General features: G+C 72.8%; 56 protein-coding genes (2 of these 56 only partly in view). 21 read left to right on the forward strand and 35 right to left on the reverse strand.

The window, feature by feature from the left end; translation table 11 throughout:
- Positions 1 to 988, reverse strand: the 5' portion of a protein-coding gene (locus ACL02O_RS00520; protein WP_412815914.1) for a putative bifunctional diguanylate cyclase/phosphodiesterase. The gene continues 1,586 nt to the left of window position 1, outside the view; 988 of the gene's 2,574 nt are visible here — the first part of the coding sequence; the start codon lies at positions 986 to 988; its stop codon lies off the left edge, out of view.
- A gap of 463 nt (positions 989 to 1,451) precedes the next feature.
- Between ACL02O_RS00520 and ACL02O_RS00525 the strand changes: the two genes are divergently transcribed.
- The 5 genes from ACL02O_RS00525 to ACL02O_RS00545 all read left to right on the forward strand — a co-directional run bounded on the left by ACL02O_RS00525 (position 1,452) and on the right by ACL02O_RS00545 (position 7,543).
- Positions 1,452 to 4,550, forward strand: coding sequence for an AfsR/SARP family transcriptional regulator (locus ACL02O_RS00525; RefSeq protein ID WP_412815915.1), 3,099 nt, complete (start codon positions 1,452 to 1,454; stop codon positions 4,548 to 4,550).
- A 237-nt stretch (positions 4,551 to 4,787) separates the two neighbouring features.
- Positions 4,788 to 5,279 (forward strand): cyclic pyranopterin monophosphate synthase MoaC, encoded by a 492-nt coding sequence (gene moaC / locus ACL02O_RS00530; protein ID WP_412815916.1) that lies wholly within the window; start codon positions 4,788 to 4,790, stop codon positions 5,277 to 5,279.
- On the forward strand, positions 5,276 to 5,746 hold the full coding sequence (locus ACL02O_RS00535; protein ID WP_412815917.1) for a MogA/MoaB family molybdenum cofactor biosynthesis protein: 471 nt from the start codon (positions 5,276 to 5,278) through the stop codon (positions 5,744 to 5,746). The genes moaC and ACL02O_RS00535 overlap by 4 nt, the downstream gene beginning before the upstream one ends.
- A gap of 79 nt (positions 5,747 to 5,825) precedes the next feature.
- Complete coding sequence (locus ACL02O_RS00540; RefSeq protein WP_412815918.1) at positions 5,826 to 7,082, forward strand: molybdopterin molybdotransferase MoeA; 1,257 nt, start codon at positions 5,826 to 5,828, stop codon at positions 7,080 to 7,082.
- Between the two features lie 29 nt (positions 7,083 to 7,111).
- On the forward strand, positions 7,112 to 7,543 hold the full coding sequence (locus ACL02O_RS00545; RefSeq protein ID WP_412815919.1) for a molybdenum cofactor biosynthesis protein MoaE: 432 nt from the start codon (positions 7,112 to 7,114) through the stop codon (positions 7,541 to 7,543).
- A 36-nt stretch (positions 7,544 to 7,579) separates the two neighbouring features.
- On the opposite strand, the gene ACL02O_RS00550 is transcribed toward ACL02O_RS00545, so the two are convergent.
- Positions 7,580 to 9,016, reverse strand: coding sequence for a glycosyltransferase 87 family protein (locus ACL02O_RS00550; RefSeq protein WP_412815920.1), 1,437 nt, complete (start codon positions 9,014 to 9,016; stop codon positions 7,580 to 7,582).
- A 204-nt stretch (positions 9,017 to 9,220) separates the two neighbouring features.
- A complete protein-coding gene (locus ACL02O_RS00555; protein WP_412815921.1) occupies positions 9,221 to 9,766 on the reverse strand; it encodes a DoxX family protein in 546 nt (181 codons plus the stop codon).
- Positions 9,767 to 9,912: 146 nt separating this feature from the next.
- On the opposite strand from ACL02O_RS00555, the gene ACL02O_RS00560 reads away from it, so the two are divergent.
- Positions 9,913 to 10,458: a GNAT family N-acetyltransferase gene (locus tag ACL02O_RS00560; RefSeq protein ID WP_412815922.1), complete on the forward strand. Its 546-nt coding sequence runs from the start codon at positions 9,913 to 9,915 to the stop codon at positions 10,456 to 10,458.
- Between the two features lie 9 nt (positions 10,459 to 10,467).
- Here the strand turns inward: ACL02O_RS00560 and ACL02O_RS00565 are convergent, their stop codons facing one another.
- Entirely contained in the window at positions 10,468 to 11,700 is a 1,233-nt protein-coding gene (locus ACL02O_RS00565; RefSeq protein WP_412815923.1) for an AAA family ATPase, read from the reverse strand.
- Between the two features lie 138 nt (positions 11,701 to 11,838).
- The gene (locus tag ACL02O_RS00570; protein ID WP_412815924.1) at positions 11,839 to 12,549 is read right to left on the reverse strand and encodes an LppU/SCO3897 family protein; all 711 of its coding nucleotides are present in this window, start codon (positions 12,547 to 12,549) and stop codon (positions 11,839 to 11,841) included.
- A gap of 87 nt (positions 12,550 to 12,636) precedes the next feature.
- Between ACL02O_RS00570 and ACL02O_RS00575 the strand changes: the two genes are divergently transcribed.
- Positions 12,637 to 13,632: an EamA family transporter gene (locus tag ACL02O_RS00575; RefSeq protein WP_412815925.1), complete on the forward strand. Its 996-nt coding sequence runs from the start codon at positions 12,637 to 12,639 to the stop codon at positions 13,630 to 13,632.
- 11 nt (positions 13,633 to 13,643) lie between these two features.
- Positions 13,644 to 14,270, forward strand: coding sequence for a prepilin peptidase (locus ACL02O_RS00580; protein ID WP_412815926.1), 627 nt, complete (start codon positions 13,644 to 13,646; stop codon positions 14,268 to 14,270).
- Between the two features lie 184 nt (positions 14,271 to 14,454).
- Here the strand turns inward: ACL02O_RS00580 and ACL02O_RS00585 are convergent, their stop codons facing one another.
- From ACL02O_RS00585 to ACL02O_RS00605, 5 genes are all read right to left on the reverse strand, one after another.
- Positions 14,455 to 17,652 carry a UvrD-helicase domain-containing protein gene (locus tag ACL02O_RS00585; RefSeq protein WP_412815927.1) on the reverse strand — a complete coding sequence of 1,066 codons (3,198 nt, stop codon included), beginning with the start codon at positions 17,650 to 17,652 and terminating at the stop codon, positions 14,455 to 14,457.
- Between the two features lie 94 nt (positions 17,653 to 17,746).
- Positions 17,747 to 19,033 carry a metallophosphoesterase gene (locus tag ACL02O_RS00590; RefSeq protein ID WP_412815983.1) on the reverse strand — a complete coding sequence of 429 codons (1,287 nt, stop codon included), beginning with the start codon at positions 19,031 to 19,033 and terminating at the stop codon, positions 17,747 to 17,749.
- Positions 19,034 to 19,042: 9 nt separating this feature from the next.
- Positions 19,043 to 19,288, reverse strand: coding sequence for a MoaD/ThiS family protein (locus ACL02O_RS00595; protein WP_412815928.1), 246 nt, complete (start codon positions 19,286 to 19,288; stop codon positions 19,043 to 19,045).
- A gap of 3 nt (positions 19,289 to 19,291) precedes the next feature.
- Positions 19,292 to 20,308: a GTP 3',8-cyclase MoaA gene (gene moaA / locus ACL02O_RS00600; RefSeq protein WP_412815929.1), complete on the reverse strand. Its 1,017-nt coding sequence runs from the start codon at positions 20,306 to 20,308 to the stop codon at positions 19,292 to 19,294.
- Positions 20,305 to 21,219 carry a fructosamine kinase family protein gene (locus ACL02O_RS00605; RefSeq protein ID WP_412815930.1) on the reverse strand — a complete coding sequence of 305 codons (915 nt, stop codon included), beginning with the start codon at positions 21,217 to 21,219 and terminating at the stop codon, positions 20,305 to 20,307. The genes moaA and ACL02O_RS00605 overlap by 4 nt, the downstream gene beginning before the upstream one ends.
- Before the next feature lie 163 nt (positions 21,220 to 21,382).
- Between ACL02O_RS00605 and ACL02O_RS00610 the strand changes: the two genes are divergently transcribed.
- Positions 21,383 to 22,423, forward strand: coding sequence for a DUF4192 domain-containing protein (locus ACL02O_RS00610; RefSeq protein WP_412815931.1), 1,041 nt, complete (start codon positions 21,383 to 21,385; stop codon positions 22,421 to 22,423).
- A gap of 162 nt (positions 22,424 to 22,585) precedes the next feature.
- Here the strand turns inward: ACL02O_RS00610 and fdhD are convergent, their stop codons facing one another.
- On the reverse strand, positions 22,586 to 23,437 hold the full coding sequence (gene fdhD / locus ACL02O_RS00615; RefSeq protein WP_412815932.1) for a formate dehydrogenase accessory sulfurtransferase FdhD: 852 nt from the start codon (positions 23,435 to 23,437) through the stop codon (positions 22,586 to 22,588).
- A 269-nt stretch (positions 23,438 to 23,706) separates the two neighbouring features.
- On the opposite strand from fdhD, the gene mobA reads away from it, so the two are divergent.
- The 3 genes from mobA to ACL02O_RS00630 all read left to right on the forward strand — a co-directional run bounded on the left by mobA (position 23,707) and on the right by ACL02O_RS00630 (position 25,764).
- A complete protein-coding gene (gene mobA / locus ACL02O_RS00620) occupies positions 23,707 to 24,306 on the forward strand; it encodes a molybdenum cofactor guanylyltransferase (protein ID WP_412815933.1) in 600 nt (199 codons plus the stop codon).
- Positions 24,303 to 24,560 carry a DUF6457 domain-containing protein gene (locus ACL02O_RS00625; protein WP_412815934.1) on the forward strand — a complete coding sequence of 86 codons (258 nt, stop codon included), beginning with the start codon at positions 24,303 to 24,305 and terminating at the stop codon, positions 24,558 to 24,560. Before mobA ends, ACL02O_RS00625 begins: the two co-directional genes overlap by 4 nt.
- Positions 24,561 to 24,660: 100 nt before the next feature.
- A complete protein-coding gene (locus ACL02O_RS00630; RefSeq protein ID WP_412815935.1) occupies positions 24,661 to 25,764 on the forward strand; it encodes a T3SS (YopN, CesT) and YbjN peptide-binding chaperone 1 in 1,104 nt (367 codons plus the stop codon).
- Between the two features lie 125 nt (positions 25,765 to 25,889).
- Here the strand turns inward: ACL02O_RS00630 and ACL02O_RS00635 are convergent, their stop codons facing one another.
- Together ACL02O_RS00635 and ACL02O_RS00640 are read right to left on the reverse strand one after the other, a co-directional pair.
- Complete coding sequence (locus ACL02O_RS00635; protein WP_412815936.1) at positions 25,890 to 26,846, reverse strand: zinc-binding dehydrogenase; 957 nt, start codon at positions 26,844 to 26,846, stop codon at positions 25,890 to 25,892.
- 73 nt (positions 26,847 to 26,919) lie between these two features.
- Complete coding sequence (locus ACL02O_RS00640; protein ID WP_302770476.1) at positions 26,920 to 27,378, reverse strand: Lrp/AsnC family transcriptional regulator; 459 nt, start codon at positions 27,376 to 27,378, stop codon at positions 26,920 to 26,922.
- Between the two features lie 59 nt (positions 27,379 to 27,437).
- On the opposite strand from ACL02O_RS00640, the gene ddaH reads away from it, so the two are divergent.
- Positions 27,438 to 28,271: a dimethylargininase gene (gene ddaH, locus ACL02O_RS00645; RefSeq protein WP_412815937.1), complete on the forward strand. Its 834-nt coding sequence runs from the start codon at positions 27,438 to 27,440 to the stop codon at positions 28,269 to 28,271.
- Positions 28,272 to 28,346: 75 nt separating this feature from the next.
- Here ddaH and ACL02O_RS00650 read toward each other — a convergent pair whose 3' ends face one another.
- Both ACL02O_RS00650 and ACL02O_RS00655 read right to left on the reverse strand, forming a co-directional pair.
- Positions 28,347 to 29,567: an ABC transporter substrate-binding protein gene (locus tag ACL02O_RS00650; RefSeq protein WP_412815938.1), complete on the reverse strand. Its 1,221-nt coding sequence runs from the start codon at positions 29,565 to 29,567 to the stop codon at positions 28,347 to 28,349.
- A 47-nt stretch (positions 29,568 to 29,614) separates the two neighbouring features.
- Positions 29,615 to 30,442 carry an alpha/beta hydrolase family protein gene (locus ACL02O_RS00655; RefSeq protein ID WP_412815939.1) on the reverse strand — a complete coding sequence of 276 codons (828 nt, stop codon included), beginning with the start codon at positions 30,440 to 30,442 and terminating at the stop codon, positions 29,615 to 29,617.
- 110 nt (positions 30,443 to 30,552) lie between these two features.
- Between ACL02O_RS00655 and ACL02O_RS00660 the strand changes: the two genes are divergently transcribed.
- Positions 30,553 to 31,143, forward strand: coding sequence for a bacterial proteasome activator family protein (locus ACL02O_RS00660; RefSeq protein ID WP_412815940.1), 591 nt, complete (start codon positions 30,553 to 30,555; stop codon positions 31,141 to 31,143).
- A 47-nt stretch (positions 31,144 to 31,190) separates the two neighbouring features.
- Here the strand turns inward: ACL02O_RS00660 and ACL02O_RS00665 are convergent, their stop codons facing one another.
- The 3 genes from ACL02O_RS00665 to ACL02O_RS00675 form a co-directional block, all read right to left on the reverse strand.
- The gene (locus tag ACL02O_RS00665; RefSeq protein ID WP_412815941.1) at positions 31,191 to 32,003 is read right to left on the reverse strand and encodes an HAD family hydrolase; all 813 of its coding nucleotides are present in this window, start codon (positions 32,001 to 32,003) and stop codon (positions 31,191 to 31,193) included.
- Positions 32,003 to 32,824, reverse strand: a complete 822-nt coding sequence (locus tag ACL02O_RS00670; protein ID WP_412815942.1) for an HAD family hydrolase — start codon at positions 32,822 to 32,824, stop codon at positions 32,003 to 32,005. Before ACL02O_RS00670 ends, ACL02O_RS00665 begins: the two co-directional genes overlap by 1 nt.
- Before the next feature lie 165 nt (positions 32,825 to 32,989).
- Entirely contained in the window at positions 32,990 to 33,718 is a 729-nt protein-coding gene (locus ACL02O_RS00675; protein ID WP_412815943.1) for a hypothetical protein, read from the reverse strand.
- 118 nt (positions 33,719 to 33,836) lie between these two features.
- On the opposite strand from ACL02O_RS00675, the gene ACL02O_RS00680 reads away from it, so the two are divergent.
- The 3 genes from ACL02O_RS00680 (at position 33,837) to ACL02O_RS00690 (ending at position 35,549) form a co-directional block, all read left to right on the forward strand.
- Positions 33,837 to 34,265 carry an OsmC family protein gene (locus ACL02O_RS00680; RefSeq protein ID WP_412815944.1) on the forward strand — a complete coding sequence of 143 codons (429 nt, stop codon included), beginning with the start codon at positions 33,837 to 33,839 and terminating at the stop codon, positions 34,263 to 34,265.
- 120 nt (positions 34,266 to 34,385) lie between these two features.
- Positions 34,386 to 34,730: a metallopeptidase family protein gene (locus ACL02O_RS00685; protein WP_412815984.1), complete on the forward strand. Its 345-nt coding sequence runs from the start codon at positions 34,386 to 34,388 to the stop codon at positions 34,728 to 34,730.
- Positions 34,731 to 34,826: 96 nt separating this feature from the next.
- On the forward strand, positions 34,827 to 35,549 hold the full coding sequence (locus ACL02O_RS00690; RefSeq protein WP_412815945.1) for an AIM24 family protein: 723 nt from the start codon (positions 34,827 to 34,829) through the stop codon (positions 35,547 to 35,549).
- Positions 35,550 to 35,592: 43 nt separating this feature from the next.
- Here the strand turns inward: ACL02O_RS00690 and pheA are convergent, their stop codons facing one another.
- From pheA to ACL02O_RS00710, 4 genes are all read right to left on the reverse strand, one after another.
- The gene (gene pheA / locus ACL02O_RS00695) at positions 35,593 to 36,549 is read right to left on the reverse strand and encodes a prephenate dehydratase (protein ID WP_412815946.1); all 957 of its coding nucleotides are present in this window, start codon (positions 36,547 to 36,549) and stop codon (positions 35,593 to 35,595) included.
- Between the two features lie 10 nt (positions 36,550 to 36,559).
- A complete protein-coding gene (locus ACL02O_RS00700) occupies positions 36,560 to 37,096 on the reverse strand; it encodes a hypothetical protein (RefSeq protein WP_412815947.1) in 537 nt (178 codons plus the stop codon).
- A gap of 133 nt (positions 37,097 to 37,229) precedes the next feature.
- Positions 37,230 to 37,685, reverse strand: coding sequence for a PAS domain-containing protein (locus tag ACL02O_RS00705; protein ID WP_412815948.1), 456 nt, complete (start codon positions 37,683 to 37,685; stop codon positions 37,230 to 37,232).
- Between the two features lie 222 nt (positions 37,686 to 37,907).
- Positions 37,908 to 38,645 (reverse strand): hypothetical protein, encoded by a 738-nt coding sequence (locus ACL02O_RS00710; RefSeq protein WP_412815949.1) that lies wholly within the window; start codon positions 38,643 to 38,645, stop codon positions 37,908 to 37,910.
- A gap of 161 nt (positions 38,646 to 38,806) precedes the next feature.
- Here ACL02O_RS00710 and ACL02O_RS00715 point away from each other — a divergent pair, with 161 nt between their 5' ends.
- Positions 38,807 to 40,021, forward strand: a complete 1,215-nt coding sequence (locus ACL02O_RS00715) for an arginine deiminase (protein WP_412815950.1) — start codon at positions 38,807 to 38,809, stop codon at positions 40,019 to 40,021.
- Positions 40,022 to 40,070: 49 nt separating this feature from the next.
- Here the strand turns inward: ACL02O_RS00715 and ACL02O_RS00720 are convergent, their stop codons facing one another.
- The 13 genes from ACL02O_RS00720 to ACL02O_RS00780 all read right to left on the reverse strand — a co-directional run bounded on the left by ACL02O_RS00720 (position 40,071) and on the right by ACL02O_RS00780 (position 52,516).
- Complete coding sequence (locus ACL02O_RS00720; protein ID WP_412815951.1) at positions 40,071 to 40,958, reverse strand: DUF5926 family protein; 888 nt, start codon at positions 40,956 to 40,958, stop codon at positions 40,071 to 40,073.
- Positions 40,959 to 41,099: 141 nt separating this feature from the next.
- Positions 41,100 to 41,516, reverse strand: a complete 417-nt coding sequence (locus tag ACL02O_RS00725; RefSeq protein ID WP_412815985.1) for an ATP-binding protein — start codon at positions 41,514 to 41,516, stop codon at positions 41,100 to 41,102.
- Positions 41,517 to 41,583: 67 nt separating this feature from the next.
- Entirely contained in the window at positions 41,584 to 43,038 is a 1,455-nt protein-coding gene (locus tag ACL02O_RS00730) for a sensor histidine kinase (protein ID WP_412815952.1), read from the reverse strand.
- A 61-nt stretch (positions 43,039 to 43,099) separates the two neighbouring features.
- On the reverse strand, positions 43,100 to 43,891 hold the full coding sequence (locus tag ACL02O_RS00735; RefSeq protein WP_412815953.1) for a glycerophosphodiester phosphodiesterase: 792 nt from the start codon (positions 43,889 to 43,891) through the stop codon (positions 43,100 to 43,102).
- A gap of 14 nt (positions 43,892 to 43,905) precedes the next feature.
- Entirely contained in the window at positions 43,906 to 44,241 is a 336-nt protein-coding gene (locus ACL02O_RS00740; protein ID WP_412815954.1) for a rhodanese-like domain-containing protein, read from the reverse strand.
- A gap of 28 nt (positions 44,242 to 44,269) precedes the next feature.
- On the reverse strand, positions 44,270 to 45,004 hold the full coding sequence (locus ACL02O_RS00745; RefSeq protein ID WP_459560878.1) for an LCP family protein: 735 nt from the start codon (positions 45,002 to 45,004) through the stop codon (positions 44,270 to 44,272).
- A gap of 390 nt (positions 45,005 to 45,394) precedes the next feature.
- Positions 45,395 to 46,609, reverse strand: a complete 1,215-nt coding sequence (locus ACL02O_RS00750; RefSeq protein WP_412815955.1) for an LCP family protein — start codon at positions 46,607 to 46,609, stop codon at positions 45,395 to 45,397.
- 207 nt (positions 46,610 to 46,816) lie between these two features.
- Positions 46,817 to 48,052, reverse strand: coding sequence for an LCP family protein (locus ACL02O_RS00755; RefSeq protein ID WP_412815956.1), 1,236 nt, complete (start codon positions 48,050 to 48,052; stop codon positions 46,817 to 46,819).
- Between the two features lie 74 nt (positions 48,053 to 48,126).
- Positions 48,127 to 49,107: an NAD-dependent epimerase/dehydratase family protein gene (locus tag ACL02O_RS00760; RefSeq protein ID WP_412815957.1), complete on the reverse strand. Its 981-nt coding sequence runs from the start codon at positions 49,105 to 49,107 to the stop codon at positions 48,127 to 48,129.
- Positions 49,108 to 49,177: 70 nt separating this feature from the next.
- Entirely contained in the window at positions 49,178 to 50,848 is a 1,671-nt protein-coding gene (locus ACL02O_RS00765; RefSeq protein WP_412815958.1) for a solute symporter family protein, read from the reverse strand.
- Complete coding sequence (locus ACL02O_RS00770) at positions 50,826 to 51,194, reverse strand: DUF485 domain-containing protein (protein ID WP_412815959.1); 369 nt, start codon at positions 51,192 to 51,194, stop codon at positions 50,826 to 50,828. Before ACL02O_RS00770 ends, ACL02O_RS00765 begins: the two co-directional genes overlap by 23 nt.
- A gap of 181 nt (positions 51,195 to 51,375) precedes the next feature.
- Complete coding sequence (locus ACL02O_RS00775; RefSeq protein WP_412815987.1) at positions 51,376 to 52,131, reverse strand: flavin reductase family protein; 756 nt, start codon at positions 52,129 to 52,131, stop codon at positions 51,376 to 51,378.
- 166 nt (positions 52,132 to 52,297) lie between these two features.
- Positions 52,298 to 52,516: a hypothetical protein gene (locus ACL02O_RS00780; protein ID WP_412815960.1), complete on the reverse strand. Its 219-nt coding sequence runs from the start codon at positions 52,514 to 52,516 to the stop codon at positions 52,298 to 52,300.
- A 194-nt stretch (positions 52,517 to 52,710) separates the two neighbouring features.
- Here ACL02O_RS00780 and ACL02O_RS00785 point away from each other — a divergent pair, with 194 nt between their 5' ends.
- The 3 genes in view from ACL02O_RS00785 to ACL02O_RS00795 are tightly spaced (at most 9 nt apart) and all read left to right on the forward strand, a layout consistent with a single transcriptional unit that may run on beyond the window.
- Positions 52,711 to 53,496, forward strand: a complete 786-nt coding sequence (locus tag ACL02O_RS00785) for a helix-turn-helix domain-containing protein (protein WP_412815961.1) — start codon at positions 52,711 to 52,713, stop codon at positions 53,494 to 53,496.
- Positions 53,493 to 53,690, forward strand: a complete 198-nt coding sequence (locus ACL02O_RS00790; protein ID WP_412815962.1) for a DUF397 domain-containing protein — start codon at positions 53,493 to 53,495, stop codon at positions 53,688 to 53,690. Before ACL02O_RS00785 ends, ACL02O_RS00790 begins: the two co-directional genes overlap by 4 nt.
- 9 nt (positions 53,691 to 53,699) lie before the next feature.
- On the forward strand, positions 53,700 to 53,957 hold the 5' portion of the coding sequence (locus ACL02O_RS00795) for a hypothetical protein (RefSeq protein ID WP_412815963.1). It continues 45 nt past the right edge of the window; 258 of the gene's 303 nt are visible here — the first part of the coding sequence; the start codon lies at positions 53,700 to 53,702; its stop codon lies beyond the right edge, outside the window.

Genomic DNA, 53,957 nt, shown 5'->3' on the forward strand with positions numbered 1-53,957 from the left:
CTTCGAGGGGGATGGAGAATAGCGAGCCCTCGATCGTGCTTGGTTCGCCAGCCGCGCCGCGGAAGGTGATCGCTTCCCCGGCCCCCCGAACGAGTCGGTTCCCCTCGCGCAGCTCGATGTCGACCTCGTCGGCGGAGAAGAGTTCGGTGGCCTGGGTGACGGCGGTTGTCAGCACCGCATTCAGATCGACCACGTTGAGCGCGTCGGTGGTCCGGGCGAGGCGTTGCCAGGCGTCCCGCTCCGCTCGGCTTCGCAACCGGCCTGAGTAGGCCAGGTGCAAGCTCAGGACGACCGGCGGTACGACGATCAGGAAGGTGGGGTTGATCCGGAGGATCAGGAGGGTCGAGAGGATCACCGAGAAGCGGGCGACCACGCTCGCCAGCCGGAGATCGATCTGTTGACGGAAGCGGTTGCGGATCGGGGTCCGAGTCGCGAAGGCGAGGACGGGAAACATCAGCAACTCGTCGAGCACGACGACCGTCAGGTACGCGAGTACCAGCGCTGGAAGGGAGTGCGCGACCGGGCCGGACCAGGGCCATGTCCAGCCGGCGACAGTCAGGACGATCCCGCCGACGGCGGCGAGCGTCATCTCCTTGGCGACACCGAAGGCCAGCTTGATGGGCGAGAGTCGACCGACTATCCGGATGATCGCGACGCCCAGACCGGTGGCGATGACCACCCACGGCACAGGCGCGACCGCCAGCCCGATCATTGAGGCCGCGTCCGTCCAGGAGATGCCGTGTGTGGTGGCGCGTATGCGGATGCGGACATTGACGGTGGCGGCGACGGCGACGAGGAACGTCAGGGTGGCCGCCCGAGTCAGATCCGTCGAGGCGGTCAGGCCCTGGGTGTGGATGAGCCGGAGGCTGATCACCGACGCGACCGTGGCCGCACACACGACGAGACCGACAAGCAGCAGCAGCCGCCGATCGGTCCCATTGTCGCGTGCGATGGCGCGAGTCACGTCTTCTGCCTCCACCGCGCTCATCTGGTAGCGGTGCGTGTACCCGTACTCTACGGCCCGCCCAGGTACCCGGAAAGGTTGATCACAGCCAGTCGTTGCCGCGCATCGGCCTTGCCCTTCACTTGATCCCCGGGGGTTTGCTTCGCGGATACCCCCACCTGACGGGGTCATGTTAGGGCCATTTAGGCCTAGTTGATGACAGTAGATGTCCATATGCGCATAATGCGCTAATGTTGCGACCGACTGTCACTCGCTGTCTCCAGCCGAAAGCTGAACGCATATTTGGCTGTCCGTTCAATAGTGATTATCGGACCACGCAGAGGAGATGTCTCCAGCCGTTCGGTGGCCCCCTGCGGCGGATGCCTCCTGCGGTTCGGTCGGCACCCATGCTTCAACGGAAAGGAAAAGAGTCGTCGCTCTCTGATATCTTTTGAGGGCGCGCGGCGGATCGCGCGTTATCTGGGGTTAAGACGTCTTCCGCATGACAATGCGGGAATTGCTGGGCTATTTGGATTTGGCCACCATTGCGGAGGAAGTATTGGTGGAGATCCGTCTCCTGGGCGGGCTTGCGGCATGGCGCGGGTCTGTCCAGATACCGCTGGGCACGCCGAAACAGCAGGTCGTGATGGCGATGCTGGGCGCGCACGTCGGTCGCGTGGTCACGACCGAGTCGCTCATCGACGAACTGTGGCCGGAACGACCTCCACGCTCCGCCATGGCGAACGTGCGGACCTACGCCGGTAATCTGCGCCGGGCGTTCGATCGGCACGGAGGTCGGACCTTCTCCCGGCTGCCTGGCGGCTATCGGCTTGAACTGTCAGAGGATGCGGTGGACCTCCCTCGGTTCGAGCGCCTCGCCCAAGCCGCGGAGACCGCATGGGCAGATGGCGACCTCGACCGGGTCCACCGGCTGCTGAACCGCATTGAGCCGCTCCGGCGTGGCCCCCTGCTCGCTGGGCTGCCCGTAGGGCCGGTCCTGTGCGCCCGTCGGGCCGCCGTCGAGGAGCAGCGTCTGTTCGTCGTGGAACTTCGGGCCAAGCTGGATCTCCGGTCCGGTCACACCAGATCGGCGATCGCATTTCTCACGGACCATGTGGTCGTCCATCCGTACCGGGAACAGGCGCATGCTCTGCTCGTCCGAGCGCACTACGCCGATGGTGATCCCGGCGGTGCCTTGGCCGCCCTCCATCGGGCGGAGGGTGCGCTCAGGGACCAACTGGGCATTGAGCCGGGGGCGGAGCTGCGGTGGCTGCGCCATCGCATCATGAATCGGGAGCCGGTTGACCGGCTCCGCACGGACCCGGGCGATCCGCCGGTCCCGGCTCACTCAGCCGGCCGGACCGAAGCGCGGGCGCCGACGCCCGGAAATCACCTGCCCCGGCTGACAGCGAACTTCGTGGGGCGCCGACAGCTCATGGAGCGCCTGATGGCGGAGACTGCCGCGGCCGGGGATCACCAGTCGCCGGTACGGGTGGTTGACGGCATGGCCGGCAGCGGCAAGACCGCCTTCGCAGTTCATCTCGCGCACCAGCTCGCCGGCCGCCACCCCGACGCGCAGCTCTTCATCGACCTGCGTGGACACTCCGGCGGCGCGCCGATGGACCCGGCTGATGCGCTGACCGCACTGCTCCGCCAACTCGGCGTCCCCGCCGGCCGGATACCGCCGGACCGGGTGCTCCGCGCCGAGCTGTGGCAGCGCGAGCTGCGCGGGCGCCGCGTCGTTGTCGTGCTGGACAACGCGGCCGGCAGTGAGCAGGTCCGGCCGCTTTTGCCGGCCGCGCCCGGCTCGGTCGTCCTCGTGACCAGTCGTCGGCGCCTGGCCGCCAGCGACATCGGGCCGCCCGTGCCGCTTCCGGCGCTGACCCCCGAGGAAGCGGTCCGACTGCTGGCGCAAACGGCCGGTGAAGACCGAGTGCGCGGGGAACCGGAAGCGGCGGCCGAGGTGGTGCGTTGCTGCGGCCATCTGCCGCTCGCCATCCGGCTGGCCGGCGGACGGCTCCTCCACCGGCCCACCTGGCGGGTAGCCGACCTGGCTAGCAGACTGAGCGTTGGCAGAACGGTGTTGCGGCAGCTTGCGGTCGAGCAGCAGACGGTGGCCAGCGCCTTCACTGCGTCGTACGAGCCACTGGCGGAGCCGGTGAGGCGACTGTTCCGGCTGATCAGCGTCCACCCCGGCGTCCATTTCGACGCGCCGGTGGCCGCAGCGCTCGTAGAACTGCCGCTGGACCTGACCGAGACGATGCTGGACGAACTCCTCGACCAGCACCTGATCGAGGAGGTTGAACCGGGTCGCTACCGCATGCACGACCTGATGCGCCAGTACTCGGCGGAGCTGTCTCGCGATCTCGACGGAGCGCGGGACCGGGCGGAGGCCGCCGAGCGGCTTCTTGACCATGTGCTGCACGAGGTGGTCAGCCGAGCGCAGTCGCTCGAGCCGCTGGCTCTGCCCCGGCACCTCCGCCTGGACGCGCCTCGCCGCTCCGACCTTATCGGGCGCTCCGACCCGGCGGACGTCGAGTGGTTGGAGCGCGAGCGGTCGAACCTGCTCGCGCTGATCGCATCCGCCGAACAGCGGTCGGCCAACGGGTACGTGTGGCGGATCGCCCGAGCCATGTGGCGGTTCTGCTACATCCGGGGCTACTTCGACGACATCATCGTCACCCACCGGTCCGGCCTGGCCGCCGCCGAGAAGGACGGTGACCGGCCGGCACAGGCGGTCATGCACAACTACCTGGCCTCCGCGTACATCCGCACCGGCAGCTACCCGGACTCGCTGCGGCACCTTGAGGTGGCGGTCTCCCTCTCCCGCGAGCTTGGTGACCAGTTCAACGAGCACCGCTACCGGGCGAACCTTGTGGTCGTCAATCTGCTTACCGGCGACTTGTCGCGCTCGGTCGGCCTCGGGCGGCAACTGCTCCGGGAACGCCCCGGCGGGGCCGCCGTCGAATCGAGCCTGGCGCTGGTGAACCTCGGTCTCGCCCTCACCGTCATGGGGTGCTACGGCGAGGCGATCCGGGCCCACCGAATCCACCTGTTCGTCGCCCGGTGTCGCGGGAACCAGTACGAGATCTCGAGCGCCCTCGGCCACATCGCGGCGGTGGAGAATCGGCTCGGCCACTTTGCCAAGGCCGTCCGGCTCATCACCGCATCCCTCCGGCTCCGGGACCGGACCGGGCACCGGTTCGGGGAGACGGAGGTCCGCAACGACCTGGGGATCGCGTACCGGCACCTGGGCCGGCTGGACGCCGCGCGGGAGCAGCACGAGCTGGCCCTCAGCCTCGCGGTTGACTCGGGCGAACGGCACGTGCAGGCCGCAGTGTGGAACGACCTCGGCGTGACGCTGGCGTTCGCGGGGCGTACCGATGAGGCGGTGGCGGCCCACCACCGCGCCCTCGAGTTGGCGACCCGCATCGCCCACCCGTACGAGCAGGGCCGGGCCCTCGTCGCCCTCGCCGATCACCTTGGCGACGGCGAGCGGGAGCAGGCCCGCCGGTACCGGCGGCGGGCGCTGGCGGTCTTCCGGCGGATGGGGGCGCCGGAGCGGGACGGACTCGAGCGGCTTCTCGCCGAGCCCGACGGCCGCTGAGTCCCTTATCGATTTCTTATCGCGGTGCCCGCTACCGTTCCGCACGGTCGGCGATCGGGGGAGGCCCTGCACGGGAGAGGGCCGAGTCGACGAGACGCCCGCCGGATGGTTCCCCCCAGCGACCTGTCGGCGGGTAGGTGAGGGAGGAGCGTCGGTCGTGCCGTCGGCACCCGCGCGCGGCGCTCCTCCCCACCGGCTTGCCGCCGCCGGTCGTACCCGAGGGATAGGCTCGCGGCCGTGACCGAACCCGTGCAGCTCACCCACGTCGACCCGGCCGGGGCGGCCCGGATGGTCGACGTCTCCGCCAAGCCGGTCTCCGGCCGGCTCGCGGTCGCCGCCGGCCGGCTCCGCACCACGGGCGAGGTGGTGGAGTTGCTGCGCCGCGACGGCCTGCCCAAGGGCGACGCGCTCGCCGTCGGCCGGCTCGCCGGGATCATGGGGGCCAAGCGGACTCCCGACCTGATCCCGCTCTGCCACCCGATCGCCCTGCACGGCGTCACCGTCGACCTGCGGCTCACCGCCGACACCGTCGAGATCACCGCCACCGCGCGAACCGCCGACCGGACGGGCGTCGAGATGGAGGCGCTCACCGCCGTGGCCGTCGCCGGGCTCGCCCTGGTCGACATGGTCAAGGCGGTCGACCCGGCCGCGTCGGTCGACGCGGTACGCGTGCTCCGCAAGGCGGGCGGCAAGACCGGCGAGTGGGTGCGACCGGAGGACCGGCCGTGATCCGGGCCCGGGTGATTGTGGCGTCCAACCGTGCCGCCGCCGGGGTGTACGCGGACACCAGCGGTCCCCTCCTGGTCGCGGGCCTGCGCGAGCTGGGCTGCGAGGTCGACGAGCCGGTGGTGGTGCCGGACGGCGAGCCGGTCGGCGCGGCGCTGCGGGCGGCCCGGGACGAGGATGTCGACGTGGTGCTGACCAGCGGTGGCACCGGCATCACGCCGACCGACCGAACGCCCGAGGTGACCCGCGCTCTGCTCGACTACGAGATCCCCGGGATCGCCGAGGCGATCCGGGCGCACAGCCGGGACACGGTTCCCGCCGCCGCCCTGTCCCGGGGGCTGGCCGGCGTGGTCGGCCGGATGCTGGTGGTCAACCTGCCCGGGTCGCGGGGCGGGGCGAAGGACGGGCTGGCCGTGCTCGGGCCGATCCTGACGCACGCGGTGGACCAGCTCCGCGGCGGCGACCACTGACCACGCTCGGACAACTCGAACCCGGCGCCGCGCAGCGCCCTGGAGCCCTCGACTTCCCGTCCGGCGATAGGCTCGCCCGATGAGCACGGAAACCGCCGCCGCGGCGCAGGTCGCCGCGCCGCCGCCGGCCGGGTGGGAGGAGGCCCGTTCGCGGGTGTACGCGATCGGCCTCGCCGCCGCGCTCCCCGCGGTCGACCGGGCGCTCGCCGACGCCGACGGACACACCCTCGCCGAGCCGCTGACCACGCGTACCGACCTGCCGGCGTTCCCAACCTCCGGCGTGGACGGCTGGGCGGTGCGCGGGGACGGACCGTGGCGGGTGGTGGGCCGGGTGCTCGCCGGGCACACCCCCGACCCGCTGTCCGACGACGGCACCACCGCCGAGATCGCCACCGGGGCGATGGTCCCCGAGGGCACCACGGCGATCCTGCGGATCGAGGAGTCGACCCGGCCGTCCGACGGTCTGGTCGCCGGCACGCCACGCCCGGGACCGGAGTGGCGGGAGCCGGGCGAGGAGGCGTACGCCGGGGAGGAGCTGCTGCCGGCCGGCACCCCGGTCGACCCGGCGGTGATCGGCCTGGCCGCCTCCTGCGGCCACGACACGCTGCGGGTCCGCCGGCAGCCGCGCGCCGCGCTGCTGGTCTTCGGCGACGAGCTGCTCACCGCCGGCCCGCCCGGTGCCGGCCGGGTCCGGGACGCCCTCGGCCCGACCGTGCCGGCGTGGCTGCGCCGGTACGGCTGCCAGGTGCGCCCGGCCGACGTGATCGGCCCGGTGGCCGACACCCTCCCCGCCCACGTGGCCGCCCTGCGTGGCGCCCTGGCCGACGCCGACCTGGTCTGCACCACCGGCGGCACCATGCACGGCCCGGTCGACCACCTGCACCCCACGCTGGAGGCGCTCGGTGCGGACTACGTGGTGAACACCGTCGCGGTCCGTCCGGGCTTCCCGATGCTGCTGGCCCGGCTGGTCGGCGACGACGGACGGGTCCGCTTCGTGGCCGGCCTGCCGGGCAACCCGCAGTCGGCGGTCGTCGCGCTGGTCTCGCTGGTCGCGCCGCTGCTCGCCGGCCTTCAGGGCCGGCCGATGCCGGTGCTGCCGCAGGTCACGCTCGCCGAACCGGTGCCCGGCCGCGGTGACTACACCCATCTCGCCCTGGTCCGGGTGGACCGGGCCGCCGGCACCGCCCACCCGGTGCGCCACGTCGGTTCGGCCATGCTGCGTGGTCTGGCCGGCGCGGACGGTTTCGCGGTGATCGGGCCGGGCACCGGTGGCGAGGTCGGGGCCCGCGTCCCGGTCGTGCCGCTGCCGCTGACGCCAGGGGAGCGGTCGTGGTGAGTCCCGCAGTCGGCAACGAGGGAGGAACGGTGAGCCACGTCGAGGGGGTCACCGTCGGCGCGGTGACCGATCAGCCGCTCGATCTGGCCGCGCACGAGGCGGCGGTGGCCGACCCGCGGGCCGGCGCGGTGGTCTCGTTCCAGGGCGTGGTCCGCGACCACGACCACGGTCGCCCGGTCACCCTCCTGGAGTACGAGGGGCACCCCACCGCCGAGGCCGTGCTCCGGGAGGTCGCGGCTGAGATCGCCGCCGACCCGCAGGTGTACGCGGTGGCCGTGTCGCACCGGATCGGCCGGCTGGAGATCGGCGACGTGGCCCTGGTCGCGGCGGTCAGCACCGCGCACCGGGCGGCAGCCTTCGCGGCCTGCGCGCGGCTGGTCGACGAGGTGAAGGCGCGGCTGCCGATCTGGAAGCGGCAGGTCTTCGGTGACGGTACCGAGGAGTGGGTGAACTGCCCCTGACCGGCCCGCCCACCGTCGACGAGGGCGGGCGGGTGGTCAGCGGCGGGCGGTGAGCTGGGCGGTGCGGACCAGCCGGTCGTGGTAGAAGGCGGGTTCGGCGCCGGGCCGCCAGGGCAGCGCCGCGACCAGCACGATCAGGGCGATCGCCAGGGAGTTTTCCATCAGCGCGCCGAACAGGCCGTCCTGGTAGTGGGACACCTCGGGCAGCTGGTGCTCGTACGGCCAGATCGGCGAGACCAGGAAGATCAGGTAGAGCACGAGCGCGCCGACCCCGTGCCGCAGCCCGGTGAGTGTCGGATACCAGATCGGCGGGCGCAGCGGCGGTACCCCGCCGGTCGGCGGCGTTCCGGTGCCCCGGGCCGACAGCCCGCGGCTCGCCTCCCGGCGGCGTACCGCGGCGTCGGCCAGCACGATGATCGCCGGGATTACCCAGACCAGGTGGTGCGACCAGGAGATCGGGCTGATCACGTTGGCGGTCAGGCCGACCAGGGTGAACGCGGTCAGTTCGTCGCCGTCGGCCCGGGCGCTGGCCGCCCGGGACAGCCCCAGGGCCAGCACCAGCACCGAGAAGGCCAGCCAGAGCAGGCCGGGCGTCTCGATCGAGTCGTAGAGCCGGGCCAGCAGGCCGGCGAGGGACTGGTTGGCGGTCATGTCCGCCGCGCCGACCCGCTCGGTCTGCCAGAGCACCGAGCTGAAGTACGTCCGCGACTCCTCCCCGCAGAGCGCGAAGGTTCCGAGGGTCACGCCGATGGTGGTGCCGATCGCGGTCAGCGCCGCCCGCCACTGCCGGGTGATCATCAGGTAGGCGACGAACAGCGCCGGGGTCAGCTTGACCGCGGTGGCCAGGCCGATGCCCACCCCCGCCCAGGTGCCGTTGTAGACGAACCGGGCCAGCGCCGAGTCGGCGGTGTCGTGGTGGGTCCCCCGCTTGGCCCGCCAGCGCAGCCCGACCAGGTCCGCCATGATCAGCGCGAAGAGCAGGAGGTTGACCTGGCCGTAGCCGAGAGTCTCCCGGGACGGCTCGATGGCCAGCGCCATCGGTGTGGCGACGGCGACGGTGAACCAGAGCGGCCAGCCGAGCCGGTCCACGATCGGGCGCAGCAGCGCGGCCAGCACGACGGCGAGTGCGGCGATGCTGGCCAGGGCGTTGAACCAGCCGGCGGCCTCGACCGGCAGCCAGGACATCGGCAACATGACCAGCCCGGCGAAGGGCGGGTAGGTGAAGCCCAGGGTCGTTGAGGGTGCGATGAAGTCGTACAGCTCGTTCCCGCTCGCCCACCACACCACGGCACCGTGGTAGATCTTCATGTCGAAGAAGTTGTACGGCCGGCCGAAGGCGCCGATGGCGAGCCATGCGGCGTAGGCGACAGCGGCCAGGATGCCGGTCCGTACGACTGTCCTGCGCTCGTTCCCACGCGCTCCGCGACGGACTGGAGCGAGGCGGTCCAGCCGTCTACCGACGATCGCCGGCATGGCGGCGCCACCCCCGTACCAAGGTCGTCCTACCCGTCCAGGTCCCGCACGGAGCCTAGAACGGCGCCTCACGTTGCTGCCTCCCGCGTTATGCGACCGTGTCCGATCCCACACGTGTTTTTGACATTTCCACCGCGTTAACGGGTGTCGGACGGTTCAGGTGATTAGTGGCCTTGCGGGGGGTGGTGGCCGTATTGATGCAGGTCAGCCGGGAATTCGGCGGGCGGTGGCCGCCGAGCGCACAGCGATCTTCGCGTCCCGGCGGGGGGTCCGGACCGCCCGCTGCACGGAGCGGCGCGAGTGGTTGATCCGGTGGCCGGCGCGCCAGCGCAACCCGGGCTTGCCCTCGGTGTCGGCGGCGGCGAGGAGCAGGCCGCCGAAGAGCCCGAGGTTCTTCAGGAAGTGGATCTGGTTGTTGTTCTTCGCCGCCGGGTCGTCGTTGTTCCAGAACGGGTGCCCGGCGACGGTGACCGGCACCAGGGTGCCGGCCAGGATCAGCGCGGCGGGTCGGGTGAACTTCCCGGTCGCCAGCATCAACCCGCCGACGAGCTGGGTGGCCGAGTTGGCCCGGACGAGCGTGGCGGTGTCGGTGGGGATCCGCGGGTGCAGGTTCTGGAGCAGTGGGGCGGCCCGGTCGGTGACCGGCTTCGCGGCCTCGACCAGCCGACCCGGGTGCTGAAGGTTGCGGGCGCCGCTGACCACGAAGATGCCGCTCAACATGACACGGGCGAGGGTGCGCACGGGCTTCATGGATCAGTCATACCCCGTCGCGCAGTCCGCTACCCCTGCAACACCCGAAAGGGATCGGCCGACATGGACGTCCGGTCCGGGCGGTCCGACGGTCGATTTCAGCGACCGTCGCGGATGGACCGGCCGGGCGCGGTAAGGTCGCGCGGGTGACGACCCTGCGACTCCGACCCGAGGATCCGGCGGACGAGGGAGCGGTCGCCCGGGTGCTGGCCGCCGCCTTCGCCCGTCCTGACGTGGCCACGCCGCCCGAGGTGGACCTGGTCGACGAGCTCCGGCACAGCGATGCCTGGGTGCCCGAGCTGGCCATGGTCGCCGAGTACGGCGGGGAGGTCGTCGGTTACGCCCTGCTGAGCCGGGTACGGGTGTGCACCGAGCGCGGCTCCTACCCGGCCCTGGCGTTGGGTCCGGTGGCGGTTGCCCCGCACCGGCAGCGGATCGGGCATGGCACCGCGGTGGTGCAGGCGGCCCTGGACGCCGCGACCGAGCTGGGGGAACGACTGGTCGTGGTGCTCGGCGACCCGGCCTTCTACCGGCGCTTCGGGTTCGGTTCGGCGGACCGGGTGGGGCTGACCAGCCCGTGGTCCGGGCTCGGGGAGCCGTGGCAGGCCCTGGTGCTGCCGCCGTCCACCACCGATGCGGCCCCGCCGGCGTCCGGCGAGGTGGTCTTCCCGCCGCCCTGGTCGAAGGTCTGACACCGCCGGTCAGGCCGGCTGGGTCCGCAGGTAGCGGCCGAAGTGGGGGACGGTGAAGGCGACCGTGCCCCGCTCGCCGGAATAGATCAGCCCCTTCTTGATCAGCGCGTCGCGGGCCGGGGAGAGGCTGGCCGGCTTCCGGCCCAGCGCCCGGGCGATCTCCGCGGTCGGGACCGCCGCGTCCATGTCGTCCCGGCCGTTCTCCTCCCCCTCGATCAGGGAGAGCGTCGCCATCGCGCGCATGTACTCGCGTTCGGCCGGGGTGGCCCGTTCGAACCGGGAGCCGAAGAAGCCGACCGCCAGCTCGGCCTCCGCCTCGGGTGCGGCGACCCGGACGTCGGCGGCGGTGATCGGCGAGCGGGGGGCGTGGTCCCAGGTGGCTTTCCCGTACGCCTGGACGAAGTAGGGGTAGCCGCCGGACTTCTCGTAGAGCAGGTCGAGCGCCTTCTGCTCGTACTCGACCTCCTCCCGCTCGGCCGGCGCGCAGAGCGCCTGGTCGGCGGCGATCCGGTCCAGCCGGTCGATGCGCTGGTAGCGGAAGAGCCGCTCGGAGTACGACTTCGCGGCGCTGAGCACGGCCGGCAGGTGCGGCAGCCCGGCACCCACCACGATCAGCGGCGCGCCGAGCTGGGACAGCTCGTGGCAGGCGGCGCAGAGCGCGGAGACGTCCTCCGCGCCGAGGTCCTGCATCTCGTCGATGAAGATCGCGATACCGGTGCCCACGTCGGTGGCCACCGCCGCCGCGTCGCTGAGCAGCTCGACCAGGTCGATCTCGATGTCCCCGGAGTCGGCCCGGCCGCTGCTGGCCGGTACGTCGATGCCGGGCTGCCAGCGGTCGCGCAGCTTCGGGGCGCCGCCCCGGCCGGTGGGCGTGGAACGCTGGGCGAACGCCTTGAGCACGCCGAGGAAGGCGTCGATCCGGTCCGGGGCGCGGTGTCGGGGTGCGAGCTCGCGGACCGCCATGTGCAGTGCGGCGGCGACCGGCCGGCGCAGTGACTGGTCGGGCCGGGCCTCGATCTTGCCGGTGCCCCAGAGGCGGTTGATCGCCTGCGAGCGGAGGGTGTTGAGCAGGACGGTCTTGCCGACCCCGCGCAGGCCGGTGAGCATCAGGCTGCGTTCGGGGCGGCCCCGGGCGATCCGCTCCAGCACCACGTCGAAGACGTCCAGCTCGCGCCCCCGCCCGGCGAGTTCGGGCGGACGCTGGCCGGCGCCCGGGGCGTACGGGTTGCGGACCGGATCCACGAATCGCACAGTATCGGGCCGTCTAGCTGCGAGGCTAGACATCCGTAGATGGGGCTACCGGCGTGTCGGGTCCGTCGAGACAAAACTAGGGCTGTCTAGCGTGGATGCTAGACAGCCCTAGTTTTGGCTACGGCGGGATCAGCGCCGCTTCAGACAGAGAACGAAGTCGAGCGTGTCCAGCTCGCTGTCGAAAAAGAACCAGTCGGTGTAGCCCTCCACCTTGGCGCACTTCGCCTCGGCGTCCTTCTTGCCGCTCGTCGGACCGTCGATCCGGCTCAGCACCTCGTACGTCTTGGGGGTGCACTCGGTGATCATCAGCCTCGGCTGGCCGGTGCTCCCGTCGTTGCGGACGCACTGGCCCGACTGCACGAAGCGCGGGTCGGTCGAAGACGCCGGGGCCGCCGCCGCGGTGGCCGGGGCACCCGGGTCGCCCGCCTCCGCGGTCGGGTCGACGGCCGGTGCGCTCGCCACGGCGGCCCCACTCACCGGGGCCGGCTCGTCCCGGCCGAAGACCCAGAACGCCACCGCGGCGCCGAGCAGGAGCACCAGCACCACGGCCAGCACCGCGAGCAGCGGAGCCTTGCCGCGCCGGGGCCGGGGCGGCTCCGGGTAGGGCGGGTCGCCAGGCCCCACCGGCGGGTAGCCCGGGTGGGATCCGCTCTCCCAGCTCGCGGACGGCTCGTACCGCTGGGTGGGCGGGGCGGGCCGCGGGGCGGAGGGCTCCCCCCAGCCGCCCGGCTGGCCGGCGTACCCGGGAGTGTGGCGAGGGTCGGGCGGGGGCGGGTAGCCGTCGCCGGGTCGGCCGTCCCACGGGTCGGGCTGGCCGACCGGTGGTCCGAAGTTCGACATGGCAACTCCTCCGGAAAGCGCCGGTGCTGAGAGGCCGGCCACCAACAGGGGACGGCAACGTCGTCGTCACCGTAGCGTGGTCCACTGATGAGCTCACGCCCTGCCAGTGCGACACCGCTCGCCCACCCCGCCGCCCTCCCCACCCGGCCCACGCTGATCTGGACCGGGCTGATCCTCGTGTATCTGCTCTGGGGTTCGACGTACCTGGGCATCCGGGTCGCCGTCGAGTCGCTGCCGCCGCTCACCTCCGCGGCGATGCGGTTCGCCGCCGCCGCCGGAGTGCTGGCCCTGGTGTTGCGCCTCCGCCGCGGACCGGGCGCGCTCCGCGTCGATCGTCGGCAGGCCGGGTCCGCCGCCCTGATCGGCGTGCTCCTGCTCGCCGGCGGCAACGGGATGGTGGTGCTCGCCGAGTCCGGACCGCCCGGGGTGGCGGTGCCCTCCGGCATCGCCGCGCTGCTGGTGGCAACCGTGCCGCTGCTGGTCGTGCTCCTGCGTACGCTCGGCGGCGACCGCCCCCGGCCGTGGACGTTCGCCGGGGTGGCCCTCGGCTTCGTCGGCCTCGTCCTGCTCGTGGCGCCCACCGGCGGGCCGGGAGCCGTGCCGGTGGTCGGGGCGCTCACCGTGGTCGTCGGCGCCACCTCCTGGTCGGTCGGCTCCTACCTGTCCGGACGTATCCGGATGCCGGGGAACCCGTTCGTGGCCACCGTCTACGAGATGGTGGCCGGCGCGGTGGCGCTCGCCGTGATCGCCGCCGGTCGCGGCGAGTGGCGCGGCTTCACCCCCGCCGAGGTGACCGGCCGCTCCTGGGCGGCGCTGGCGTACCTGATGGTGGCCGGCTCGCTGGTCGCCTTCACCGCCTACGTCTGGCTGCTGCACCACGCGCCGATCTCGCTGGTCGCCACCTACGCGTACGTGAACCCGGCGGTCGCGGTGGCGCTCGGCGCGCTCCTGGCCGCCGAGCCGGTCACCGCCCACGTGCTGCTCGGTGGCGTGGTCATCGTCGCCGGGGTGGCGGTGGTGGTGAGCACCGAGCGTCCCCGCCGGCCGGTCGACGGGGCAGCCGCCGAGGCGGCCCGCCGGTAACATCCCGGCGCGTGTCCGCCGGGCTGGTGACGGGTGTCGCGCTCCTCGGTGCGCTGGCCGGCTCGGCCGCCGCGCCGCTGGCCCGCCGGGTGGCGCGGACCGGTCCGGTCCGGGTCGGGTGGCTCGGATCGGCGGCGGTGGGCGCGGTGGTGTTCGGCGGGCTGGCCACGGCGGTCGGCCCGGACCCGGCGCTGCCGGCGTTCCTGCTGGTCGCGGCCGTAGGACTGGTGCTCGCCCGGGTGGACCTGGCCTGCCTGCGCCTACCCGACCCGCTGGTGGCACTCGCCGCGGCCGGCGGTGGGCTGGGGCTGGTCGCCGCCGCGCTGGCCGCCGGCACCCCGGGCCGCCTGCTTCCGGCGCTGGCCGGCGCGGCCGTCTCGTTCGCCGGCTACGTGCTGCTCGCCCTGCTGCCCGGCGCCAGGCTCGGCTTCGGCGACGTGAAGCTCGCCGCCGCGCTCGGCCTGCCGCTCGGCTGGCTGGGCTGGCCGGCCCTGGGTCTCGGCCTGCTCCTGCCGCACGTGCTCAACGGTGTGGTGGCGCTCGCCCTGCTCGCCGCCCGCCGGGTACGCCGGGACACCGCCCTGCCGTTCGGCCCGGCGATCCTGACCGGCGCCTGGCTGGCGGTGCTGCTCGCCTGAAGCGTCGCGCGAGCAGAGCCGCCGCTCCGGGGCGCGCCGGCCCGCTCGGCGATGCCCCCGGCGCTGGCTGCGCTCCCTGACGGCGAGGAGAAGAACGGTGAGCGATATGCCTCAGCGGCATATCTATGTCTCTGCGGCATATCGCTCTCAAGTGATTCCCCGGTCGTGCGGGCCCCGCCGGGCGTCAGATCAGCCGGAGCTGGCGGTCCTTGGGGCGACGGGCCTCCGGTTCGCCGAACCGCTCGAACAGGCCGGGGTCGATCACGTCGAGGAACGGCGACGGCCGGCATTCACGTTCCGCGCCGTGCCGGGTGCGCCGCGCGGCGTGGCTGACGTACAACCGGTCCTGGGCCCGGGTGAGCCCGACGAAGAAGAGCCGGCGCTCCTCGGCCACCGCGTCGTCGTCCGGCTCCGACCCGGGCCAGCGCAGCGGCAGCAGCCCGTCCTCGGCCCCCACCAGGAACACGACCGGGAACTCCAGGCCCTTCGCGGCGTGCAGGGTGAGCAGGGTGACCGCCTCGGCGCGCGGGTCGAGGGCGTCCACCTCCGCGCCGGTGGCCAACTGGGACAGGAACAGCTCCAGGTCGTCGCCGCAGCGCCGGGCCAGCGGGGTGAGCAGGTCCACCGCCAACCGGACATCCTCGGGGCGTGCCGAGCCGGAACCGTCGAGGGTCGGCACGGCGAACCGCTCCGCCAGCACCTGCCCGGCCAGCCGGACGCGGGCGGCCAGCGAACCGTCCAGCCCGGCGTGCCGCAGCTCGCGGGCGATGGCCGTCACCCCGGGACGGTCCCGGAGCCGGTCGTGCGAGCGCTTCTGCACCGGGATGTTCGCCCGGGCCAGGGCGTCCACGATCGGGGCCGCCTGGGAGTCGGTCCGGTAGAGCACCGCGATGTCGGAGAACGACAAAGAGGTCGACCGGCCGTCGATCCGGCCCGAGTCCAGCGACCGGTGGGAGAGACCGCCGACCAGGTCGTCGATCGTGCGTACCAGGAAGTCCGCCTCGTCCGCGACGGAGGCCGCGGCGTAGCGGCCCACCAGCGGCGCCTCCGGGTCGAGCCGGGCCGGGTCGAGGCGGCGGCCGCGCACGAGCGAAGACGGCGCGATGGCCTGCACCGCGGCGGCCAGAATCGGTGCTGATGAACGGTAGTTGCGGTTCAGCCGGACCAGCCGGGCGTCGGTGAAGTCCTGGGAGAAGCGCAGGAAGTAGCCGACGTCCGCGCCCCGGAACGAGTAGATCGCCTGGTCCGGGTCGCCGATCGCGCAGAGGTTGCCGTCGGTGGGGGAGAGCAGCCGCAGCAGCTCGTACTGGACCGCGTCGACGTCCTGGTACTCGTCGACGAAGATCCACTTCCAGCGCTCGCGGTACTCGCGGACCAGCTTCCGGTCGCCACTGAGCAGCGCCACCGGCAGGGTGAGCAGCTCGTCCAGGTCGACCAGGTCCCGCTTGCGCAGCAACCCGGTGTACGCCTCCGGGTCGTCGCCGGCCTCGGCCCGGGCCGCCGCCCGGTCGGCGTCGTCGGCGATGCGGAAGTCCGCCGGCAGGCCGGCGGCCTCGGCGTTCTCCCGCAGCATGGTGAGCCCCAGCGAGTGGAAGGTGCCGACGGTGACGTCCTCGGCCACCGGGCCGAGCAACCCGTCGAGGCGGTGCCGCAGCTCCTCGGCCGCCCGCCGGGTGAAGGTGATCGCCAGGCACTGCTCCGGGAAGACGTTGAGTTCCGCGCAGAGGTACGCGATCCGGTGGGTGAGCGTCCGGGTCTTGCCGGTGCCCGGGCCGGCCACGATCAACAGCGGGCCGCCCGGCGCGGAGGCTGCCACCCGCTGCATCGCGTCGAGCCGGTCCAGCAGGCCGGTGCCAACCTCCTCCATACCGGCGAGCATCGGCTCGAACGGCTCGTGCGGGGAGGGCAACGGCGCGATCGGTGGCGGAGGCGGCGGCGTGACCTTCCGCTTCGGCTCGGCCTTCGCCGCCGCGGGGCGCTTGGCCCGGGGCTTCGGCGCCGGCTCCGCGGGCTTGCGCTGCGCGGGCACGGGTACGGGTACGTCGAAGAGCGTGTCCTGCGCGCCCGTCCCGCCCGAGGCGCCCAGCTCGGCCGGGTCGAAGAGGGTGATCACGCCGTACTCGCCGTCGTAGCCGGGAACCCGGCGCACCTCGCCCCGGCGGAGCCGGCCGATCCCCTCGGCGAGCAGCTCCCCGCCGACCCGGCCGATCTCGTCCAGCGGGGCGCCGGTCAGGATTTCCAGCTCCGGGCCGAGCGCGGCGATCAGCTCGTTGAGCTTTCCCTCGACCTTCTTCGACCGGGCGCCCACCTTGTTGATCTCGCCGAGGATCTCGGCGAGCGGGACCAGGTGGGTGACCTCCCGGGCGTGGGCCGGCCGGTGTCCCTCGGGCCGGTCCGCCAGCTCCTCGACCCGGCTGAGCACGCCCACGGTCAGCGGCTTGCCGCACTCCGGGCACCGTCCAGCGGCCTCCCGGGTCCGCTCCGGGGACCAGTTCACCCCGCACAGCCGGTGGCCGTCGGCGTGGTACTTGCCCTCCTCCGGAAAGAACTCGATCGTGCCGGCCAGACCGTCCCCGGTGCGCAGCGCCTCCCGGATGGCGAAGTAGTCGCGGACCGAGGCGAAGACGGTGGCCTCGCGGGCCAGGGCGGGCGGTGAGTGCGCGTCCGAGTTGGAGACCAACTGGTAGCGGTCCAGGCTGCCGACCCGCCAGTTCATCTCGGGATCGGAGGAGAGCCCGGTCTCCACCGCGAAGACGTGCTCGGCCAAGTCGGCGTAGCAGTCGGCGATGGCGTCGAAGCCGGACTTCGAGCCCAGCGCCGAGAACCAGGGCGTCCAGATGTGCGCCGGCACCAGGTAGCCGTCCGGGCTGGCCTCGAGGGTGATCTCCAGCAGGTCGCGGGAGTCCAGGCCGAGGATCGGCCGGCCGTCCGAGCCGAGGTTGCCGATCCGCCCGAGCGCGGTGTTGAACCGGGCCACCGCGTCCAGGTCCGGCAGGTAGATCAGGTGGTGCACCTTACGGGTCCGGTCGTCCCGCTTGTAGATGGTGGAGATTTCCACGCTGAGCATGAACCGGACCGGATCCGCCTCCGCCGCGTCGGCCAGCCGGGGTGGCAGGCGGCGGGCGATGTCCCGCTCCGCCTCGGGGCTGAGCCGGTACAGGCCGGGCTCGGCCGGGTGCAGCGTCTCCCGCAGGTGGTCGTACCAGGCGGGGTGGGTGAAGTCCCCGGTGCCGAGCACGCCGATGCCCTTGCGTCGGGCCCACCAGCCCAGGTTCGGCAGGGTCAGGTCGCGGCTGCACGCGCGCGAGTACTTCGAGTGGATGTGCAGATCCGCGACGAACGGCGGGAGGCCACCGGGGGGTGCGGCGCTGAACGGAGGCACGCCGCATCCTGTCACGTCCGGTCCACTGCCCGGCCGCCGCCACGCGTACGCGTGACCTGAGCAATCCGCCGCTGGACTGCGGGGCCCCGGCGCGCTATGGGGCGCGCAGCTCGACCAGGGTCACCTGCGGCGGTGCGCCGACCCGGACCGGCGGGCCCCAGAAGCCGGCGCCGTTGGTCACGTAGACCTTGGTGCCGTCCACCTCGCCGAGACCGGAGACCACCGGCTGCTGGAGCGGGACGAGCAGGTTGAACGGCGCCATCTGGCCGCCGTGGGTGTGCCCGGAGAGCTGCAGGTCGACGCCGAACTTCGCCGCCTCGTGCGCGGCCACCGGCTGATGGGCCAGCAGCACCACCGGGCGGCCCGGGTTCCGGTCGGCCAGGGCGGTGGCGTAGTCGGCCGGGGCGGCCAGCCCGGTGCCCGCAGCGGTGACGTCGTTCACCCCGGCCAGGTCCAGCACGCCGCCCCGGGTATTGATCTCCTGACGCTCGTTCTGGAGCACGCGTACGCCGAGCCGGTCCACCTCGCGGACCCACTCCTCGACACCCGAGTAGTACTCGTGGTTGCCGGTGACGAAGAAGCTGCCGTGCCGGGAGCGCAGGTCGCGCAGCGGTTCGGCGGCCTCGCCCAGCTCGGCCACCGAGCCGTCGACCAGGTCGCCGACGATCGCCACGAGGTCGGCGTCCAATCGGTTGATCATCGCGACGATCCGCTCGGTGTGCGACCGGCCGCTCAGCGGCCCGAGGTGGATGTCCGACACCGTGGCGATCCGCAGGCCGTCCATGCTGCGCGGCAGCTTCGCCAGCGGGATGCGGACCCGGTCCAGCTGCGGTGGGCCCAGCGCGGTGCGCACCCCGTACCCGGTGATGCCGGAGGCGGTGAGCCCGGCGAAGATCGCGGCCCCGCGGGCGAGCAGCAGGCGACGGGACGGGTCGTGGTCCGGCTGACCGGCCGCCGCGGCGGCCGGCGGGTCGACCGGGTGTCCGGTCGGGTCGTCGGCGGAGGTGCCGACGGCCAGCGGGTCGCCGGCGCCGACCAGGGCCGGCTCCGGCGCCGCCGCGGTGGGCTCGGCGACCGCCGCCCGGCGCCGCAGTGCCAGCTTGGCCACCGCCACCGGCACTTCCAGCACCAGCAGCACGACCAGCAGGTAGAACATCAGGCCGATCCAGAGGAAGCCCGGCCAGGCCAGGAAGCGGATGTCCGCGCGGTTCGTGCCCATCGTCGCTGGCACCAGCAGCCCCAGCAGCAGTACGACGCTGCCGCCGATCTTCCGCCAGCGGCCCGGGACGGTGGTACTGAGGACCAGTCGCTTCCAGAGGTAGAGGTGGATCAGGACGATGACGAGCAGGGCGAAGCCGATGAACGTCACCAGCGCCACAATGAGCCTCCCTCAGCCACCCGCGAACGGCGGCAGCACATCGACGGTCACCCCGCCCGGCAGCGGAAATCGACGATCGTGGCAGGCCACGCCGTCAACCAGGAAACTCGCCGCCTTCAGCACGACGGCCAGCCGCTCACCGTGCCGGGTGGTCAGCTCTTCGACGAGCTCGTCCAGCGACCGGCCGGCGGCCACGGTCTCCTCGGACCGTCCGGCGGCGGCCCGCGCCCCGGCGAAGTAGCGCACGGTGAGCTGCACCGGTCAGCCCCCGATCGCGGACATCGGGCGGGCGGGTTGCAGGAAGGCCGGGTCGTCGATGCCGTGCCCGGCCCGCTTGCCCCACATCGCCGTACGCCACCGGCGGGCCAGCTCGGCGTCGTCCGCCCCGGCGCGCAGCGCGCCGCGCAGGTCGGACTCCTCGGTCGCGAAGAGGCACGCCCGGACCTGCCCGTCGGCGGTGAGCCGGGTGCGGTCGCAGTCGCCGCAGAACGGCCGGGTCACGCTGCCGATCACCCCGACCCGGTCCGGGCCGCCGTTGACCAGCCAGGTCTCGGCGGGCGCCGCGCCCCGCTCGGCCGGGTCGGGCGTCAGCGCGAACTCCCGGCCCAGCGCCGCCAGGATCTCGTCGGCGGTGACCATCGCCGTCCGGTCCCAGCCGTGCTGGGCGTCCAGCGGCATCTGCTCGATGAACCGCAGCTCGTAGCCGTGGGCCAGGGCGAACCGGAGCAGCGCCGGTGCCTCGTCGTCGTTGACCCCGCGCATCAGCACCGCGTTCACCTTAACCGGGGTCAGCCCGGCCGCAGCCGCGCCGGACAGCCCGGCGAGCACGTCGGCGAGCCGGTCCCGCCGGGTCAGCTCGGTGAAACGGGCCCGGTCCAGGGTGTCCAGCGAGACGTTCACCCGGTCCAGCCCGGCGGCGCGCAGGGTGGCGGCGAGCCGTTCCAGCCCGAGACCGTTGGTGGTCAGCGAGATCCGCGGGCGCGGCTCCAGGGCGGCCACCGCCGACACGATGCCGACCAGCCCGGGCCGGATCAGCGGCTCCCCGCCCGTGAAACGCACCTCGGTGACGCCGAGCCGCTGCACCGCGATCCGGACCAGCCGGACGATCTCGTCGTCGCCGAGCAGCTGCGGTCCGGCCAACCAGGGCAGCCCTTCGGCCGGCATGCAGTAGGTGCAACGCAGATTGCACTTGTCGGTCAACGAGACCCGCAGGTCCCGGGCGACGCGGCCGTACCGGTCGACGAGGACCCCGTCGGTTGTCGTGGGGGCGGCGGTCACCTGTCGACCGTAGCGCGTCCGGCGCCCCGCAGCGCGGCCCGGGCAGCGGTTCCCACCGCGTCCCGGTACGCCGCGCCGAACAGCGCGGTGTGCACCAGCAGCAGCTGGAGCTGGTGCAGTGGCACCCGCTCCCGCCAGCCGTCGGCCAGCGGCCACGCCTCCCGGTAGGCGGCCATCATCCGGTCCAGGTGCGGTGGGCCACCGAAGAGGGCCAGCTGGGCGAGGTCGGTCTCCCGGTGGCCGCCGTGTGCCGCCGGGTCGATCAGCCAGATCCGGTCGTCCGCGCCCCAGAGCAGGTTGCCCGGCCAGAGGTCGCCGTGCACCCGCGCCGGTGGCTCGTCACCACCGAACTCGCCGAGCCGGTCGATCAGCTCCTCCACCGGACGGACCTCCGCGGCGGTGAGCGCGCCGCCGTCCACCGACATCCGCAGGTACGGCAGGAGCCGGCGCCGTGCGAACCAGTCCGACCACGGGCCCGGGTCCGGCGTGTTGTCCTGCGGCAGCGCGCCGATGAAGCCGGCCCAGTCCGCGCCGAACGCGGGGGCCCCGGCGCGGTGCAGCCCGGCCAGCTCACGCCCGAACCGATCGGCCGCCTCCGGGCTCGGTTCGCCCGGCTCGACCCAGTCCAGCGCCAGCAGCTCCGGCAGCGCCACCAGGACTTCCGGCACGGCGACGGGGCCCGCCTCGCGCAGCCACCGCAGCCCGGCCGCCTCGGCGGCGAAGAAGCCCTCGGGCACCGGCCGCCCGGCCCGCTCCGGCCAGCTTTTGGCGAAGACCGAGTGCCCGTCGTCGAGAGTGAGCCGGGAGGTGGCGCAGATGTCACCGCCGGAGACCGGCGTCTCCCGGATCCGCTGGTGGGTCAGGAAGGTCGGCAGGTGCTCCGGGTGTGCCCGCAGGTACGCCAGGTCCATGAGCGCAAGGTAGCGGGTCGGACCGACGCCCGGGGGCGGTGCGGCGTCCTCCGCCCGTACCGATCGGCGTTCACCTGCGGCGATACTCTCCGTATCTGTGGACAACCCGTGTGTCGTCCACAGGGTCTGTCGGGGTGGGCCAGGGTCGCCGCACGCTCCCGGCATGACTCCCACCGACCAGCCCCGGCTCGCCGTCCGCTCGCCCGCCGACCTGATCGCCGCCGTGCCGTACCTGCTCGGCTTCCACCCCGCCGACAGTGTGGTCGTGGTGGCGATGCGCGGCCGCCGGGTCGTCTTCGCCGCCCGGGGCGACCTGCCCGGACCGGGTGCCGACCCGCAGCCGGCCGCCCGACACCTGGCCGAGGTGGTCGCCCGGCAGGGTACCGAGTCCGCCACCGTGATCGGGTACGGTCCGGCCACCCGGGTGACCAGCGCGGTCGACGCGGTCGGCGAGGCGTTGGACGGGGCCGGGCTGCTCGTCCTCGACGCGCTCCGGGTCAGCGACGGGCGCTGGTGGTCCTACCTGTGCACCGAGCCGGAGTGCTGCCCGCCCGACGGCACCCCGTACGACCCGGGGGCCAGCCGGGTCAGCGCGGCGGCCGTCTTCGCCGGTCAGGTCGCCCTGCCCGACCGGGCCGCGCTGACCGCCCAGGTGTCCGCGCTCGACGGTCCGGTCCGGGTGGCCATGCGCCGGGCCACCGTCCGGGCCCGCGGTCGCCTGGCGGCCCTGACGCCGGAGGCGACCGGAACCGGGACGGCCGGCAGCCGGTCCGTGCGGTCCGCCGGAGTGGCGGCCGTCCGCACCGCGTTCCGCCGGCACCGGCGCGGCCAGCGGCTGACCGACGACGAGGCGGCCTGGCTGACCGTGCTCCTCGGCCAACTTTCGGTACGCGACCACGCCTGGGAGCGGACGGACGGGCGGGACGCCGACATCAGCCTCTGGACCGACGTGCTGCGGCGGGCCGAGCCGGAGCTGATCGCCGCCCCCGGCAGCCTGCTCGCCTTCGCGTCCTGGCGGGCGGGGTACGGCGCCCTGGCCGCGGTGGCCCTGGAACGGGTGCTCGCCGCCCACCCCGACTACTCGCTCGCGGTGCTCCTGGACGACCTGCTCCGTCGCGGGCTGCCCCCGTCCGAGCTGGACGGCTGGCCGGAGGTCGGCGGCGCGGCGGTGCTGCGGCGTCGGCGTCGCCGGCCGGGCCGTTGAGCGAGCCGCAGACGCCGCGCCGGTGCGCCGCTCGCCTCCCCTCGCCGGACGCCGGCCAGCATCGCACCAGTCGGCCCGCATCCGGCAGGCGAGGAACGCGGCGCGTCCGTGCTTCGGGACGCGCCCACAGCGGACGGTGGGCCCCGCCGCAGCCACCGTCGGTCAGCCGACGCGGGACGTCCCCGTGTAGACGTTCATCGTCCGGTCGCGCAGGAAGCCGACCAGGGTCATCCCGGCCTCCTCGGCCAGCTCGACGGCGAGGGTGCTGGGCGCGGAGACTGCCGCCAGCAGCGGCACCCCGGCCATCCACGCCTTCTGGGTCAGCTCGAAGCTGGCTCGTCCGGAGACCAGCAGCACGTGCCCGGCCAACGGCAGCCGGCGCTCCCGCACCGCCCAGCCGACCACCTTGTCCACCGCGTTGTGCCGGCCGACGTCCTCGCGCAGCACCAGCAGTTCGCCGTCGGCGGAGAAGAGCCCGGCCGCGTGCAGGCCGCCGGTGCGGTCGAAGGCGCGCTGCGCGGCGCGCAGCCGGTCGGGCAGCGCGACCAGCAGCTCGGCGGGTACGCGCAGCGGGTCGTCGGCGACCGCGAAGCGCGACCGGGTCCGCACCGAGTCGATGCTCGCTTTGCCGCACACCCCGCACGAGCTGGTCGTGTAGAAGTTGCGGGCCGGGTCGGTGACCGGCTCGGGCACGCCGGGGGCGAGCACCACGTCGACCACGTTGTAGGTGTTCGGCGTCTCCGCCCCGGCACAGAGCTGGGCGGTGTGCACGTCGTCGGCGGACCGGATCAGCCCCTCGGTGAGCAGGAAGCCGATCGCCAGGTCCAGGTCGTCGCCGGGGGTGCGCATGGTCACCGCGAGCGGCTTCCGCCGGCCGGGGCCGGCCGCGCCGACCCGGATCTCCAGTGGTTCCTCCACCGCCAGGGTGTCCTGCCGTCGTACCCGGGCCCGCCCGTCGACCGCCGCGTCGAGGTCGATCCGGAGCACGCCACGCCGGTCAGTCGCCCGTCCCATCCCGCCATCCTGCCCCGCCGGGCCGCCCACCCGCACAGCGACGCCCGGGCTCCGTGGGCGACGCGCCGGGCCGACCGCCCGGGCCGACCGCCCAGGTCCCGCCGAGATCCGGGCGACAGAGGGCCGCCCGATCTTGGCGGAGCGGGGTGCCGTCGGGCTGGGAGATCGGGTCGCCGCGCCACGACCACCCGTCCTCTCCCGACGGCGGGGGCAGGGGCATCGAGTCCGGGAGGGTACGGCGCGGGGGCCGGGGCGGTTACCGTGGCCCGATGACGACCTACGCGGCGGTGGTGCTCTCGGGTGGCGCGGCCCGCCGAATGGGCGGGGTCGACAAGCCGGCGCGTCCGGTCGGTGGCCGTCCGATGCTGCACCGGGTGCTGGCGGCGGTCGCCGACGCCGAGCCGCGGATCGTGGTCGGCCCGGTCGGCCCGGTCCCCGCGGACGTCCGAACGACCCGGGAGGAGCCGCCCGGCGGGGGCCCGGTCGCCGCCACCGCCGCGGGGCTGGCCCTGCTCGACCCCGGTACGACCACCGTCGCCCTGCTCGCCGCCGACCTGCCCCTGCTCACTCCTTCAGCGGTGGCCGACCTGCGCCGGGCGCTCGCCGGGTCGACGGCTGACGGCGCCTGCTACGTCGACGGCGACGGTCGGCGGCAGCAGCTGTGCGGGGTGTGGCGCGTCGCGGTGCTGCGGGCCGCGGTCGACCGGCTGGCCGCCGAGCGGGGTGGCACGGTCGACGGGGCCCCGGTGCGCGCGCTGCTGGCCGGGATGGTCGTCCGGGAGGTGAGCTGGTCCGGCTCCGGGCCGCCGCCCTGGTTCGACTGCGACACTGACGAGGACGTACGCCGGGCCGAGGAGTGGACGCGATGACGGTGATGGACGACTGGGTCACGGCGGCCTGCGCCGAGCTGGGGCTGGATCCGGCCGAGGTGGCGGTGCCGGTCGTGCTCGACCTGGCCAGGGACGTGGCCCACCAGGTGCTGCGTCCGGGCGCGCCGGTCACGGCGTACCTCCTCGGGGTGGCCGTGGGGCGGGGAGCGGACCCCACCGCGGCGGCCGCGCGGCTCAGCGAGCTGGCCGGCTCCTGGCCGGTCGAGCTGGACGGCACCGCCCCCGCCGAGTAGGCCGTTCCGTCGGTTCCGCGACCCGCTGTCCGATCCCGGTCCGCCATGATTCGACCTCCACCGGCCGTGGGTAGGGTGGCCCTGACGGACGGAGGCGATCATGACGGCAGACCACCCCTCGCCGGCCGACGAGCCCGCCGGTGACGGCACGCCGGAGCAGTACGAGCCGATCCTGCTGGACGAGCCCACCACGGCCGATCTCCGGGCCAAGGTGACCGAGGCCTGGCGGGAGCTCGCCCGGGCGCTGGCCGAGCGGCTGCGCGCCCTGCCCAGCGGCGCGCACCTGGAGCTGACCCTCGACCCGACCGCCTCCGGGACCGGCGACGCCGTCTACTCGATCAGCGTGGACGTCGGCGACGACGGCCAGCTGTCGGCGCGGGCGGTCGGCAACGCCACGCTGCCGCCGGGCTACCGGCTGGACCGCGCCGCGGTCGCGGACATGATCGCGCTCGGCTGGTCCCCGCCCGGTGTGGTCGAGGGTTCGGGCGAGCAGTTCGGCCTGGACTGCCCGGTCAACGAGGCGACCCGGCTGGCGGCGGTGCTCTCCCGGACGCTGCGCGACGTGTACGGCGCCCCGCACCCCGCCTTCCTGGTCTATCTGGTGCACGACGCGGACGGGAAGGCGTTGCCGGTGGAGCCGCTCGGCACGGCCCGCAGCGAGTTCGGCCCGGACCGTGACGTGGAGACCGACCTCGACGAGGCGCTGGCCGCCGCGGCCACCGCGCAGGCCGTCGAGAACGACTTGCTGGCCCTCGAGGAGCGGGTCCGTACGGTCGTCTCGACCATGCTCAAGTCGAAGTCCGACCAGTTGCAGGTCGACTCCGACGGCGACATCAACATCCGGGCCGGGTCGGCGATGGTCTTCGTCCGGGTACGCGACAACCCGCCCCTGGTCGACGTCTTCTCCCCGGTGCTCACCGAGGTCGAGCCGACCGAGCGTCTCTACGTGAAGCTCTCCGAGCTGACCAACCGGATGCCCATCGGCCGTCTCTACTGCGCCGACGACACCGTGTGGGCCTCCGTCCCGGTCTTCGGCCGCAACTTCCAGGCCACCCACCTGATGCTCGCGGTGCAGGTGATGACTGGCCTGGCCGACGAGTTGGACGACCGCCTGCACGGCGAGTTCGGCGGCAAGCGCTTCTTCGGCGAGGGTGACAAGCCCGCCCGCAGCCACCCCGAACACCGCACCGGCATGTACCTCTGACCCGACCCCCACCCCCCACCCCTCGGCCACGAGGGCGCTGATTCACGGAATGAGTGGCCATCGGACGCGGCATGGCCACTCATTCCGTGAATTAGCGCGGATTTTGGGGTGGGCGCGGGCGGGGGTTAGGGGAGGTCCAGGAGGGTTTTGCCTACGGTGGCGCGGGACTGCATGGCGGCGTGCGCGTCGGCGGCCCGTTCCAGGGGGAAGCGCTGCCCGATCAGCGGGCGGAGCCGCCCGGCCGCGCCCTCGGCCAGTGCCTGCTCGGTGAGCGCGCGCAGCTCGTGCGGCGGGGCGCTCGGGCGGAGCAGGGTCACCTTCCGCGCGGCGGCCACCTCCGCGGGCAGGTCCGCCCAGGTGCCGCCGGCCAGCCCGAAGCTGAGCATCCGGCCACCCGGGTCGAGCAGGTCGAACGCGGCCCGGGCGATCGGCCCGCCCACCCCGTCGAAGACCACGTCGAGCCCGCCGGTCGCGGCGTGTACCCGGTCGGGCCAGTCCGGCTGCCGGTAGTCGATCACCACGTCGAGGCCGCGTCCGCGCAGCAGGGCCACCTTGCGCGGCCCGCCGGCGGCGGCGACGACCCGGGCACCGGCCGCCGTGACGAGCTGGGTCAGCAGGCTGCCGACCCCGCCGGCCGCCGCCTCCACGAGGACCCGCTCGCCGGCCCGCAGCCCGGCCGCCCGGACCAGCATGAGGGCGGTGCGACCGTCGGCGAGCAGCGCGACGGCCTGGTCCAGCGGCAACCCGTCCGGCACCGGAAGGGGCGCGTCGTGCGCCACCGCCACGCGCTCGGCGTACCCGCCGGTGCCGCCGGTGGAGCTGACCACCCGTCGGCCGACCAGTGCCGGGTCGACGCCGGGCCCGACCTCGGCGATGGTGCCGCCCACGCCGTTGCCGGGGATCAACGGCAGTTCCCGGGCGAACGGGCCGAACCCGGTCGCCCGGAACATGGTCTCGACGAAGGTCAGGTTGGCGTGCGCCACCTCGATCAGCACCTGTCCCGCGCCGGGTACCGGGTCCGGCGCCGGTCCCGGGACGAGCACCTCCGGACCGCCGAACTCCCGCAGCCACACCGCCCGCACGTCGTGTCCTCCTGCCCGGGACCGTCCCGGTGGGGTCCCGGCGTCCAGTGGACGACCTGAAGCGGGCTTGAGGTCAAGGCGCGGACGGGCCGACGCCGGGGGACTCGACGAGCCGGGACAGCACGATGGTGCTCCGGGACGAGGTGACGAAGGATTCGGCCCGCAGTCGCTCCAGCGCCTCCTCCAGGTGGGCGATGTCGGCGGCCCGCAGGTGCACCAGCGCGTCCGCCTCCCCGGAGACCGTGTACGCGCCGACCACCTCGGGGTGCCGGCGCGCGGCCGCCCCGATCTGCGCCGGGGTGGTCCGGCCGGCGCAGAACAGCTCGACGAACGCCTCGGTGGTCCAGCCGACGGCGGCCGGGTCGACGACCGCGGTGAAGCCCCGGATGACCCCGGCGGATCGGAGTCGGTCGACCCGTCGCTTGACCGCGGGGGCGGAGAGTGACACCCGGGTGCCGATGTCCGCGTACGAGGCGCGGGCATCTGCCACGAGCAACGCAATGATTCGCTGGTCGACCGCGTCTATCTGCAACGTTCCGCCTCTGGGAAGCAATGGTTGTGGCTGTTACCAAAGTTGTACCGTACCTACTCTTGGTGACCGTGAACCAGCAGCGAGTCCCGCGAAAGCGGACATATCTCATGTGCTCGCCCGAGCACTTCGCGGTCGAGTACGCGATCAACCCGTGGATGGACGTGACCGCGCCGGTCGACGCGGAGCTGGCGGTCAAGCAGTGGGACCGCCTGCGGGAGACGCTGGTCGGCCTCGGCCATGAGGTGCACCTGCTCACGCCGGAACGCGGGCTGCCGGACATGGTCTTCGCGGCCAACGGCGCCTTCGTGGTGGACGGCACGGTCTACGGCGCCCAGTTCAAGCACGAGCAGCGGGCTGCCGAGGCCGCCGCGCACCGGGCGTTCTACGAGGAGCACGGCTGGCGGTTCATCGCGCCGAGCGATACCAACGAGGGCGAGGGCGACTTCGTGTACCTGCCGGACGCGCACGGTGGGCTGATCCTCGCCGGCCACGGCTTCCGCACCGAGCTGGCCGCGCACGCCGAGGCGCAGGAGGCGCTCGGCCGGCCGGTGGTCTCGCTGCGCCTGGTCGACCCGCGCTTCTACCACCTGGACGTGGCGCTCGCCTCGATCGACGACGAGAACGTCGTCTACTACCCGGGTGCCTTCTCCGCGGCCAGCCAGAAGGTCCTCGCCCAGCTCTTCCCGGACGCGGTGCTCGCCGACGACGAGGACGCGCTGGCCTTCGGCCTGAACCTGGTCAGCGACGGCCGGAACGTGGTGCTGAACAGCGAGGCGACCCGACTGGCCGGCAAGCTCAAGATGGCGGGCTACAGCCCGGTCCCGGTCGAGCTGGCCGAGCTGAAGAAGGGTGGCGGCAGCGTGAAGTGCTGCATCGCCGAGCTGCGCCACTGACGCGGGCGCCCCGCGCCGGACCCGGAACGGGCGGCCTCCCCGTAGGGAGGTCGCCCGTTCGGCGTACGGGCGGGCTCAGCCCAGGGTGGCCAGCTCGTTGACGACGACGTTGGACAGCAGTCGGCCGTCGAGCATGACCCGGCGCAGGTACCACTTCTGCTGCGGGGTACGCGGCTGGTTGAACTGCCAGGCGCCGCGCGGGCTGTCGATCTGGCCGATCTTGCCGAGCGCCAGGTTGACCGCCTGCGGCGTCGGGTTCCCACCGACCAGCCGGATCGCCTTGTCCAGCACCTGGGCGGCGTCGTACGAGGCCATCGCGTAGGTGGTTGGGGAGACGCTGTACGTCTTCCGGTACGCCGAGGCGAACACCCGGTTCGCGTTGTTGTTCAGGTCGGGCGAGTAGTTCAGCGCGGTCTCGATGCCGTGCTTGAGGATGCGTGCCCGCTGCACGCCCTGCTCCCCGTCGTCGAGCTGGCTCAACACGGTGCCCTCGGTGAGGAAGCCGGGGGCGTAGAGCTTGCCCTGGTAGCCCTCGTCGTAGAGCTGCTTGATGAACTGCACCGCGGCGGTGCCGGAGTAGTTGCAGAAGATCGCGTCGGGGTGCTTGGCGAGTGCCCTGCGGATCGGCCGGGAGAACGCCCCCTTGCCGGGGTTGGGCTCGTCGCTGGTCAGGATCGGGTCCCCGGCGAGGCGGTGGCCGTCCTGCTCGTAGCCCCGGCGGAAGCCGTCGATGACGTCCCGGCTGCCCGGACCCTCGGGGGCGAAGATCGCGATGCCCCCGGGGACGCCGGTCTGCCGGAGGTAGACGCCGAGCGCCTCGCCGGGCTCGTCCAGGACGTACGAGGTGCGCCAGATGTAGACGACGCTCTGCAGGCTGGTCGGCGACGCGTTGGATCCGATCAGCGGCACCCGGGCCTGCTCCACGGTGTCCCGGATGCCGGACATCACCGTGGGGCTGGCCACGCCGGTGAGGGCGAGGACACCCTCCTTGACCAACCGGTCCACGGCGGCCTGGCCGCTCTTGGCGCTGTCGCCCTCCTCGGCCGGGACCAGGGTCGCCGGGTGGCCGCCGAGCTGCTGGTCGTTGAGGCTGAGGAAGAGCTGGAAGCCGTTGGTGATCTCGTCACCGATGGCCTTGTTCGGGCCGCTGCTCGGCACGATGAGCCCGATCTTCACCGGGCTGCCCGGGGTCGCCGTGCCCTCGCCGTCGGTGTCGGAGCCGCAGCCCGCCGCCAGCCCGGAGGTACCCAGTGCGGCCAGCAGCTGAAGTGCCCGCCTGCGGTTCATCTGTGACACCGATTCCTTCCCGTAAGGGCTGCCAGGGTGCACGCCCCTTCGGCGTTCTACCTGCTTGGCGACGCTGCGTCAATGGCCGGAAGATCATCGTGCAGGGACCGCAACGCAGCCACCACCCGGGGCCAGGCTGCCGAGGCCGGGGAGATCAGCCCGAAATGCTCGCATTCCGGCAGCTCAATCAGCGTGGCCGGGCTGCCGACCGCCCGGGCCGCCGCCACCCATGAGCGACTGATCCCGATCGGGACCTGCTGATCTTGCGCACCGTGAACGACTACGCTCCGTGTTCGGATCGGTACCAATGCCGATGGGTCGGCTGCCGCGTACCGATCCGGGAACTCGGCCGGACCCCCGCCGATCAGCGCCGCCACCGCCCCGCCGTCCAGATCCAGCCGGTACGCCTCGACCAGGTCGGCGACGGGGGCCAGCGCGAGCACGCCGCCGACCGTCGCCGGGGCGTGCGCCGCCGTGTACAGCGCCAGGTGGCCACCCGCCGAGTGACCGACCAGGATCGGTGGCCCCGGCGCCACCCGTCCGGGCAGCGCGGCGGCCGCCAGCGCGGGCAGCGCGGCCACTCCGGCGAGCACGTCGGTGAGGGTGTTCGGCCAGCCGCCGTCGGCCTGCCCGGTACGTCGGTACTCCAGCTGGGCGACCGGATGGCCCAGCTCGGCCAGCGCGGCGGCCATCGGGCCGGTGTGGCCGCGGTCGTACTCGGCCCGCCAGAAGCCGCCGTGGACCACGACCACCAGTGGCCGGGCCGGGTCGTCGCCGGCCGGTCGGCGTAGATCGGCGAGCTGGTCCGGGTGATCGCCGTATGCGACCGTGGCGTCCGGCGGCGGAGACGGCTGGGTGAGCACGGCGCGCGGGTCAGCGGGCATGCCGGGGACGGTAGCGCCTCGGCCGCCGGCCTGGGGCGGGTGGCCCGGCCGGGTGGTTCGGGGGCGTCCAGCCGGTCCCGCCGAGCGCGGGTGGCGGGGGCTGGGTAAAGATGGGTGTCATGACCGAAGCGCGTTCCGCGGGACACAACGACGAGCAGGACAGGGACGGCATCCCCGGCACGGTGGTGGTGGTCGGGCCGGACGGTCGGCCGGTCGGCGCGGTGCAGACCGAGGAGGGGCAGGGCGAGGACCCGACCCGCCTGGTCGAACAGCCGGCCAAGGTGATGCGGATCGGCAGCATGATCAAGCAGCTGCTCGAGGAGGTCAAGGCGGCCCCCCTCGACGACGCCAGCCGCCACCGGATGCGCGAGATCCACGAGCGGTCGATCGTTGAGCTGAAGGAGGGCCTCGCCCCCGAGCTACGCGAGGAGCTGGAGCGGATCTCGCTGCCCTTCACCGAGGACAAGGCGCCCAGCGAGAGCGAGCTGCGAATCGCGCACGCCCAGCTGGTCGGCTGGCTGGAGGGGCTGTTCCACGGCATCCAGGCCGCGCTGGTCGCCCAGCAGATGGCTGCCCGGGTGCAGCTCGAGCAGATGCGCTCCGGCCGGGCGGCGCTGCCCAGCGGTCCCGGCGGGATGATCCCCGGCATGCCGGGCATGCCGCCGACCAACGAGGGGCACGCCCCCGGCCAGTACCTCTGATCGGGGACACGTGCCGCTGACCGGTCGGGGCGCACGCACCCGGCCGGTCAGGCCACCCCGAAGACCTGCTCCAGGTACGCGACCACGCCGTCCTCCTCGTTCGCCCCGGTCACCTCGTCGGCGATCTCCAGCACCGCCGGATGCGCGTTGGCGACGGCCACCGCCCGACCGGCCCAGGTCAGCATCGGCACGTCGTTCGGCATGTCCCCGAAGGCGAGCACGTCCCGCTCGTCGATTCCGAGCCGGGCCGCGTACCAGGCCAGGCCCGCCGCCTTGGTCACCCCGGCAGCGGAGATCTCCACCAGCCCGCTGTACGAGGAGTGGGTGGCCTCGGCCAGCCCCTGCAACGCCCCGGCGACCACCCGGACGAAGGCGTCCGGATCCTGCTCGCCGGCCCGGGCGAGCAGCTTGACCGCGGGTGCGGCGTGCAGCTCCTCCGGCGACTCGACCGCCCGGATCGCGTCGAGGTCGGCGTCCCAGCGCAGCGGATAGTGTGACTCGTGCCGCATCTGCCGGCTGTCCACGATCTCCACCGCGAAGCTCACCCCGGGCACCTCCGCCCGGAGCCGGCGAGCCACCTCGGCCAGCAGCTCGGGCGCGAGCGGATCGGCCCGCAGCACCTCGTCGGCGGCCGGGTCGTACACCACCGCGCCGTTCGCGCAGATTGCCGGCAGCGGCTCGGCGAGCTGCTCGTACACGAGCGGCAGCCAGCGGATCGGACGGCCGGTGACCAGCACGACCGGCGTGCCCGCAGCGGCGATCCGGGCCAGCACGGCCGCGGTACGCGGACTCAGCGTCCGGTCGTCCCGGAGCAACGTGCCGTCGATGTCGGTGGCGATCAGCCGAGGTGGTTCTCCCATCACCGGGAGAGTAGCCGGTCCAGGTAGACCGCGACCCCGTCGTCGTCGTTGCGCAGGGTGATCTCGTCGGCCGCCGCCCGGACGTCCGGATGGGCGTTCGCGACCGCCACCCGTGACCAGCCGGCCCAGCCGAACATCGGCAGGTCGTTGGGCTGGTCGCCGAAGACCAGCACCTCCGCCGGGTCGACGCCGAGCCGTTCGGCGATCACGCTCAGCCCGGTGGACTTGTCCACTCCGGGCGGGCAGATCTCGATGAAGCCGAGCCCGGCCTGGGTGAGCGTGGCCAGCTCCGGCGGGACGATCGTGCGGGCCACCGCCAGCAGCTCGTCCACGTGGTGGCCGGCGGTACGGGCGAATGCCTTGATCACGTCGCAGGAGAGACATTCTTCGCGGCTGCGCGCCTCGAACCGGTCCTGGTACGGCCAGCTCGCGTGGTAGTCGCCCCACAGCGGCGCGTCGTGCTCGTCCGACGCCTCCACCATCACGGTCAGCGGGCCGACCTCGGCCTCCAGATCGGCGAGGAGCCGGGCCAGCACCTCGCCGGCGAGCCGCTCGTCCCGCAGCACCAGCGGCCCTTCCGGATCACTCTGGTCGACCACCCGCCCGCCGCCGGCCATCACCAGGAAGTCGGCGGCGCGGATGTCGTTACGGGTCAGTTCGGTCAGGCGCGGTCCGCGGCCGGTCGCGCCGACCACCGGGATCCCGGCGGCGCGTACCCGGTCGAGCACCTCGTGGGTGTACGCGGAGACGGTGTCGTCGCTGCGGACGAGCGTGCCGTCGAGGTCGGTGGCGATCAGCTTGGGCAGTCCCGGGCGGGTCATGGTTCCTCCTTCGCCCGCCGCCGTCGCGCCGGCCGCCCTGGTCCTCGGTGCCTGGGCCCAGCGACGGCGGGCAGCAACCGTATCTCGCGGAACCGCCCGCAACCATGGCTTTTCGGCGAATCGGACACCAATCCGGGGCGTCCGGAGGGTGTCCGACCGCCCGGCTCAGCGTGGCGGCTCGGGCCGGGCGAACGGGGCGGTGGGCGCCACCGTGAGGTCGGCGGGCGCGGGTGGCAGCTCACCCTCGCGGGTCCGCGGTCGACCCGGCACCGGTCGTCCGTTCTCCGCCGCCCCGGGCTCGCCGTCCCGATCCGGCTCCGGGTCGATCGCCCGGCCGGACAGGTACAGCGCGGCCGCCAGCAGCACGACGGCCACGAAGGCGCTGACCAGTCCGCGCCCGTACTCGACCCGGAACCCCTCCACCGAGGGGTAGAAGAGCGTCCGCTGGCCGGCGTCGTCCAGGGACAGGGCGGCGGCGGTCAGCACGGCCAGCACCGCTGCGGCGAGGCCGACACCGGCGACCCGGGCGTTCTGCCGGACGGCGGCGGTGCCCCGGAGCGCGAGCGCCACCGCGCCGGCCAGGCCGAGCAGCCCCACCAGGTAGCCGACCCCGAAGCCGCCCACCTCCGAGACGCCGCCCGGGATCCGGATCGGGGTGGTGCCGTCCGGGCCGCCGTTCGGCACCGTCATCACCAGCCACTCGCCGACCAGGGAGGCGATCGCGGCCACCGCGGCGAGCCCCGCCAGCACCGGCGGCAGGCGATGGTCCCGGGCGAGGACGGTGAGGGAGCGGCCGGTCGACCGGCCGGCCGGGGCGGGGCCGGCGTCGCCCCACTCCACCACGGTCGTGCCGTCGGACCGGTCCTGCCTGGGGATGGGGGGATCCTGGGACATCGGCCACCTTCCGCGTGCGCGGGTCTGCGTCGAATCATGACACACCCGGCAGGCGGGGACGGGGATCGCAGACATCGCGCCGGTGCGGGGCCGACCGCTTTCGGATAGCGTCGACGCCATGCCTATCCGTACCGCTTCCGCACGTTGGCAGGGCAACCTCACCGAGGGCGCCGGCACGGTCCGCACCGGCAAGGGCGGTCTCACCGGCAACTATTCCTTCAAGTCCCGCTTCGAGGAGGGTGAGGGGACCAACCCCGAGGAGCTGATCGGCGCCGCGCACGCGAGCTGCTTCTCGATGGCCCTTTCCAAGCAGCTCGCCGACGCGGGCGCCACCGACACCTCGGTCGAGACCACGGCCAAGGTGCACTTCGACAAGACCGACGCGGGCATGACCGTGACCCGGATCGACCTGGAGACCGTCGGCCAGGTCCCGGGCATGGACGAGGCTCAGTTCACCAAGCTGGCCGAGGTGGCGAAGGAGAACTGCCCGATCTCCCGGCTGCTCTCCCCCGGCGCACAGATCGCCCTGACCGCCCGCCTCGCCTGACCTCGGCCCGCGCGACGCGCGTGGCCGCATATTCACGGAAAGGGTGCCCATCGGACTGCCGATGGCCACTCTTTCCGTGAATTGGTGCCGACCAGGAAGGAGTGACCGGGCGGCGTGGCCGTGGAGATGAGCCGGGAGCGGTTCGAGGAACTGGTCGGCGAGGCCCTCGACGAGGTGCCCGAGGAACTGCTCGGGCTGATGAGCAACGTGGTCATCCTGGTCGAGGACGATCCGCCCCCGGGCGAGGACCTGCTCGGCCTCTACGAGGGGCACGCCCTCACCGAACGGGGCTGGGACTACTCCGGTGTCCTGCCGGACCGCATCCTCATCTACCGCCGTCCCATCCTGCGCATCTGCGACTCCGAGGAGGACGTCGTCGAGGAGGTCGCGGTGACCGTGGTGCACGAGATCGCCCACCACTTCGGCATCGACGACGAGCGGCTGCACGGCCTCGGCTGGGGCTGACCGGGCCCGCGCCGCGCCCCGCTCGACCGATCCCCCACCTTGCGTGGTTCCCCTAACCTGCGGGCAGGCACACCCCGATGCAGGAGGAAAAAACCCATGCGCAGCGCGCTGTTCTCCGCGGAGAACCTTGAGAAGGAGTCCCAGCAGCCGGGCATGCGGCTGCAGAACTCCAAGATGCTGAAGATCGAGCTGAACGGCGAGGCGATGGCCCGGGTCGGGTCCATGGTCGCGTACCAGGGTCAGGTGCAGTTCCAGGCGCTCGGCTCCGGCGGCATCGGCAAGTTCATCAAGCAACGGCTCACCGGTGAGGGTGTCCCGCTGATGAAGCTCAGCGGCCGGGGCGACGTGTTCCTCGCCGACCTCGCCAAGGACGTGCACATCATCGACCTGGAGCCCGGCGATGCCCTGTCGATCAACGGCTCCAGCGTGCTCGCCTTCGAACCCACGCTCAGCTACGACATCAAGATGGTCAGCGGCGTGGGCTTCGCCTCGTCCGCGGGCCTGTTCAACTGCGTCTTCACCGGCCACGGCCGGATCGCCGTCACCACCAAGGGCACGCCGGTCGTGCTCAACGTGGACGCTCCGACCTACGTCGACCCGCAGGCCGCGGTCTGCTGGTCGGCAAACCTGCAGACCGGCTACCACCGGGCCGAGCAGCTCGGCCTCGGCACGCTCCTGGGTCGCAGCACCGGGGAGGCGTTCACCATGAGCTTCGCCGGTCAGGGCTTCGTCGTGGTCCAGCCGTCGGAGGAGCCGCCGGTGCAGGGCAGCGGGGCCCAGCAGCAGCAGGGCGGCCTGCTCGGCGGCCTGCTGCAGTGACCTTCGGCTACGCGGGGCGCCCGAGCCGGTCGTCCCCGCCCCGTCAGCTCAGCTCGCCGGCGCGCAGCCGGGCCAGCCAGGCCGCCGCGTCGGCGTAGTCGGCGTCGGAGAGACCGGCCGGTGCGGGGACCGGCCGGTCGATCGCCGCCGGGCTCCAGCGGTGCCGGGGGTACGACCCGAGGAAACGCACGTCCGCGCAGACCCGGCGCAGCCCCTGCAACGCCTCGCCGAGGCGTACGTCGGCGACGTGGCCGGTGCAGTCGAGGAAGAAGACGTAGCGGCCGAGTGCCTCGCCGGTCGGGCGGGACTCGATCCGGGTCAGGTTCACCCCACGGACGGCAAGCTCCATCAGCACGGACAGCAGCGCGCCCACCCGGTCGTGGGCGATGTAGACCGCCAGCGACGTCACGTCGTCGCCGGTCGGCGGCGGGGGCGGCCCCGGTCGGGAGACCAGCGCGAACCGGGTCACCGCGTCCGGATGGTCGGCGATCTTGTCGGCGAGCACCGCCAGTCGATGCCGGCCCGCGCCGATCGGGGCGCAGATCGCCGCGTCGTACTCGCCGGCCGCCGCGCCCGCCGCGGCGGCTCCGTTGGAGAGCACGTCGATCACTGTCGCGTCGGGCAGGTGGTCGCGGAGCCAGTTGCGGCACTGGGTGGACGCCTGCGGGTGCGCCGCCAGGCTCCGGACCTCGGCGAGCGAGGTGCCCGGACGGGCGGCGAGCACGAACTCGACCGGCAGGATCACCTCCCGGGTGATCACCAGTGGTTCCCCCTCGGCCAGCTCGTCGAGGGTCACCCCGACCGCGCCGCCGATGGAGTTCTCCAGCGGCACCAGGGCGGCGTCCGCCTCCCCGGCCCGCACCGCGTCCAGCGCCTCACCGACGCTGCGGGCCGGCGTCCGGCTGCCTCGCTCGGCGGCGGACACGGTACGTAGCGCCTGCTCGGCGAAGGTGCCCTCGGGGCCCAGGTAGACGAAGCGGGTCGGTGGTGTTCCCGGCATGGCGCCCAGCCTACGCACCGGGGACGGCGTCGCAGGCCAGAGCCCGGATGCCGGGCGGCCCGGCAGCGCGTACCTCGACGGAGCAGACGTCCGTCCCCGCGGTCACCAGCTCCAGGTCGGTGGGCTTGCCCCGGGTGACCACCTGGAGTTCCTCGTGCCCGCTCACCGTCAGCACGGTGTACTGCCAGTCCTCGGCGCAGAGCGGCCCGGACCGGACGGTGACCCGTACGTCGCGGGGCAGCACCCGGGCCCGGCCACGCAGCAGCAACACCACCCGGTCACCGGTGGGGCCGGACGCGCAGGGCTTGGCGGCGGGATCGGAAGGGCTCTGGGCGGGCGCGGCGGGCGTGGTGGGGGCGGCCGGCGTCGCGCTCGGCGTGGGGGTGGGGACGGCCGACGGGGCGACGACCGGGGTGGCCACCTGTCGTAGCTCGGGCGGAGCTCCGCAGCCGGCGAGGGCCAGCAGGGCGACCAGTGCCGCCGGAAGGCTCCGGCGGTGGGTGACAGGGCGGGGTGGGGTGGGTGACACGGTCCGATCCTGGGGCATCGACGTACGCCGTTACGGCTGACTGGTCGAGCCCATCGTAGGAGGATCGCCCGGTCGGGTGAAGGTCACGGGCGGATCCGGTGCCCGGCCCGCGCCGATCCAGTCATCGCCGCGGCCGGCCGGGAGTCGCCGGTCAGACCCGGGAGAAGAAGGTGAGCGACCCGGCGACCTCGCCCTCGGCGAGCACCGGGGTGGAGATGGCGTCCACCGTGGTCCCGGCACCGTCGCCCGGCTCCTGAACCCGGAGCAGCCCTCGGGCGAGCCGGCCGGAGTGCAGCGCGAGCAGCGGTGGGATCTTGTCGGACTCCTGCTCGGTCAGCTCGCTGGGCTGGGCGGTGAAGTCGACGAGGCGCAGCCCGCCCTCCAGCAGCGGCCGCCCGACCACGTCCTCCGGTGCGCCCAGGAAGAGCAGCTCGCAGCCCGCCGCGGAGATCGCCACCACGGTGGTGTCGCCGTCGATCAGCAGGCATGGCTCGGCGGCCCGGGAGACGATCCCCGACCACTGGCCGAAGTTGTCGGACTCCTGCTCGGCCGAGGTCCCCGCCGTCGCGGGGAAAACTTCCGAGAGCGAGAGTTCGACGTGGGCCACCGCGCCTCCTATGTACACCGACGGTCTGTCCACGCTAGCCGGTCATCACGACGACCGCCCGTCCGCGTTCGGTCCACCGGCGTTGCTCGGGTGCCCGGGGCGTCGGCGGGACCGGGGACGGATGTCGGTGGGATGAGTGCCCGGCGTCGGGCGGCCGACGACGGCGCGGCCGGCAGAACCACCGGGGGCGGACCCGCGGACCGCGTGGCGTCGCCGGAGACGTTACCGCCGGGCGGCCCGCTTGTCAGCGGCCGTTCGGCCTTCGTCGTACCACCGGTAGTCGGCCGCATGACGGTACGTGCCGTTGAGCCAGGTGGAGGGGGCCTGGGCGACCCGGGAGAGCTTCTCGGCGGTCGCCGGGCTGATCCGGTTGCCGCCAGCGACGAGCAGGCGGTCCAGCTCGCGGTGGGTGGCCATCAGGCAGTCCTTCGGCAGGCCGTACACGCTGATGACGCCGGATCCGACGAAGGTCAGCACCGGGCTGACCGGGATCGGCAGGCCCACCGCGTCGGACAGGGCCTTGCTCGCCCGCTTGGCGTCCCGGCGGGCCTCGGCCACATAGGGGGGACGCTTGCCGTTGATCTGCACGACGTCGCCGGCGACGAGCACCCGGGCGCGGCCGTGGTCGGCGATGGTGACGGCGAAGAGACCGCTCGGTCCGATGGCGAGGAATCCGGCCCGCTCGTCCTGACCGTTGTCGAGGAGGACGTCCACGACGTCCGTACGGGGCCACTCGATGACGTGCCACGCCGGCCCGAGGTGGTCGAGCTGGCCGAGGGCGCGGGCCCCGGCCGCCTCCAGTCGGCGGGCGCCCCGCTCGGCCCGGCGGCGACGGGCCCACTCGAGCGGGGTCGGCCGGGCCGGTTCGAGGATCGGGGTGGACTCCACCCGGGGGTGGGGCATGGCTGCGGGCGGCAGTGCCCGGGTGGGTACGGCTCGACGGGCGGGAAAGACAGTCATCGCGACCTCCGGCAAAAGGTCTCTCGAAGTTATGTCTCCACTACCCTACGTTGCCTACCCCGGTGCTCGGCAAGTTGGAGCGCCGGAATGAGTGCGGATGAATGCCATATTCATTCACACTTCTTTTTCCCGGATGGTGCGGAGGCCTGTCCTACGCTGCGATGGTGACCCACTACGTGGACAGCGAGGTCGGTCGGCTCGGCACCGTGCTGCTGCACCGCCCCGGGCCGGAACTCGCCCGCCTCACCCCACGCAACAACGACTCGTTGCTCTTCGACGCTATCCCATGGGTGGGCAGGGCACAGGAGGAGCATGACGCCTTCGCCGCCGCGCTGCGCGAACGCGGGGTGGAGGTGCTGTACCTCGCCGCCCTGCTGGCCGAGACGCTCGCCGTGCCGGACGCCCGGGCCGAGCTGACCGAGTTGGTGCTCCGCTCGCCCCGGCTGGGCGACACGCTGCGCCGGCGGGTCACCGACCACCTCGCCTACCTGGACCCGGCCGCCCTCGCCGACGTTCTCGTCGCCGGGCTGGCCCACGAGGAGCTGCGGATCGGCCGGGACCGGCCGGGCGGTCTGGTCTGGACCCTGATGGACCGGCACGACTTCGTCATCGACCCGCTGCCGAACCTGCTCTTCACCCGGGACTCCTCGCTATGGATCGGGGACCGGGTCGGGGTGACCAGCCTGGCCATGACCGCCCGGCGGCGGGAGACCAGCCTCACCGACGCCATCTACCGGCACCACCCGCGCTTCGCCGGCACCGAGTTCGTCTACCACCCTGAGCTGGAGCACCTGGAGGGCGGCGACGTGCTGCTGCTCGCACCGGGCGTGCTCGCCGTCGGGGTGGGTGAGCGAACCACCCCGGCCGGCGCGGAACGACTCGCCCGGCAGGTGTTCGCCGCCGGCCTGGCGCACACCATCCTGGTGGTGCCGATCGCCCAGGAGCGGGCCACCATGCACCTGGACACCGTCTGCACGATGGTCGACGTGGACGCGGTGCTGATGTATCCGAACATCGCCAGCTCGCTGTCGGCGTACACGGTCATCGCCGGGGCGGACGGCGACGAGCCCCGGGTGGACGGGCCGGCACCGTTCCTACGCGCCGCCGCCGACGCGATGGACCTGGACCAGCTCCGGGTGATCGACACCGGCCTCGACCCGGTCACCGCCGAGCGGGAGCAGTGGGACGACGGCAACAACACCCTCGCCCTGGCGCCCCGGCTCTGCGTCGGCTACGAGCGCAACGTGGAGACCAACGCCCAGCTGGAACGGGCCGGTATCGAGGTGATCCCGATCGCCGGCTCGGAGCTGGGCTCCGGCCGGGGCGGCCCGCGCTGCATGTCCTGCCCGCTGGTCCGCGAGCCGCTGAGCCGGTGACGACGACGGGCCCCGGCCGGAGCCGGGACCCGTCGGGCGGAAGATCAGCTCAGCGCAGGGTGAGCTGGCGGCCGAGCAGACCCTGTCGCGCCCGGCGCCCGGCGGCGTCCAGCGGCTCCTTCTCCTCCAGCGCCTCGGCGTACCGCTTGGCGAACCCGGTCACCGGCTCCTCCCAGTCGGTGGCCGGGACGCCCTCGGGCAGGTCCCAGACCGGTACCAGGCGCCCGTGCGCCCGGAACATGCCGGCGAAGCGGGTCCGCTCGCCGAGGGTCAGCGTGCCGGCCACGCTGAGCCGGGACAGCGCGTCCAGCGCCACGTCCTCGTCGTCGGGGAGCACCCAGCGCACGTGCGCCTTCTCCGGCACCTGGCACCAGTACGCGGCGCGGGCCGCCGCCAGCTTGACGGTCGGGTAGACCGCGGCGTTCGCCCGCTCCAGGGATGCCTGCACGGTCGGGTCGTCGGCGGCGCCCGGGTCCAACCAGAACTCGAAGCCGTCGTGCATGGTGATCTCCAGCGGCCCGTCCACCAGGACGTCCTGGAGGCGGGGGCCCGGGCCGGGCAGCGGCGGCACGGACACCTGGCCACCCGGCTCGGTGCGCAGGGCGCAGAGCAGCGCGTCGGCCAGGTCCCGGGAGACGTCGCCGGACTGCTGGTGGCGCTGGAGGCCGATGAAGACCCGCCCGTCCGGCTTGGTCATCGCCGGGGCGGCCGTCGGCAGCACGGTGGCCAGGGTGACCGGCCGGTCGCCGTACTCCTCGACCAGCTCCGGAGTCAGCCGCAGCGGCGCGGAGGCGGCCGGGACCAGTTCACGCAGGGCGATCCACTCCGGCTCGTCGACCAGGCCCTCGAACGGTCGAGGTACGAAGACGTCACGCACCTTCTCCCGCTTCGGGGTGGCTGCTTCGGCGGCCCGCTGGCTCTTCCGACGCTTGCTCATGCGGTCATCTCCCTCCGCTCGGCGCCCGCACGAGGCTCCACCGGACAGAGCCTGATGATTCGCTCGCTGCGCTCGCTCATGGCGAGACAGCCTAGATGCCGGGCCGGATCCGGGTGGGGTTGACCCGCCTCCGGACGACGGTCAACCCGCCACGACCAGGTCCTGGCGGGCCGAGCCGGTCGGCTCGAACTCTGCCCAGACGCTCTGGCCGAGACCGTCCCGCTCGACCCCCCAGCGGCTGGCCAGGCCGGCGACGATGTGCAGCCCGCGCCCGTCGATCGAGTCGGGGTCCGACGGCCGCATCAGCGGGCCCGAGGCCGACCCGCCGTCCGTCACCCGGAGCTGGACGGTCTGCCCGTCGATGCCGGACCGCAGCCGCCAGGCCACCCGGACCACGCCGCCGGGCAGCGGGTCCGCGTGGCGCACGGCGTTTCCGACCAGCTCGGCGAGGACCGCGACCAGGTCCGCCAGCAGCACCGGGGGTACGACGTCGGTCAGCTCGTCGGCGAGCCGGTGCCGGGCGAGGCGCGCTCCGGTCGCGTGGTGGGGCACCACCACGCACCACGATCGTTCGGCCGAACCCGTCGACACCGTCGTTCCTTCCGCCCCCTGCGCCGCCCCCAGGTCAACCCCGCGGCAGCCGCACCTCTGCGACCGTACCCCCACCGGTCCTCGGCCGGAGGGATACCCATCCATTCTGCTGTTCAACGATCTGGCGGACGAGATAGAGACCCAGCCCCGCCCCCGGGTAGCGCCGGCGATCGCCGGACTCGCCCTGCCAGAACCGGTCGAACGCCCGTTCCACGTGCTCCGGGCGGATGCCGATGCCCCGGTCGGCGACCCGGAAGGAGACGGTCCGCTCGTTCGCCTCTGCGGTGATCTCGATCGGGGTGTCCGGCAGCGAATACTTCCCGGCGTTGGTGCTCAGTTCGGTGAGCACGATGGCGGGGCTGTGCCGGTCACCCAGCGCCTTGGGCAGGTCGTCGGGGAGATCGAGGACGATCCGGTGCCGGACGTCCGCCGGCAGTTCGGTCACCGCGGTCCGCAGCGCGTCGCCGAGGTCGAACGGGGCGGCCGGCTCGCCGCCGGGCCGGTGCTCGGTGGCCGCGGTGAGCAGCCGGTCGACCAGTCGGGCGAGCTCGTTGGCGCGCTGTCCGATGATCATCGCGGCCTGCCGCCGGTCGTCGTCGCTGAGCGACTCCCAGTGGTCGGTGAGGGTGTCCGCGTACCCCTTGATCACGGTGACCGGGGTGCGCAGCTCGTGGCTGGTGACCGCGACGAACAGGTCCTGGCCGTGCTCACGGCGCTGCTGGTCGGTGATGTCCCGGAAGGTGACCACCCGCAGCCCGCCGGGGCCGGGCAGCTCCCCGGCGGTGATCCGCAGCCAGCGGCCGTCCAGCAGCTGGTGGTCCAGCACCCGGCCGGGCGGGGGGAGCGGAAACGGCAGCGGGCGGTTCAGCGCCTCGTCGGCCGGCCTGCCGGTCACCTGGACCGCGGCCGGGTTCCAGAGCCGTACGTGGTGCTCCCGGTCCACCACCGCCAGGCCGTCGGCGAGCGCCGCCACCACCGGGCCGTCGCCGTGCACCGGCAGGCCGGTCTGGTCGCCGTACATGTGGCCGATGCAGGCGGCGACGTACCCGACGACGGCGCGCTGGGAGGCGTCGAGCGGCTCCCCCTCCGGGTAGAGGGCGTGCAGGCTGCCCACGGTCAGGCCGCCGATCTCGGCACGCGCGACGATCATCCGGCACAGCCCCCGCCCGGCCACCTCCACGGCGAGCGTGCCCGGGATGGCGTCCACCCGGACCTCGCGTACCGGGGGGCCGGCGAGCAGGCAGACGGTGGCCGGGTCGGTGGCCGGCAGCGGCCGCCCGACGACGAACTCGGCGCTGCCGGTCGCGGCGATCACCCGCCCGCCAGCGGGCGCCAACTCCACCCAGACCAGGCCGGCCGCGCCGACGGCCGGCTGCACCACCCGGAGCAGCTGGGTCAGCACGGAGAGGCCGGACTCACCAGCGTTGATCATGGCGATCACGTCGGTGTGGCCGGCGATGAGGGCGCTGAAGTCGGTTCGCTCCGGCATGTCCCGAGTGTGCCGCGCCGACCGGTCCGGGGACACCCCCGGCCGGGCCGGCGGACGGGGCTCAACGGCCCAACCGGGTCAGGGTCCGGGCGGGTCGGTCGGTGATCACGCCGTCCACCCCGGCGGCCAGCACCAGTTCCAGGTCCACCGGATCGTTCACCGTCCAGACGTAGACCTGGTTGCCGGCGGCCCGCAGCGCGGGCAGGAGCTGCGGCCGGGCCCGGACCAGGCCGATCCCCGGTCCGGCGATCCGGGTGCCGAACGGCAGCCGACCCAGCCGCAGCCAGCGCGGCAGCACCTCCAGCAGCAGCACCGTGGGCAGGCCGGGCGCGAGCTCGCGGATCCGGCGTAGGGCGAGCGGGGAGAAGGACATCACGGTCACCTGGACCGGGTCGTCCGGCGTCGGATCGGCCAGCCCGTAACCGCGCAGCAGGGCGACCAGCCGGCGTTCCACGTCCCGGCCGTACCGCGAGGGGTGCTTGGTCTCGATCAGCAGCCGGACCGGCCGGCCGGCGGCCAGCACGGCGTCGAGCAGCCGCTCCAGGGTGAGCAGCCGGGTGTGCGACTCGTCGAGCTGTTCGTCCCCGTCGACGGCCGGCACCCCCGGATGCCAGGAACCGAAGTCCAGCGCCTCAAGCTCGGCGAGGGTGCGCGCGCTGACCAGCCCGTGACCGTTGCTGGTCCGGTCCAGCCGGCGGTCGTGCACGCAGACCAGGTGCCCGTCGCGGGTGAGCCGGACATCGCACTCCAGCCCGTCGGCACCCTCGTCGAGGGCGCGCAGGTACGCGGCGAGGGTGTGCTCCGGCAGGTCGTGCGAGGAGCCGCGGTGCGCGAAGACCAGGGGGGTGGTCATGCCGCCGGCGCGTCTCAGGCGACCCGGCCCGGCTGCCCGTCGTCGGTGACCACGGGCCGGCCGGCGGCGGCCCAGTCGCCCATCCCACCCTCGACGTTGCGCACCTGGTCCCAGCCGTTGCGCATGAGGTAGCCGACGACCTGCGCGGAGCGTCCACCGGAGCGGCAGATCACCGCCACCTCGCGGTCGTCGGGCACCTCGGCGATCCGGGCTGGCAGCTCGGTTATCGGCAGGTGGTGAGCGGCCGGCGCGTGGCCGGCCGCCCACTCGTCGTCCTCCCGGACGTCGAGCAGGTAGGTGTCGTCGGGCACGGCCGACGCGGGCACGCTGGGAACCTGGGGTCCGAACACGGCTACCAAGCCTAGCCGGCCGTCCCGGTCACAGTCGGTTGACCCAGCGGGGATTGGCCCCGGCCCAGGCCGGCATCCGGGTGTCGCGGAGCGCGTCGAAGAGACCACCGGCGTCGTTGTCCAGCACCACGTACGAGACCTCGCCGATGGTCTGCGGGTGCGAAGGCACCCGTACCCCCTGAAGGGCGTCCGCGGGCAGCGACCGCAGCGCGAGGAGCAGATCCTCCAGGGGTACGCCGTTGGTGTCCACGGTCAGCGCGCCGCCGACCGCCCGCAGCACCCGGTCCAGCTTGACCGGGTCGTTGCGCAGGTGGGCCTCGCCGGCCTTGTCGAGCACCGCGCGGAGCATCTGCTGCTGGTGCCGTTGCCGGTCGTAGTCGCCGCCGGGCAGGTCGTAGCGCTGGCGCACGTAGTCCAGGGTGCGGGCGCCGTCCATCTGCTGGCAGCCCGGGGTGAAGAGGGTCTTGGTGTGGATCGAGCGCACCTCGGTGTCCACGCACATCCGGATGCCGCCGAGCAGGTCGATGACCTGCTTGAACCCGGTGAAGTCGACCAGGGCGGCGCCGTCGAACCGGATCCCGGTGAGCCGGGTGAGCGTGGCGGAGAGCAGTTGGGCCCCCGCCTCACCACCGCCGCCGTGCTCGTAGGCCGCGTTGATCTTGTCCTGGCCGCCGCCGTACCCGGGCGCCGCCGGGATGGCGACGAGCAGATCGCGTGGGATCGAGATCAGGTACGCCTGCCGCATGCCGGCCGGCACGTGCACGATCAGGATGGTGTCCGAGCGCTCGTCCTCCGGGCTCGCGCCGGGCCGGTGGTCCGAGCCGATGAGCAGGTAGTTGAGCGGGTGCGACAGGTCGGTGCGTCCCTCGCGTGCCGGGTCGGCGAGCAGTTGCTGCCGGGTGACCGTGCGGTCGTACCGGTTGGTGAGAAAGTGCAGGCCGGCGACGCCGAGCGCGGCGAGCAGGACCAGGACCAGCCCGGCACGGACGAGGAACCGGGCCCAGCGGGCGGGTCGACCCCGCCCGCGTCCGGTCCGTGCCGCCCTGGACGTGACACCCCTCCCCGTCGCCGTACGTGAGTCCGTCTCACGTCAGGCTACGGACCGGGCGCCCCGGCGGTGGCCGCTTTTGCCGCAGCTACCGCCGGGTAAGGGTCATTTCCGGGTGGAGAGGACGGCCGGGTTCGCCACCACGAAGTCGGCCAGCTTGTCGTTCTTGACCGCGTGGAACATCTGCCGGCTCGTCTCGTTGAGCATCTCTCGGCCGCTGGCCGCGGTGGAGAAGCTGCCCCCGTTGGTGCGCAGGGTGACCAGATCGTTCCCGGTCACGCCCTTGAGGGTGAAGATGAAATCGGCGATCGGTGCGCTACCGGTGTCCAGCACGAGGGCCTTGCCGGCCGCGTCGATCAACTGCTTCAGCTTGAGCGGGTTGGTCAGCACGCCCTTGTCGGTGGCCTTCTTCGCCATCGCCTTGATCAGTTGCTGCTGGTTCTGCTGGCGGTCGTAGTCGCCGTTCGGCAGGCCGTAGCGCTGGCGGGCGTAGTCGAGCGCCGCCCAGCCCGGCATCTCCCGGCAGCCCTTCTTGTGCACCACCGGGGTCATCGCCTTGCCGGTCTTCTTCGCGTCCGCGTTCCACATCGGCTTGCCGTCGACCATCGACATGTGGTGCGACTTCACTTCATGGCTGACGCAGATCCGCACGGTGCCGAGGGCGTCGATGACGTTCTTGAAGCCGCCGAAGTTGATGATCGCCGCGCCGTCGAAGCTGATCCCGGTCATGTTCTTGATGGTCTTGGCCATCAACTGGGCGCCGCCCTCCCAGCCGCCACCCTTCTGCGCACCGAAGTAAAAGGCCGCGTTGATCTTGTCAACCCCACCGTTGTAGCCGTGCTTGGGGTCGGGTGGGATCTGCGCCTCGGTGTCCCGGGGGATCGAGATCAGGTACGCCTGGTCGTGGCTGGCCGGGATGTGGAGGATGATGATCGTGTCGGAGCGGACGTTGTCCGCCGCCCAGCGCTCCCGGGCGTCGACGCCGAGCAGCAGCATGTCGATCGGGCCATCCAGGCTGGCGCCGCCCTCGGCGTCCGACTTGCCCGCGTCGCCGAGCAGGTTGCGCTGGGCGATCCCGCTGGTGGCCTGACCGATGAGTGCCTTGCTGCCGACGATCGCGATGCCACTGGTCATCATCAGCACCGCGCCGAAGATCAGCGTGAGGCGGGCCCAGAGCGGATCCTTCTGCTTTGTCCGCTTCTTTCTTCCGCCGGGACCGCGACCGCCGCCCGGGCCGGGCTGGGTCGGAATGACCGGGGGCACCCGCCCGGGTGCTCCGGGATCCAGCGACTGGGGGCGATGGCTGGTCTGAACCGGCATGCGTGCTCCAGCTCGATGATCGGAGGGGCGGGACCACTGTACGTATCAGTTCCCGTCTTGGCGACCTCATCTGCTGGCCATCACCGCTTAACCCGGCGGCCGTCCAGGGGGTATGACCGAACGGTCGAGGAAAAGCAACCGGTCGGCGGTTGGCCCACCGTGGGGCGGGCCTTGACCGCCGACCGGTCGGGCTGCGCGCCGGGGCGCTCAGCCGCCGTTGCCCGTGCCGTCCGCCGGCAGGTTGGCCTTCACCCAGTCACCCATCGTGTCCGAGGCGATGGCCCTGTACATCGCCAGCGCCTTCTCCCGGTCGGAGACCACCACCGACTGGCCGTCGACGTCCTGGCCACCGAGGTTAGGACTGGTCAGGAAAGTCAGGTTCTCGCCGCGCAGGTTCCGGAACTCCAGCGCCATGTCGGTCACCGAGAAGTCCTTGTCCACGGTGACCGCGGCGGTGACCGCCTTGAGGAAGCTGTTCAGCTTCTTCGGGTTGGTCAGCGTGCCGGTGCTGGCCGCCTTGTCCATCAGTGCCTTGAGGAACTCCTGCTGGTGGCGCATCCGGGCGAAGTCGCCGTCCGGGAACTGCTTGCGCTGCCGGACCCAGTCCAGTGCCTCGGCGCCGTTCATGTGGTTCACGCCCTTGGTGAACGTCCGGTACGGCTTGTGGATCGAGGTGACGGTCCGCTCCACCTTCAGGTCAACGCCGCCCAGGGCGTCGGTGACCTCCTTGAACCCGGCGAAGTCGATCGCCATGACGTGGTCGATCCGGACGTCGGTGAAGCACTCCACGGTCTTCACCGCGAGCGGCAGGCCACCGAACGCGAACGCCGCGTTGATCTTGTTGCGGGAGCCGGAGTCGCAGGTCGCGCCGGCGTTCTCCGGGATCGGCACGTACAGGTCGCGCGGGATGGAGACCAGGTAGGCCGCCTTGTGGTCGGCCGGGACGTGCATGAGGATGATCGTGTCCGAGCGCCACTTGCCGGAGCCGTCCACCGGTGCGTCCGGGTCCCGCGAGTCGCTGCCCACCATCAGGATGTTCAGCGCCCCGTCGACCGTCTTCGCCGGCCGGCCGCCGGTGATCTCCGAGAACGGGTCGGTCCGGGCCAGGTCGTTGTTGAGGTTGCGGGCGTAGAGCCACGCACCCGCGCCGCCGAGCAGCGCGAGCACCAGCACCGCAACGCCGGCCACCAGGCCGATCCGGCCCCAACGTGGGCGGGGACCCCGCCGCCCCGGGCCACCGGCGCCGCCGGACCCGCCGGGGCCGGACGGTCCGCCCGGGCCGCCGGGCCCGCCGGAACGCGGCTCCTCGTACGCCGGGTACCGGCGCGTGTCGGTCGCACGGACCCGCCCGGCGTTGTCCCGGCCGGGCCCGGGAACCGAGGCGCGGCCCGCGCTGCGACTCAGGTACGGGAGCGGGGCGCCGGCAGGCATGGTCGCTGACATGTAACCGAGGGTAGGTCGATCGGGCCAGTGCCGCCCTGAGGTGGCGCCGGGTGTCAGCCTCCTTCCAGCCGGGATCAGTACCCTAGCCGCCCGCGGAAGTACTCGATCGTGCGTCGGAGGCCGTCTTCGGGCGCCACGGCGGGCTCGTATCCGAGAAGCTCGCGGGCGAGGGTCAGGTCGGGGCGGCGCATCTCCGGATCGTCCGAGCTGCGGGTGATGTAGCTCACCTCGGAGCTGCTTCCGGTGAGTGACACGATCGTCTCGGCGAGTTGCCGCATCGACATCTCGTGCTCGGTGCCGCAGTTGATCGGGCCGGTCTCGGTCGAGTCGAGCAGCAGCAGGATGCCCCGGACCAGGTCGTCGACGTAGCAGATCGAGCGGGTCTGGTTGCCGGTGCCGTGCACCGTGATCGGCTCGCCGCGCAGCGCCTGGGAGATGAAGGTCGGGATGGCCCGGCCGTCGTCCGGTCGCATCCGCGGCCCGTACGTGTTGAAGATCCGGACGATCGCCGTGTCGGTGCCCCGGCTGCGGTGGTACGCCATGGTGGCCGCCTCCGAGAAGCGCTTCGCCTCGTCGTAGACGCTCCGGATGCCGATCGGGTTGACGTTGCCCCAGTACGTCTCGCGCTGCGGGTGCTCCTTCGGGTCCCCGTACGCCTCGGAGGTGGAGGCCATCAGGAACCGGGCGCCGTCGGCGGTGGCCCGCTCCAGCAGGTGCAGGGTGGCCACCGAGCCGACCCGGAGGATCTCCACCGGCAGCTTCTCGAAGTCGGTCGGGCTGGCCGGAGAGGCCATGTGCAGGATCGCGTCGAACCGCTCGGCCAGGGCCGGGTGGTCGGTCGGCAGCCCCTCGGCGATGTCCGCCTCGACCAGCGTGAAGGTCGGCGTGTCGAGCAGGTGGGCCACGTTTTCCTTGGCGCCGGTGACGAAGTTGTCCAGCACCACGACCGTGCAGCCGCGCTCGATGAGCCGGTCGACCAGGTGAGACGGCACGAAGCCGGCGCCGCCGGTGACGAGAATCCGGTGTCCGGCGCCGAATCGGGAAGCGACCTTCATGCTGGCCAGCCTACTCAAAGGGGCGGGTGGGAGCCCTCGTCGGCTCCGACCCGCCCCTTCGCGTGGTACGTCAGTGCGCGCCCGCGCCGGTGAGCGAACGCACCTCCAGCTCCGCGTACTTCTCCTCGTCGTGCTCCTTGGAGACCAGGGTGCCGATCCAGCCGCAGAGGAAGCCGACCGGGATGGAGATGAGGCCCGGGTTGGACAGCGGGAACCAGTGCCAGTCGTGGTCCGGGAACATGGCCGTCGGCGCCCCGGAGACCACCGGGGAGAAGAAGACCAGGACCACGGCCGCGATCAGACCGCCGTAGATCGCCCAGACCGCGCCGGAGGTGTTGAATCGCCTCCAGAACAGGCTGTAGAGGATTGCCGGCAGGTTGCCCGAGGCGGCGACCGCGAAGGCCAGTGCGACGAGGAACGCCACGTTCAGGCTCTGCGCGAAGATCGACAGCAGGATGGAGATGGCGCCGATGACCAGCGCGGAGATCCGGGCCACCGTCACCTCCTGCCGCTCGGATGCCTGCCCGTTCTTGATCACGTTGGCGTAGAAGTCGTGCGCCAGGCTGGACGACGAGGCCAGGGTCAGCCCGGCGACCACGGCCAGGATGGTGGCGAAGGCGACCGCCGCGATGACCGCCAGCAGCGTCGCGCCGCCCAGGTCGCCGCCGAAGAAGTCCTGGCCGAGCGCCTGGGCGAGCTGCGGCGCGGCGGTGTTGCCGGCCTTGTCCTGCGCGGTGATCGCCTCGCCGCCGACCAGCGCCGCCGCACCGAAGCCGAGGGCCAGGGTGAGCAGGTAGAAGGTGCCGATGATGCCGATCGCCCAGAGCACGCTCTTCCGAGCCGCCTTGGCGGTCGGCACGGTGTAGAAGCGGATCAGGATGTGCGGCAGGCCGGCGGTGCCGAGCACCAACGCCATGCCGAGCGAGAGCAGGTCCATCTTGTTGTAGAAGGTCTGCGTCGCGTCGCCGGCGACCTCCTTGCCGTACCGGAGGCCGGGTTCCAGGAAGTTGCTCCCCTTGCCCGAGGCGCTCGCCGCGTCGCCCAGCAGCGAGGACAGGTTGAACCTGTAGTGCGCCAGCACCAGCAGCGTCATCACGACCGCGCCGGTCATCAGCAGGAACGCCTTGACGATCTGGACGTACGTGGTGCCCTTCATGCCACCCACGGTGACGTAGATGATCATCAGGGCGCCGACCATGATGATCGTGGCCACCTTGGCGGTGTCCGCGTCCATGCCGAGGAAGGTGGTGCCCGGCTTGATGCCGAGCAGCAGGGCGACCAGCGCGCCCGCGCCGACCATCTGGGCCAGCAGGTAGAAGACCGAGACGGTGATGGTGGAGACCGCCGCCGCCGTCCGGACGGGGCGCTGGCGCATCCGGAACGCCAGCACGTCGGCCATCGTGTACCGGCCGGAGTTGCGCAGCAGCTCGGCGACGAGCAGCAGCGCCACCAGCCAGGCGACCAGGAATCCGATCGAGTAGAGGAACCCGTCGTACCCGTAGAGGGCGATGATGCCGGCGATGCCCAGGAAGGACGCGGCCGACATGTAGTCGCCGCCGATCGCCATGCCGTTCTGGAAGCCGGAGAAGGAGCGACCGCCGGCGTAGAAGTCGGTGGCGGTCTTCGTCTGCCGGCTGGCCCAGAACGTGATGGCCAGGGTGATCGCCACGAAGATCAGGAAGAGCGTGATGGTCAGGTTGCGTGCGGTCGTGCCGGAGTCAGCCGCGAGGACCGTGGTCATGGGTCACCTCCCCGATCTCGGTGCGGATCCGGTCGGCGACCGGGTCGATCTTCCGGTCGGCGAACCGGGCGTAGAGCCAGGCGATGACGAACGTCGAGACGAACTGGAGCAGGCCGAAGACCAGGGCGACATTGACGTTGCCGAAGAGCTTCGTGCCCATGAAGCCCCGCGCGTACGCGGAGAGGATGACGTAGAGCGCGTACCACAGGAAGAACGCGACGGTCATCGGGAAGATGAAGCCGCGCAGCGTGCGTCGCAACCCGGCGAACTCGTCCGACCGCTGTACGGCGAGGTAACGCTCCGCCGCGGACTCGGCCGGCGCGGATGCTGGTGTGTCCGTGGACATCTGTGGATCACCACCTTCGCAGGCGTGGGGATTTTCGCGCACGGTAGAGAGCGCGCTCCCAGCACGGAAAGGTGCAGATCGATCCCGGCGACCCGCTGCGCCGAACGGTCGACCCCCTGCGCCGAGTGACCTAGATCACTCCGGTCACCGGTTGTCGCTTGATCGACACCGGCGGGGTCGGTCAGCTCAACTCGCGGTAACGGCCGCGGTAGTGCAGCAGCGGGTCGGTCTCCTCGGTCAGGTCGACCGACTCGATGGTGGCCTCCACCAACAGGCCCCAGCCGTACTCCCGGGCGGTGTCGAGCCGGCAGGCGGCCCACCCGCCGACGTCCGCCGGGATCGGCCCGTACGGGGTCTCGGTCCAGGAGCCGGTCGCGAAGAGGCCCCCGGGAGACGGGAAGAGGCCGGCGAAGCGGTCGGCGAGCTGCCGGTGCGGCGGGCCGAGCGGGGCGACCGCGAACCGTCCCGACTCCTCGATCGCCGCCCACAGGTCCGACTCGGCGTCGATCAGCCCGAGCAGCCGGTCCGGCTCCCCCTCTGCGATCAGGGTGGACGAGACAGTCAGCCCGGCCGGCCCGGGCGCGGTCCAGAGCGTGACCGGGGCGGCCAGCCGACCGCGCAGCCGGCGCACCGGCGAGCGCTGCCCGGTCGGCACCGCGAACGGGTCGGTGTGATGGATCTCGGCGCCCGGCTCCTGATGCACGTGAAACATTGTGCCGTCTCGCCCCCGCGCCCACCCGAGGAAGCGGAGGTGCAGGCCACTGGCGTGTGCCTGTCCGCCGAGCCGGCCGAGCTGCTCGTTCGCCTCCGCCATCAGCCCGCCCAGGTACACCAGCAGCGCCGTTCGGTCGTGCCGGTACTCGGTCAGCAGGGCGAGCCGGGCCGGCTGGCACGGCCAGCGCGCCCCGCACGCCCGGCACCGCCACGCCGGTCGCATGGGCAGATGAGCACGGCTCACCGTGACCCACCGTCCCGTCCGGGCGGGGAGACGGCGAGGGGCCAACCTCCGAGTGAGCGATATGCCGCTGAGGCATGAATATGCCTCAGCGGCATCACGCTCGCGGGAGTCATTGCCTCTACGCTGCAACCCGCCCGGGTCGGCTTCACCAGCGACCGCCGTTCGCCCGCCAGGCCTGCGCCGGGGTCAGCCACCCGGCCCGGCCCGGCCGCGGCAAGGCGACCGTGGGCTCGGTCGCCCACGCAGGTGCCGCATCGGGCCGCTCCGCCGCTCGCTCCGGCGTCGTTGCGGCGATTGCCGCCGCCGGCTTCTTCCTGCTGTACGACCACAGCGCCGCGTTCCTGCGGCGGATGAACCCGAACATCGCCTGCCTCCCCAGGGCTCGGGGGTCGCCCCGGCCGGGGGAATGGCCGGGGCGACCCGTCGCAGGACCGGCCGCCGGGTCGTCGCCTCCACCGGCCGGGCCGCGTGCCTCCACCCTGGACTCGGGCACGCGGACAGGGGAGGATGCCAGGGCTTACTACGGAGCGCGGTCACGTACTTACCGGAGAGGTAAGGATGAACATCGACATGTGGATCCGGGCGCTCAAGGCCGCTCGGGCGGGTGCGGAGGTCTCCCAGGAAGGGCTGGCGGCCACGATCAAGTGGAGCCCGTCCACGGTCGCCGCGATCGAGACCGGCCGACGGCGTCCCACCATGGAGTTCGCCGTCGCCGCCGACCAGGCCCTCGGCACCGGCGGCCTCCTCGCCGAGCTGCTCAAGGCGACCGACCGACAGCGCGGACCGTCGTGGTTCGTGCCTTGGCGTGGTTACGAACCGCAGGCGATCCGGCTTCGTGCCTTTGAGGCGTGCCTGGTGCCGGGCCTGCTCCAGACCGAGGAGTATGCGAGAGCGGTCATCTCCACCGGCGGCCTGCACCCACCGGCGACCGTGGACGAGCTGGTGGCCGTTCGCCTGGAGCGCCAACAGTTGCTGTACCGGCATCAGCCACCGCACTGCGTCTTTCTCCTGGACGAAACCGCCGTGCGTCGGCCGGTGGGCGGACCGGCGGTGCTCGACGCCCAGCTCGGGCGGCTGCTGGAGGTCGCCGAGCTGCCAGCCGTGCGACTGCACGTCATCCCGCTGGCCGTCGGCGAGCACGCGGGGCTCGGCGGCGGCTCCGTGCTGGCCGAACTGGCCGACGCCGATCGGATGCTCTACCTGGAAAATGCCGTGCGAGGACACGTCGTCGACGACCCGGAGACAATCGGTCTGATCGAGCGGAAGTGGGATAGCCTCCTCGGCGAAGCGCTGTCCACCAGCGCCTCCGTGGATTTCATCCGCAAGCTGAAGGTGACGCCATGACCATTGCCGAACCGCGCTGGCGCACTTCGTCCCGATCGACCGACTCCGGCGGCAACTGTGTCGAGGTGGCGGGCAACCTGCCCGGGGTGGTGCTGGTCCGGGACAGCAAGGACCGGTCCGGCCCGACGCTGACCTTCACCCCCGACGCCTGGCGGGGCTTCCTGATGTCCGTGCCGGCTGGCCGGGTGGGTTGACGGCTGCCGGTGGAGACCGTCTCCGGCTGGATCCTCGCCCGCCGCGTCCGGCCGTTCCTCGATCTGCTCAGCCGCTACCTCGGCTACGCGTTCGACCAGACCGACTGGGAGACGATCGCCCTCGGCCTGGCCGGCACCGACGACGAGGACGCGGCCCGCTGGTACGACTACCCGCTCGGGGACCGGGTCACCGTCTGGCTCGCCGAGGCGGACGGCAGCGACATCGTCTCCGTACGCGTGACCGGGCTGCCGGACCGCGACCTGGCG

This window comes from Micromonospora mangrovicola (assembly GCF_047200535.1).
Lineage (GTDB): Bacteria > Actinomycetota > Actinomycetes > Mycobacteriales > Micromonosporaceae > Micromonospora.

What these genes read in the sequence shown, in the direction of transcription:
- ACL02O_RS00755 (WP_412815956.1), bottom strand. Translation starts at nt 48,052, where the DNA reads ATGTCAGCGACCATGCCTGCCGGCGCCCCGCTCCCGTACCTGAGTCGC.
- ACL02O_RS00710 (WP_412815949.1), bottom strand. Translation starts at nt 38,645, where the DNA reads ATGACTGTCTTTCCCGCCCGTCGAGCCGTACCCACCCGGGCACTGCCG.
- ACL02O_RS00605 (WP_412815930.1), bottom strand. Translation starts at nt 21,219, where the DNA reads ATGGACCTGGCGTACCTGCGGGCACACCCGGAGCACCTGCCGACCTTC.
- ACL02O_RS00765 (WP_412815958.1), bottom strand. Translation starts at nt 50,848, where the DNA reads ATGACCACGGTCCTCGCGGCTGACTCCGGCACGACCGCACGCAACCTG.
- ACL02O_RS00550 (WP_412815920.1), bottom strand. Translation starts at nt 9,016, where the DNA reads ATGCCGGCGATCGTCGGTAGACGGCTGGACCGCCTCGCTCCAGTCCGT.
- ACL02O_RS00675 (WP_412815943.1), bottom strand. Translation starts at nt 33,718, where the DNA reads ATGTCCCAGGATCCCCCCATCCCCAGGCAGGACCGGTCCGACGGCACG.
- ACL02O_RS00525 (WP_412815915.1), top strand. Translation starts at nt 1,452, where the DNA reads ATGCGGGAATTGCTGGGCTATTTGGATTTGGCCACCATTGCGGAGGAA.
- ACL02O_RS00700 (WP_412815947.1), bottom strand. Translation starts at nt 37,096, where the DNA reads ATGCCCCAGGATCGGACCGTGTCACCCACCCCACCCCGCCCTGTCACC.
- ACL02O_RS00735 (WP_412815953.1), bottom strand. Translation starts at nt 43,891, where the DNA reads ATGACCACCCCCCTGGTCTTCGCGCACCGCGGCTCCTCGCACGACCTG.
- ACL02O_RS00630 (WP_412815935.1), top strand. Translation starts at nt 24,661, where the DNA reads ATGACGGCAGACCACCCCTCGCCGGCCGACGAGCCCGCCGGTGACGGC.
- ACL02O_RS00750 (WP_412815955.1), bottom strand. Translation starts at nt 46,609, where the DNA reads ATGCCGGTTCAGACCAGCCATCGCCCCCAGTCGCTGGATCCCGGAGCA.
- ACL02O_RS00680 (WP_412815944.1), top strand. Translation starts at nt 33,837, where the DNA reads ATGCCTATCCGTACCGCTTCCGCACGTTGGCAGGGCAACCTCACCGAG.
- ACL02O_RS00760 (WP_412815957.1), bottom strand. Translation starts at nt 49,107, where the DNA reads ATGAAGGTCGCTTCCCGATTCGGCGCCGGACACCGGATTCTCGTCACC.
- ACL02O_RS00665 (WP_412815941.1), bottom strand. Translation starts at nt 32,003, where the DNA reads ATGGGAGAACCACCTCGGCTGATCGCCACCGACATCGACGGCACGTTG.
- ACL02O_RS00790 (WP_412815962.1), top strand. Translation starts at nt 53,493, where the DNA reads ATGACCATTGCCGAACCGCGCTGGCGCACTTCGTCCCGATCGACCGAC.
- mobA (WP_412815933.1), top strand. Translation starts at nt 23,707, where the DNA reads ATGACGACCTACGCGGCGGTGGTGCTCTCGGGTGGCGCGGCCCGCCGA.
- ACL02O_RS00570 (WP_412815924.1), bottom strand. Translation starts at nt 12,549, where the DNA reads ATGTCGAACTTCGGACCACCGGTCGGCCAGCCCGACCCGTGGGACGGC.
- ACL02O_RS00690 (WP_412815945.1), top strand. Translation starts at nt 34,827, where the DNA reads ATGCGCAGCGCGCTGTTCTCCGCGGAGAACCTTGAGAAGGAGTCCCAG.
- ACL02O_RS00555 (WP_412815921.1), bottom strand. Translation starts at nt 9,766, where the DNA reads ATGAAGCCCGTGCGCACCCTCGCCCGTGTCATGTTGAGCGGCATCTTC.
- ACL02O_RS00610 (WP_412815931.1), top strand. Translation starts at nt 21,383, where the DNA reads ATGACTCCCACCGACCAGCCCCGGCTCGCCGTCCGCTCGCCCGCCGAC.
- ACL02O_RS00785 (WP_412815961.1), top strand. Translation starts at nt 52,711, where the DNA reads ATGAACATCGACATGTGGATCCGGGCGCTCAAGGCCGCTCGGGCGGGT.
- ACL02O_RS00625 (WP_412815934.1), top strand. Translation starts at nt 24,303, where the DNA reads ATGACGGTGATGGACGACTGGGTCACGGCGGCCTGCGCCGAGCTGGGG.
- ACL02O_RS00720 (WP_412815951.1), bottom strand. Translation starts at nt 40,958, where the DNA reads ATGAGCAAGCGTCGGAAGAGCCAGCGGGCCGCCGAAGCAGCCACCCCG.
- ACL02O_RS00540 (WP_412815918.1), top strand. Translation starts at nt 5,826, where the DNA reads ATGAGCACGGAAACCGCCGCCGCGGCGCAGGTCGCCGCGCCGCCGCCG.
- fdhD (WP_412815932.1), bottom strand. Translation starts at nt 23,437, where the DNA reads ATGGGACGGGCGACTGACCGGCGTGGCGTGCTCCGGATCGACCTCGAC.
- pheA (WP_412815946.1), bottom strand. Translation starts at nt 36,549, where the DNA reads ATGCCGGGAACACCACCGACCCGCTTCGTCTACCTGGGCCCCGAGGGC.
- ACL02O_RS00780 (WP_412815960.1), bottom strand. Translation starts at nt 52,516, where the DNA reads ATGTTCGGGTTCATCCGCCGCAGGAACGCGGCGCTGTGGTCGTACAGC.
- ACL02O_RS00670 (WP_412815942.1), bottom strand. Translation starts at nt 32,824, where the DNA reads ATGACCCGCCCGGGACTGCCCAAGCTGATCGCCACCGACCTCGACGGC.
- ACL02O_RS00655 (WP_412815939.1), bottom strand. Translation starts at nt 30,442, where the DNA reads ATGCCCGCTGACCCGCGCGCCGTGCTCACCCAGCCGTCTCCGCCGCCG.
- ACL02O_RS00730 (WP_412815952.1), bottom strand. Translation starts at nt 43,038, where the DNA reads ATGCCGGAGCGAACCGACTTCAGCGCCCTCATCGCCGGCCACACCGAC.
- ACL02O_RS00575 (WP_412815925.1), top strand. Translation starts at nt 12,637, where the DNA reads ATGAGCTCACGCCCTGCCAGTGCGACACCGCTCGCCCACCCCGCCGCC.
- ACL02O_RS00715 (WP_412815950.1), top strand. Translation starts at nt 38,807, where the DNA reads ATGGTGACCCACTACGTGGACAGCGAGGTCGGTCGGCTCGGCACCGTG.
- ACL02O_RS00775 (WP_412815987.1), bottom strand. Translation starts at nt 52,131, where the DNA reads ATGCGACCGGCGTGGCGGTGCCGGGCGTGCGGGGCGCGCTGGCCGTGC.
- ACL02O_RS00660 (WP_412815940.1), top strand. Translation starts at nt 30,553, where the DNA reads ATGGGTGTCATGACCGAAGCGCGTTCCGCGGGACACAACGACGAGCAG.
- ACL02O_RS00770 (WP_412815959.1), bottom strand. Translation starts at nt 51,194, where the DNA reads ATGTCCACGGACACACCAGCATCCGCGCCGGCCGAGTCCGCGGCGGAG.